The sequence below is a fragment of the Blastocatellia bacterium genome (assembly GCA_025055075.1).
In the GTDB taxonomy this organism is placed as follows: Bacteria; Acidobacteriota; Blastocatellia; order HR10; family HR10; genus HR10.
In genome coordinates, this window is record JANWYV010000034.1 from 1 (window position 1) to 57671 (window position 57671).

51 protein-coding genes and 1 pseudogene (1 of these 52 running past the window's edge) are annotated in these 57671 nt (G+C 62.1%); 29 read left to right on the top strand and 23 right to left on the bottom strand.

Features of this window, described 5'->3' with window-relative positions; all coding sequences use genetic code 11:
• From NZ746_08655 to NZ746_08665, 3 genes are all read left to right on the top strand, one after another.
• Positions 1-184, top strand: a 184-nt coding sequence (locus NZ746_08655; GenBank protein ID MCS6817437.1) for a putative sulfate exporter family transporter, incomplete at its 5' end; no start/stop codon positions are given.
• Between the two features lie 822 nt (positions 185-1006).
• Complete coding sequence (locus tag NZ746_08660) at positions 1007-3532, top strand: CSLREA domain-containing protein (protein MCS6817438.1); 2526 nt, start codon at positions 1007-1009, stop codon at positions 3530-3532.
• Positions 3533-4033: 501 nt separating this feature from the next.
• Positions 4034-4156, top strand: a complete 123-nt coding sequence (locus NZ746_08665; GenBank protein MCS6817439.1) for a hypothetical protein — start codon at positions 4034-4036, stop codon at positions 4154-4156.
• A gap of 43 nt (positions 4157-4199) precedes the next feature.
• Here the strand turns inward: NZ746_08665 and NZ746_08670 are convergent, their stop codons facing one another.
• On the bottom strand, positions 4200-5471 hold the full coding sequence (locus NZ746_08670) for a phenylacetate-CoA oxygenase subunit PaaI (GenBank protein ID MCS6817440.1): 1272 nt from the start codon (positions 5469-5471) through the stop codon (positions 4200-4202).
• Positions 5472-5906: 435 nt separating this feature from the next.
• On the opposite strand from NZ746_08670, the gene NZ746_08675 reads away from it, so the two are divergent.
• The 7 genes from NZ746_08675 to NZ746_08705 all read left to right on the top strand — a co-directional run bounded on the left by NZ746_08675 (position 5907) and on the right by NZ746_08705 (position 15392).
• Positions 5907-9737, top strand: a complete 3831-nt coding sequence (locus NZ746_08675) for a carboxypeptidase-like regulatory domain-containing protein (protein MCS6817441.1) — start codon at positions 5907-5909, stop codon at positions 9735-9737.
• Positions 9738-10012: 275 nt separating this feature from the next.
• The gene (locus NZ746_08680; protein MCS6817442.1) at positions 10013-10282 is read left to right on the top strand and encodes an acyl carrier protein; all 270 of its coding nucleotides are present in this window, start codon (positions 10013-10015) and stop codon (positions 10280-10282) included.
• A gap of 72 nt (positions 10283-10354) precedes the next feature.
• The gene (fabF, locus tag NZ746_08685) at positions 10355-11584 is read left to right on the top strand and encodes a beta-ketoacyl-ACP synthase II (GenBank protein ID MCS6817443.1); all 1230 of its coding nucleotides are present in this window, start codon (positions 10355-10357) and stop codon (positions 11582-11584) included.
• A complete protein-coding gene (locus tag NZ746_08690; GenBank protein ID MCS6817444.1) occupies positions 11581-12300 on the top strand; it encodes a hypothetical protein in 720 nt (239 codons plus the stop codon). The genes fabF and NZ746_08690 overlap by 4 nt, the downstream gene beginning before the upstream one ends.
• Positions 12301-12305: 5 nt before the next feature.
• The gene (locus NZ746_08695) at positions 12306-13352 is read left to right on the top strand and encodes a PIG-L family deacetylase (GenBank protein MCS6817445.1); all 1047 of its coding nucleotides are present in this window, start codon (positions 12306-12308) and stop codon (positions 13350-13352) included.
• A 236-nt stretch (positions 13353-13588) separates the two neighbouring features.
• A complete protein-coding gene (locus NZ746_08700) occupies positions 13589-14578 on the top strand; it encodes an SH3 domain-containing protein (GenBank protein ID MCS6817446.1) in 990 nt (329 codons plus the stop codon).
• Positions 14579-14618: 40 nt separating this feature from the next.
• Entirely contained in the window at positions 14619-15392 is a 774-nt protein-coding gene (locus tag NZ746_08705) for a hypothetical protein (protein MCS6817447.1), read from the top strand.
• Positions 15393-15604: 212 nt separating this feature from the next.
• Here NZ746_08705 and pheA read toward each other — a convergent pair whose 3' ends face one another.
• The 8 genes from pheA to NZ746_08745 are packed head-to-tail and all read right to left on the bottom strand — an operon-like array spanning position 15605 to position 22085.
• Positions 15605-15925 carry a chorismate mutase gene (gene pheA / locus NZ746_08710; GenBank protein ID MCS6817448.1) on the bottom strand — a complete coding sequence of 107 codons (321 nt, stop codon included), beginning with the start codon at positions 15923-15925 and terminating at the stop codon, positions 15605-15607.
• A gap of 12 nt (positions 15926-15937) precedes the next feature.
• Positions 15938-16744, bottom strand: a complete 807-nt coding sequence (trpA, locus tag NZ746_08715) for a tryptophan synthase subunit alpha (GenBank protein MCS6817449.1) — start codon at positions 16742-16744, stop codon at positions 15938-15940.
• Positions 16741-17949: a tryptophan synthase subunit beta gene (gene trpB, locus NZ746_08720; protein ID MCS6817450.1), complete on the bottom strand. Its 1209-nt coding sequence runs from the start codon at positions 17947-17949 to the stop codon at positions 16741-16743. Before trpB ends, trpA begins: the two co-directional genes overlap by 4 nt.
• Complete coding sequence (locus NZ746_08725) at positions 17946-18638, bottom strand: phosphoribosylanthranilate isomerase (GenBank protein ID MCS6817451.1); 693 nt, start codon at positions 18636-18638, stop codon at positions 17946-17948. The genes trpB and NZ746_08725 overlap by 4 nt, the downstream gene beginning before the upstream one ends.
• 3 nt (positions 18639-18641) lie before the next feature.
• Positions 18642-19466: an indole-3-glycerol phosphate synthase TrpC gene (gene trpC, locus NZ746_08730; protein MCS6817452.1), complete on the bottom strand. Its 825-nt coding sequence runs from the start codon at positions 19464-19466 to the stop codon at positions 18642-18644.
• Positions 19463-20512, bottom strand: coding sequence for an anthranilate phosphoribosyltransferase (gene trpD, locus NZ746_08735; protein ID MCS6817453.1), 1050 nt, complete (start codon positions 20510-20512; stop codon positions 19463-19465). Before trpD ends, trpC begins: the two co-directional genes overlap by 4 nt.
• 6 nt (positions 20513-20518) lie before the next feature.
• Positions 20519-21337, bottom strand: coding sequence for a hypothetical protein (locus tag NZ746_08740; protein ID MCS6817454.1), 819 nt, complete (start codon positions 21335-21337; stop codon positions 20519-20521).
• Complete coding sequence (locus NZ746_08745) at positions 21309-22085, bottom strand: type III pantothenate kinase (GenBank protein MCS6817455.1); 777 nt, start codon at positions 22083-22085, stop codon at positions 21309-21311. Before NZ746_08745 ends, NZ746_08740 begins: the two co-directional genes overlap by 29 nt.
• Before the next feature lie 156 nt (positions 22086-22241).
• On the opposite strand from NZ746_08745, the gene cysS reads away from it, so the two are divergent.
• Both cysS and NZ746_08755 read left to right on the top strand, forming a co-directional pair.
• On the top strand, positions 22242-23660 hold the full coding sequence (cysS, locus tag NZ746_08750) for a cysteine--tRNA ligase (GenBank protein MCS6817456.1): 1419 nt from the start codon (positions 22242-22244) through the stop codon (positions 23658-23660).
• Positions 23661-23671: 11 nt separating this feature from the next.
• A complete protein-coding gene (locus NZ746_08755; protein MCS6817457.1) occupies positions 23672-24718 on the top strand; it encodes a glycosyltransferase family 2 protein in 1047 nt (348 codons plus the stop codon).
• 40 nt (positions 24719-24758) lie between these two features.
• Here the strand turns inward: NZ746_08755 and NZ746_08760 are convergent, their stop codons facing one another.
• The 5 genes from NZ746_08760 to ruvX all read right to left on the bottom strand — a co-directional run bounded on the left by NZ746_08760 (position 24759) and on the right by ruvX (position 29643).
• Positions 24759-25331 (bottom strand): CoA pyrophosphatase, encoded by a 573-nt coding sequence (locus tag NZ746_08760; GenBank protein MCS6817458.1) that lies wholly within the window; start codon positions 25329-25331, stop codon positions 24759-24761.
• A gap of 39 nt (positions 25332-25370) precedes the next feature.
• Positions 25371-26429: an aspartate-semialdehyde dehydrogenase gene (gene asd, locus NZ746_08765; GenBank protein MCS6817459.1), complete on the bottom strand. Its 1059-nt coding sequence runs from the start codon at positions 26427-26429 to the stop codon at positions 25371-25373.
• Positions 26426-27817 (bottom strand): aspartate kinase, encoded by a 1392-nt coding sequence (locus NZ746_08770; GenBank protein MCS6817460.1) that lies wholly within the window; start codon positions 27815-27817, stop codon positions 26426-26428. The genes asd and NZ746_08770 overlap by 4 nt, the downstream gene beginning before the upstream one ends.
• Positions 27818-28004: 187 nt before the next feature.
• Complete coding sequence (gene mltG / locus NZ746_08775) at positions 28005-29180, bottom strand: endolytic transglycosylase MltG (GenBank protein MCS6817461.1); 1176 nt, start codon at positions 29178-29180, stop codon at positions 28005-28007.
• Between the two features lie 28 nt (positions 29181-29208).
• A complete protein-coding gene (gene ruvX / locus NZ746_08780; GenBank protein MCS6817462.1) occupies positions 29209-29643 on the bottom strand; it encodes a Holliday junction resolvase RuvX in 435 nt (144 codons plus the stop codon).
• A 246-nt stretch (positions 29644-29889) separates the two neighbouring features.
• Here ruvX and NZ746_08785 point away from each other — a divergent pair, with 246 nt between their 5' ends.
• The 6 genes and pseudogenes from NZ746_08785 to speY all read left to right on the top strand — a co-directional run bounded on the left by NZ746_08785 (position 29890) and on the right by speY (position 34901).
• Positions 29890-30429, top strand: coding sequence for a hypothetical protein (locus tag NZ746_08785; protein ID MCS6817463.1), 540 nt, complete (start codon positions 29890-29892; stop codon positions 30427-30429).
• Between the two features lie 51 nt (positions 30430-30480).
• Positions 30481-31878: a hemolysin family protein gene (locus NZ746_08790; GenBank protein MCS6817464.1), complete on the top strand. Its 1398-nt coding sequence runs from the start codon at positions 30481-30483 to the stop codon at positions 31876-31878.
• Positions 31879-32001: 123 nt separating this feature from the next.
• Positions 32002-32271 carry a hypothetical protein gene (locus NZ746_08795; protein ID MCS6817465.1) on the top strand — a complete coding sequence of 90 codons (270 nt, stop codon included), beginning with the start codon at positions 32002-32004 and terminating at the stop codon, positions 32269-32271.
• A gap of 18 nt (positions 32272-32289) precedes the next feature.
• Positions 32290-32748 (top strand): annotated as a pseudogene (locus NZ746_08800) (DsbA family protein).
• Between the two features lie 77 nt (positions 32749-32825).
• Positions 32826-33746 (top strand): PD-(D/E)XK nuclease family protein, encoded by a 921-nt coding sequence (locus NZ746_08805; protein ID MCS6817466.1) that lies wholly within the window; start codon positions 32826-32828, stop codon positions 33744-33746.
• Between the two features lie 45 nt (positions 33747-33791).
• On the top strand, positions 33792-34901 hold the full coding sequence (gene speY / locus NZ746_08810) for a deoxyhypusine synthase (protein ID MCS6817467.1): 1110 nt from the start codon (positions 33792-33794) through the stop codon (positions 34899-34901).
• Between the two features lie 25 nt (positions 34902-34926).
• Here speY and NZ746_08815 read toward each other — a convergent pair whose 3' ends face one another.
• A complete protein-coding gene (locus NZ746_08815; GenBank protein ID MCS6817468.1) occupies positions 34927-36102 on the bottom strand; it encodes a threonine synthase in 1176 nt (391 codons plus the stop codon).
• 122 nt (positions 36103-36224) lie between these two features.
• Between NZ746_08815 and NZ746_08820 the strand changes: the two genes are divergently transcribed.
• Positions 36225-37052, top strand: a complete 828-nt coding sequence (locus tag NZ746_08820; GenBank protein ID MCS6817469.1) for a Cof-type HAD-IIB family hydrolase — start codon at positions 36225-36227, stop codon at positions 37050-37052.
• A gap of 4 nt (positions 37053-37056) precedes the next feature.
• Here the strand turns inward: NZ746_08820 and holA are convergent, their stop codons facing one another.
• The 7 genes from holA to tyrS form a co-directional block, all read right to left on the bottom strand.
• Complete coding sequence (gene holA, locus NZ746_08825) at positions 37057-38163, bottom strand: DNA polymerase III subunit delta (protein ID MCS6817470.1); 1107 nt, start codon at positions 38161-38163, stop codon at positions 37057-37059.
• Positions 38160-38687 carry an LPS assembly lipoprotein LptE gene (lptE, locus tag NZ746_08830; GenBank protein MCS6817471.1) on the bottom strand — a complete coding sequence of 176 codons (528 nt, stop codon included), beginning with the start codon at positions 38685-38687 and terminating at the stop codon, positions 38160-38162. Before lptE ends, holA begins: the two co-directional genes overlap by 4 nt.
• A complete protein-coding gene (locus NZ746_08835; GenBank protein ID MCS6817472.1) occupies positions 38687-39649 on the bottom strand; it encodes an LLM class F420-dependent oxidoreductase in 963 nt (320 codons plus the stop codon). The genes lptE and NZ746_08835 overlap by 1 nt, the downstream gene beginning before the upstream one ends.
• Before the next feature lie 46 nt (positions 39650-39695).
• A complete protein-coding gene (leuS, locus tag NZ746_08840; protein MCS6817473.1) occupies positions 39696-42239 on the bottom strand; it encodes a leucine--tRNA ligase in 2544 nt (847 codons plus the stop codon).
• A 129-nt stretch (positions 42240-42368) separates the two neighbouring features.
• The gene (locus tag NZ746_08845; protein ID MCS6817474.1) at positions 42369-42641 is read right to left on the bottom strand and encodes a TMEM165/GDT1 family protein; all 273 of its coding nucleotides are present in this window, start codon (positions 42639-42641) and stop codon (positions 42369-42371) included.
• Positions 42642-42746: 105 nt separating this feature from the next.
• Positions 42747-43988, bottom strand: a complete 1242-nt coding sequence (locus tag NZ746_08850; protein MCS6817475.1) for a membrane dipeptidase — start codon at positions 43986-43988, stop codon at positions 42747-42749.
• A gap of 23 nt (positions 43989-44011) precedes the next feature.
• Positions 44012-45262 carry a tyrosine--tRNA ligase gene (gene tyrS / locus NZ746_08855; protein MCS6817476.1) on the bottom strand — a complete coding sequence of 417 codons (1251 nt, stop codon included), beginning with the start codon at positions 45260-45262 and terminating at the stop codon, positions 44012-44014.
• Between the two features lie 135 nt (positions 45263-45397).
• On the opposite strand from tyrS, the gene NZ746_08860 reads away from it, so the two are divergent.
• From NZ746_08860 to NZ746_08870, 3 genes are read left to right on the top strand one after another with little or no spacing between them, the layout of a single operon-like run.
• A complete protein-coding gene (locus NZ746_08860) occupies positions 45398-45889 on the top strand; it encodes a nitrous oxide reductase accessory protein NosL (GenBank protein ID MCS6817477.1) in 492 nt (163 codons plus the stop codon).
• A 3-nt stretch (positions 45890-45892) separates the two neighbouring features.
• Positions 45893-46363 (top strand): phosphohistidine phosphatase SixA, encoded by a 471-nt coding sequence (gene sixA / locus NZ746_08865; GenBank protein MCS6817478.1) that lies wholly within the window; start codon positions 45893-45895, stop codon positions 46361-46363.
• Positions 46364-46373: 10 nt separating this feature from the next.
• On the top strand, positions 46374-47387 hold the full coding sequence (locus NZ746_08870; GenBank protein MCS6817479.1) for a radical SAM protein: 1014 nt from the start codon (positions 46374-46376) through the stop codon (positions 47385-47387).
• Between the two features lie 49 nt (positions 47388-47436).
• Here NZ746_08870 and NZ746_08875 read toward each other — a convergent pair whose 3' ends face one another.
• Entirely contained in the window at positions 47437-48600 is a 1164-nt protein-coding gene (locus NZ746_08875) for a trypsin-like peptidase domain-containing protein (protein MCS6817480.1), read from the bottom strand.
• Positions 48601-48758: 158 nt separating this feature from the next.
• Between NZ746_08875 and hemL the strand changes: the two genes are divergently transcribed.
• The 7 genes from hemL to NZ746_08910 form a co-directional block, all read left to right on the top strand.
• The gene (gene hemL / locus NZ746_08880) at positions 48759-50063 is read left to right on the top strand and encodes a glutamate-1-semialdehyde 2,1-aminomutase (protein ID MCS6817481.1); all 1305 of its coding nucleotides are present in this window, start codon (positions 48759-48761) and stop codon (positions 50061-50063) included.
• A 331-nt stretch (positions 50064-50394) separates the two neighbouring features.
• A complete protein-coding gene (hutU, locus tag NZ746_08885; protein ID MCS6817482.1) occupies positions 50395-52047 on the top strand; it encodes a urocanate hydratase in 1653 nt (550 codons plus the stop codon).
• Positions 52048-52152: 105 nt separating this feature from the next.
• Positions 52153-53586 (top strand): dihydrolipoyl dehydrogenase, encoded by a 1434-nt coding sequence (gene lpdA, locus NZ746_08890; GenBank protein ID MCS6817483.1) that lies wholly within the window; start codon positions 52153-52155, stop codon positions 53584-53586.
• Between the two features lie 83 nt (positions 53587-53669).
• Positions 53670-54980 carry a Zn-dependent hydrolase gene (locus NZ746_08895; protein ID MCS6817484.1) on the top strand — a complete coding sequence of 437 codons (1311 nt, stop codon included), beginning with the start codon at positions 53670-53672 and terminating at the stop codon, positions 54978-54980.
• A 13-nt stretch (positions 54981-54993) separates the two neighbouring features.
• Positions 54994-56766 (top strand): M23 family metallopeptidase, encoded by a 1773-nt coding sequence (locus NZ746_08900; GenBank protein ID MCS6817485.1) that lies wholly within the window; start codon positions 54994-54996, stop codon positions 56764-56766.
• On the top strand, positions 56763-57221 hold the full coding sequence (locus tag NZ746_08905) for a GIY-YIG nuclease family protein (GenBank protein MCS6817486.1): 459 nt from the start codon (positions 56763-56765) through the stop codon (positions 57219-57221). The genes NZ746_08900 and NZ746_08905 overlap by 4 nt, the downstream gene beginning before the upstream one ends.
• A 12-nt stretch (positions 57222-57233) precedes the next feature.
• Positions 57234-57671 carry the beginning of a bifunctional homocysteine S-methyltransferase/methylenetetrahydrofolate reductase gene (locus NZ746_08910; protein MCS6817487.1) on the top strand. 1428 nt of this gene lie beyond the right edge of the window, so only the first 438 of its 1866 coding nucleotides appear in the window; the start codon lies at positions 57234-57236; the stop codon falls past the right edge of the window.

A 57671-nucleotide genomic window follows, 5' to 3' on the forward strand; every position in this document is an offset into this window, starting at 1 on the left:
CGAAGTGTGGGGCTCGCAATATCTGCTCGGCACGGCCATGGCGGCCGTCGGCTTGGGGACCAACTTCTCGGTGTTCAAGAGCGTCGGCTTGAAACCCTTCGCCGTCGGATTTGTGGGCGCCTTGTTGGTCGGGGTCGTTGGGCTTGGGCTGGCCTTGACGTTGGGACCATACGTTCACCTGTGATCTCGTCCTTGCTGCGAGCAACGCTTGGACCGTGATGGGGAAAAGGGTCCCCAAAGAAAAAGGAGAAGAGAGCCATTGCTCCGTCGGAGGCGAGGTGAAGTTGAACCGGCGCGAGTTATTTGTCGGTGGTGTTCTCTGAAAAGGGCTGCGTCGGGGGCGGGAATTGCTCGCTGCGAGATTTCGACGGCTGTAGTCGGTGGAGGCGACGAGGGGAAGGTTCCCGAACGACTCTCTTCCGGAGGTGTCCCTGTCATCGACGGCCTCTGGCCAGCGATCGGACTCGCGGATGCTTGGCGGCTAGGCAGGCAATTCCTCTTCGTCTTTCACGAATTCATTTGGCCAAGATTTCGGGTATTGCGGTTTTTTCCCTTGACAGCGAAAAAAATAGGCTATACTCTGACTCCGCTACGTGGTGGTGATTCTACGAGAAGAAGGGAGAAGGGCGAGGTCATCGAGCGAGAACTTCTCATAGCGTGAATCCAGGGGATTGTCGTGATGCAACCCCGCAGCTTCACAGCGACGAGGCAGAGTACCCCTTCGGTCATTTGTGGACAGCAACGGGGGATACCTCGACCGGCGAGGGGAATCCAACATTGGAGATTTTGACCTTGCGGCTCCTGTCTCTCCTGGCGGGGACGTGCGTCGGTCTAGCGTTCTGCGCGTCCGGCAAGAAGTCGTCCATGTCGGGCTATTTCATGAAGGTGTAACAAGACTCGGAAAGGAGGGCCTATGAGCAAGGGACCAGATTCGACACGTAGAGCGCGAATCCTCATCGAGCGAGGACAGAAGCGCACGCTATCTCGAACCTTGTGGAAGAGCTTGATGCGGCGACGTCGGGCTGCGATGGTGCTGCTGCTCGCGGGGCTGTTGACGGTTGCTCCGCTGCCCTGGCCGGTCACCCCGGTGATGGGGGCGACGTTCACCGTCACCTCGACAGCAGACAATCTTACTAATGGCGACGGGCAGTGCACACTGCGCGAAGCGATTCGAGCGGCAAACAACTCGGCGAGCAATGACTGCGGCGCAGCGAGTCCGGCCAGCGACGTGATCGTGCTGCAATCAGGCGCGACCTACACGCTGAGTCTTGATCCCACAGCGGGAAATGAAGATGCTGCTCTGGAGGATGACCTGGATATTCTTGCTGCTGGGACGCTGACAATTCAGGGCAACGGGGCAACGATCGAGCGAGTTGGTCCATGCATTCTCAACGGCACAATCACTGCGGGAGAATTCCGCATCTTTCATGTCGTCGCATCTGCAGCCAATCTCACGCTGCAAAACGTGACGGTGCGAAATGGCTGCACCGATGGTTCGACTAACGGCGGTGGCGTCCTCAACAGCGGCACGCTGACGGTGATCGGTAGCACGATCCGGAATAGTCGCGCGAACGTGGACGGTGGTGGCCTTTTCAACACTGGCACGTTGACGGTGATCGACAGCACGATCTCGAACAATCTCGTGAACGATGACGGCGGCGGCATCTATAACGGCGGCGTGCTGACGGTGACCAATAGCGCGATCTCGAATAATACCGCAGCGGTCTGGGGCGGTGGTATCTTGAACGCCTCCGTCACGATGACGGTGACCAGCAGCACGTTCTCGAACAATAGAGCGGATCAAATGGGTGGCGGCATCTTCAACACTGCGGGTAGTGTGGCGACGATGACCAATAGCACGGTCTCGGGGAATAGCGCGGGCGACGACGGCGGGGGCATCCAGAATTACGGCACGCTGACGATGACCAACAGCACGATCTCGGGCAATCGTACAGACGGTGGTGGAGGGGATGATGGCGGGGGCATTCACAATGCCGGTGGAACGTTGAACGCGAGCTTCATCACTGTCGCTAACAATACTGCCAACCCTTCTGGTCAAGGCGGAGGGATATTCCAAGCTGGTGGCACGGTCAATATCAAGAACTCGATTGTGGGTGACAACACCGCCGCAACTGGGGCGAATTGCCAAGGCACCGTGGTGACCAGTGGTACGAACTATGCGACTGATGCAAGCTGCACGGGATTCACGCAGGTGCCTTCGACGGGAGCGGGAGGATTGAATCTGGGTCCGTTGCAGGTCAATCCACCTGGCACGACGGCGACGCACGCGCTTCAGGTTGGGAGCGCAGCTATTAACGCAGTCACTGATTGCACCGATCTCTCGAACAACCCAGTCACGGCGGATCAGCGAGGCGTCTCGCGCCCACAGCCGTCTGGCGGTCAATGCGATGCTGGGGCTTATGAGGCTCCTCCGATTTTCAGTCTCACCGTGGATGGGGCGGGGACAGGCAGTGGTACAGTGACGGCCTCGGGGATCAGTTGCAACATCAGTTCGGGCAGCGCTTCGGGTGACTGCACTGAGGATTACGCTCAAGGCACGACGGTGACCTTGTCGGCTTCGGCCGGAGCTAATTCGGTGTTTGCGGGATGGTCAGGGGACCCGGATTGCACTGACGGGCAAGTCACGATGAATGCGAACAAGACCTGTACGGCGACGTTCAACGTGGTGCAGCGGACGTTGACGATCGGCGGGGCGGGTACGGGCAGCGGTACAGTGACGGCCTCGGGGATCAGTTGCAGCATCAGTTCGGGCAGCGCTTCGGGTGACTGCACTGAGCCGTACGCTGACGGGACGATTGTGAACCTGACGGCTATGGCAAACCCGGGGTCGACCTTCGCTGGCTGGACAGGAGATCCCGATTGCTTCGATGGTCAACTCACTATGAACGCAAATAAGGCGTGCGTGGCGACGTTCAATCTGCAGCAGGGCACGATCATTATCACTAAGGCCACAATCGGCGGAGACGGCACGTTCAACTTCACGGGTTCGGGCTCCATTGGCTCGTTCGCCATTACGACCAGCGGCGGCAGCGGCACCCAGTCGTTCACGCTCGCGCCAGGGACTTACACGGTGACGGAGGCGACGCCGCCGACGGGATGGAGCTTCACGAATTTGGCGTGCACCGATCCGACCAGCAATACGACAGTGAATCTCAACAACCGGCAGGCGCAGATCAATCTGGCGGCGAATGAGACGGTGACCTGCACGTTCACGAACACGCGGCAGGGGGTCAGTCTGTTCGTCCTGCAGCAAGGAAACAACTGTCTGGCGCTCGATTTGCTGAACAGGCAGTACACGCTCAGGACGGCTTCGGGCACCTTCAGTGGGGCGATCGAGTTCACGCGGACCAGCACGACGATTCGCTTCCGCAGCGCGCGAGGGGTCAGCCCGACCATCGTGGGGACGATCGATCTGCGGCGACGGACGGGCAATGTGATTGCAGCGTTCAGCCTATCTCAGCGATTGACGATCGTTGATTCGAACATAGATGACAACGGGCCGTGTCCGTAGGCGGCCTGTGCGGGGTCGCGCGGTCGTATGAAGCCGGGCGCGGCGTGAGGTCCTAGAGGCCGAGCGGGCGGTCACCCCAGGCCATCCGCTCGGCCTCTTCCTGAATGCATTTCTGCTGATCCGCACTCGTTCCCATTGCGGCTTCACCTTTACCCCGAACGTTCTCCCACTCCTTCTACGGCCAGTAGGACAAGGGAAAGCTGTTCAAGCGCTATCGCGTGGACGCATCGTACCACGCATCGGTGGCTCGATGAGGGCGCGCTGCTTCGGGGAACGCGAAATCGTGGCCCGTGCGGAGGATCTGCCTGAAGGCCGACGGCAGAAACTCCCCGGCGCGAGCCTTTTCGCTCGCACCGGGGAATCTGAGGGACTCATCGTTTGAGGACGAAACTGCCGTCGCTGGTTCCAAGCAACGTCAACAGTTGCCCAAACGGCGATCCGACAATCGCGATGTCCACCCGCCCGTCATTGTCGAAGTCTCCCGTGGTGAGGGAGGTCGGAGTGTTCAGGATTCGAATCCGCGACACGCGCGCCGACGATGGGGAACCAACCGGGACGATCGAGACGTCGTTGCCCGTGAAGTTCACCGTGGCGACGCTCAACGTTCCAGGCGTGAATTCGTGATCCGAATCCTACCAAGAGAAGCGTGAGCGAACCTTCAGCTCGCTCATGTGATCCAGAGGGGGGACGGCTCCCCAGTCCCTCGCGCCCAGTGTGCCTTCAACTGTTCGACGTATCGGCGAAAGTCCTCGCTCGCGAGATAGGGTTCGGGCAAGACGCGGGCCAGATAAGCGAGATATTGCTCCGGAGGAATCGGGCGTCCACCTTCGGTGAGCAGATGCCCACGCAGGTCATACGGTTGAAAAACGTATTCCTCGAGCCCGCGTCTGCGGAAGAACCGGCGATCGGGGAGAAGGAGCAGGTCTTCGGGGCGGATGCCCTGGCGAGATTCCCCTGAACTCAGCACCTCGCGGATGAGGCGTCGAGCCTCATCTGGAGGCATATTGGGATGACGTACACGCACGATGGCGATATTGACCCCTTCGATGATCCCTTCGACTTCTGCGATGTATTCGGCCTGCGCTTGACCGTTGGTCTTCGGTTTGAAGCCGAAGGCGACGGCCGTCTCACCCGTCCGTTCATTGCCGAACATCTCCAGGCCGCGCGGATACCACTTGTTAATCGCCCGCTGGATATCCTCCAGGCTGTAAGCGCCTTCTCCGCGGGTAGCGGCGACGGCTAAATCCTTCAGAGCGCGGCGGCCGAAGCCCATATGGAATCCTTCTTCACCGAGCATCGGTCCCATGCTTCGCGCCATGGGGGCATAGCTGAAAATCTGCATCATGTCGAGCTGGTACTTCCCGACCAAGTCAATAATGGCCGTGTAGACGGCATTGTCCAGGAAATCGCGGAACTCGATATTGAAAGCATCGAGCACATGCGTTCCCGTTCGCATCGCGAGCAGTTCCTCGATCGTCTCAGCAGCGACGTCTCCGTGTCCCGGTCGCTTCCACGTTGGATCGTGATCGAGGACCCAGAACATCTGGTAGGCATGGCGCAATTCCTCGGCCATGATCCGAAGGATCTCAAAGCGCGCTTCATCATCGGGAGCCGTGTCCAGGCTCATGCGATGTTGCTCGATGGAGCCGAATTCAGTCGAACATTGCGCGCGGATGATGCGGCGGGCTGTGTAGAACATATTGCCGGCCATCTCAGCCGCTCGCTCGATCTTCGGCTGGCCGACGTATTTCCCGACCTCGATCACCTCGGTGCGCAGGTCTCCCACTTTGGCCACAAGTTGAAATCGCGGCAGGCCGGGAAAATATTTGTCCCAGTAGGCCAGTAGGATGTCGAGTTCGGGAAAATTCTTTCGCTGCCAGTCAAGGATCGCCTGATGGTACTTTGGGCTGATGGTCGCCACCGTATATCGGATCGCCATAGGCTTCCTCCCCCTCCGATGCCTCTTGAAGGGAGGATTCTCTCATAAACGCCGGAGAAGCGCAACTCCTCGGGCATGCCTTGTTGAGACGTAAGCGGCGATGATGTCGGTGGTGTTGTTGGGCATCGCGCTGGGCCAAAATGCCACGAACAGCTTGATCCAAGGCCTGCTCGTGGGACTGTGAGAACTCATTAGAAGGCGGGGGAGGAATCGCGGAACGGTTCCTCCCTCTTTCCCTCAGCCGTCCCTCTTGGGCTGAGATTGTACGAAGCGCGACCTTCTTGGCGATTGGCACCGATTGAAGATCCCTGCGAGGCGATCGGAATTCGGCTCTCGTCTTCGCGCTGAGAGCCACAATTCTTCGTTGAAACTCGACAGCCTTTCGTATATAATCCTCACCGCATTGCCCGAATTTCGACGAGGAGGAGAACGCCTATGATTCGACGGCAATTCGCATGGAACGTGGTCGGGGGACTCCTGTTTCTGCTGTTACTGAGCGGTCGGGCGTGGGCGCAAGCGACGACCTCGCTTTCGGGGACGGTGACCGATCCAACGGGCGCGGTCGTCGTCGGTGCGACCGTGACGCTCACCAATGTGGCGACAGGAGCCTCTCGGACGACGACGACGAACGAGCGGGGGTATTATGCCTTCCCGCAACTTCCCCCAGGCACGTACAATCTCCGAGTGGAGATGAGCGGCTTCAAGAGCATCGTCCGCTCGAATCTGCAACTTCTGGTGAACATGCCCGTGGTGCTCGATGTGCAATTCACCGAAGTGGGAGAAGTCGTTGAGACTGTCGAGATCGTGGGCGAAGCGCTCATCAACAAGGCCGATGCCTCGATCGGCAATCCTTTCGGCGAAGTGCAGATCCGGCAACTGCCGCTTCTGGCGCGCAATGTGGTGGAGTTACTCAGTCTCCAACCGGGCGCTGTGTTCTTGCCGACGGGTGACATTCGCAGCGGAAGCATTAGCGGGAGCCGCAGCGATCAGCAGAATGTGACCTTGGACGGCGTGGATGTGAACGATCCGCAGTTCGGCTATGCCTATACCTCGGTCTTGCGCATGACGCTCGATTCCACACAGGAGTTTCGCGTGACGACGACGAACTACAATGCGAGCCAGGGGCGCTCCAGTTCCGCTCAAGTCAGCTTGGTGACGAAGCGCGGGACGAACGAGCTTCATGGCTCTCTCTATTGGTACCACCGGAACACGGCGACCTCGGCCAACGAGTTCTTCAACAAGCTCGCGCAGATCGAGTCGGGGCGACCTAATGAGCCGCCTGTTTTGAACTATCATATCTTTGGAGCATCGGCCGGTGGGCCGATCATCAAGGACCGGTGGTTCATCTTCGGCAACTACGAGGGACTGCGGGAGAAGCGTGAAGAGCCGATCTTGCGTTCGGTACCTTCGTTCTTGGTTCGTCACGGCTACTTCCAATATCGGTGCGCGAACCCGGCCGAGTGTCCGGCGACGCGGATCACTGTGGCTGGGCGCACGTTCGACATCCCGGCTGGGATTCGCGTGTTGACGCCTGCGGAAGCCGCTTCAATCGATCCTTTGGGGATCGGCGTGAATCCCGCGCTGATGCGGTATCTGCAGCAATTCCCCGAGCCCAACGATCCGGGGCGGGATGGCTTGAACATCATGGGCTTTCGCTTCGTGGCCCCGATCAAGAACGACTTCAACACGTACATCCTGCGCACCGATTTCAACATTGATCGGGCCGGTCGGCACACGCTCTTCTGGCGCGGAAATCTGCAGGACGACGTGATCAACTCCGAGCCGCAATATCCGGGACAGCCGCCGAACCAGAAGACGCTGGTGAACTCGAAAGGCTTCGCGCTCGGCTACGACGCGACACTGAAGCCGAACCTGGTGAACACGTTCCGCTATGGCTTGACACGCCTGGGTTCAACGACGGCAGGTTTGCAACAGCGCACGCAGGTGACCTTGCGTTTCCTCAACAACATTCCCGCTCCGACTAGCTCCTTCGGGCGCATCGCGAGCACGCATAACCTTGTGGACGACATTTCCTGGATTCGGGGCGCGCATACGGTTCAGGCGGGGATCAACTTCCGGTTCACGCGCATCCCGCGCTTCACCAACGCGACGTCCTTCCATACGGTCGTCGGCAATGGTTCGTGGTTGCTTGGTGTTGGGCGCTATACGGCTCCGGGCCATCCGCGCTGCACGCAACCGGGATGCCGGACGTTACCTGCGGTCGCCAGTGGGTTCTATGCGGCGTGGGCTGATGGCTTCCCCATCTTGGTGTTGGGCACGATCACGCAGTTCACGGCGCGGTACAACTACGACAAACAGGGGAACGTGCTGCCTGAAGGCACGCTCATTCGTCGCCGTTATGCCACGAATGAGTACGAAGGATACGTGCAGGATCAATGGCGCGTGAGACCGAATCTCACGATCACGGCGGGCGTGCGGTATTACCTGTATTCGCCGCCGTGGGAGACCAATGGCGTGCAGGTCAGACCGACGCCGAGCTTCGGCGAATGGTTCGAGCTGCGACGGGCGGCGATGCTCAAGGGGATCCCCTCCTACGATCTCCCGCGCATCAGCTTCGACCTGGCGGGTCCGGCCAATAATAAGCCGGGCTTCTTTGCGAAGGATTTCAACAACTGGTCGCCGCGCTTCTCCATTGCGTGGTCCCCGCGGAACTTCTTGCGGCCACTCTTTGGCGATGGGCGCACGGTCTTCCGCTTCGGTTATGGGCTTGTGTATGACCGCATCGGGCACGCGCTGGCGACGACCTTCGATGAGCAAGGGGCATTTGGCCTGACGACGAGCTTGACGAACGTCTGGGGCACGATCACTGAGGCGAATGCGCCGCGCTTCACGGGCGTCTTCGACGTCCCGCGCGTCGCGCGCGATGGATCGGAGTTCCAGCGACCGGCGCCTCCGGGTGGCTTCCCGCAGACTCCTCCGCATGGGCTCTTCGCCATCACCACGAGCATTGATGACACCGTGCGAACGCCGTACGCGCACATGTTCAACTTCTTCATCGGGCGCGAGCTGCCGAAGGATTTCAGCGTCGAAGTGGGCTATGTCGGACGTCGCGGGCGAAAGCTGCTGACCCGATACGACTTGGCGATGCCCATGAACTTGGTGGACCCGAAGTCCGGCATGGACTATTTCACGGCCGCCCAGATGCTCGTCCGGCTGATCGAAGCCAATACGCCTGTGAGCGCCGTGCCGAGGATCCCGTATTGGGAGAATCTCTTCCCGACGGCTGGAGCGCGCGCGGGTGGCGGTTTGACGAGCACGCAGGCCATCTACCGGATCTTCCGAGAGAATGCGCCTGATTACCTAACAGCGCTTTACGAGCTCGATCTATTCTGCAATCCAGCGTGCTTTGGCGCGACGCGCGACAATCCGGCGGGCAAGCCCTTCGCCTTCTGGAACGACCAGTACTCCTCCTTGTCGGCGCAGGGGTCGATCGGCTTCTCCGAGTATCATGCCCTTCAGCTCCTCGTGCGCAAGCGCTTCAGTGGTGGCACGCAGTTCGACCTCAACTACACGCTCTCCAAGTCGCTCGATCTGACCTCGGGGACAGAGCGCGGCGCTTCATTTGGAACCTTCTTCAGCGGTGGCTACACCGACTTCATCATCAACTCCTGGAGCCCGCGCCTGCAGTATTCCTTCTCCGATTTCGACGTGCGGCATCAGTTGAATGCCAACTGGATCGTCGAGCTGCCGTTTGGTCGGGGGAAGCCCTTGGGCGGGAATATCCCCGGCTGGGCGAACCAGATCATCGGTGGCTGGCAGACGACGGGCTTGTTCCGGTGGACCAGCGGCTTCCCGCTCAACATCATCAACTGCCGCTCTTGCTGGGCGACGAACTGGAATCTCCAGGGGAACGCCGAGCTGAAGGAAGGGCAGAAGAGCTATCCCAAAGGGGAGACCAACAGGAGCTACAGGTTCCCCGATGGAAAAGTCCGACCCGCGGCCTTCCGCAATCCGGCCGAAGTGCTGGGGATGCTCCGGTTCCAACGCCCGGGCGAGGTTGGCTTCCGCAATCGGATTCGGGGCGACGGTTATTTCGCGATCGACATGGGCTTGATGAAGGCCTTCCAGATCACCGAGACGCACCGATTGCAGTTCCGGTGGGAAGTCTTCAACGTGACCAACTCCGTGCGGTTCGATACGGGATCGCTCCTGGCGTACCCGGACATCACGGCCACCTTCGGGCGGTATGAGGGGACGCTCACGCGTCCGCGCATCATGCAGTTCGCGCTCCGGTACGAATTCTGAGGATGCGACATCGGCTGGCGGCATGAGGCGAACCGCTTCTGCCGCCAGCCGTTTTTCATGCCTCTCTTCGCCAAGAGCCTGCGAACCCAGTGGTCCGATCGAGAAAACTGAGGAGTGGGTGTCCTTTTGCTCGCCGAGGAATGGGGTATGGGGCGTGGCGTACTTTGTTGTGCTTCTGCCGAAGAGCTTCCCGTGCGAATGAGGGGCGGAGCGTTGACTTCGCCGGGGATTTGCGATATTAAAGAGCCTCACACAACGATTGAGCGAGAGTGGCTATGAACCTGCAAGAGCGAGTGATTCAAGCCATTGCGCGAGCGTGTCATCTCGATCCCGAGCGCGTTCATCCGGAAGCGACGTTCGAAGAGTTGGGTGTGGATTCGCTCATGGGGTTGGAGATCGTCTTCGAGCTGGAGGAAGAATTCAAGGTCTCCATCCCGGAGAACGTCGCCGTCGGCATGCGTTCGGTGCGGGATGTCATCGAGCGGCTGCAGGCTTTCTTCGGGCAGATGGAGAATTTGGGATATTCGGCGGAGCCTTCATCATAGGAACGCGCCCCGAGCCTTCGTTCACGGCGTCGCGGACACCTCGTCCATGGGATTCGCGCTGAGGGGGAGCATATGCGACGAGTTGTAGTCACCGGAATCGGCGTGGTCTCGGCCGTTGGCCTGACGGCAGCTGAGTTCTTCGAGAACCTCATTCACGCGCGTTCGGGCGTTGGCGAGATCACGCAGATTCCGACCGATGGGATGGCGGTCAAGGTCGCCGCTGAGGTAAAGGGTTTCGATCCATCGGCGCATTTCACGACGAAGCAAGTGGGGCTTCTGGATCGCTTCGCGCAATTCGCGTTGGTGGCGGCGCGGGAAGCCCTCGCGGATTCTGGCTTCTCGCCGACGGAGGCCGAAGGCGATCGCTTCGGCGTCGCTATTGGGACAGCATTCGGAGGGATGGGGACGCTCGATGCCGGATACGAACGGCTCTACGGGGAGCGGAACCCGCGGCTGCATCCACTGACGATCCCGCGCATCATGTACAATGCCGCGGCCTCGCAAATCTCCATGTTTTTCTCAGCGCGCGGGCCCATATTGGCCATCAGCACGGCTTGTGCTTCGGGAGCGCAGGCGATCGGATGGGCATTTCACCAGATCAAGTATGGGTATGCCGATGCCATGCTCGCTGGTGGGGCGGATGCGCCGATCACCTTCGGCGTCATGAAGGCGTGGGAAGCGCTGCGGGTGCTGGCCAGCGGTCGTGGAGATCCGGCGCGTGCGTGTCGTCCCTTCAGTCGGGATCGCGACGGGTTGGTCGTGGGCGAAGGCGCGGCTGTCCTCCTGTTGGAGGACTATGAGCGCGCGCGGGCTCGTGGGGCTCGCATCTACGCCGAAATTGTGGGGTATGGAGTCTCGGCCGACGCTGGCCACATCACGGATCCTTCGGTCGAGGGGCCAGCGCGCGCTATGCAGGCGGCCTTGGCGGAAGCTGGGATCGCGCCTGAAGCCGTCGCCTACATCAACGCGCACGGCACGGCCACCAAAGCGAACGATCGCATCGAGACCGAAGCGATCAAACTCGTCTTTGGATCACACGCGCGGCATCTGGCCATCAGTTCGACCAAGGCTGTGCACGGTCACACGATGGGCGCAGCGGGCGCGATCGAGTTCGCGGCAGCCCTTCTGGCCCTGCAACACGGGATCATTCCGCCGACGGCGCACTATACGGAGCCGGATCCCGAATGCGATCTCGATTACGTCCCCAATCACGCGCGGGAGCAGAAGCTCGACGTCGTTCTCTCCAACTCGTTCGCGTTCGGCGGGATCAATGCCGTCCTCGCTGCACGGAGAGTGCCGTGAGCGTCGCCTTCGCTGAAGTTCACGTACGACGGGCGCAGCCGGAAGATCGAGAGCAAATTCGTCAGATCTGTCAGCGCTCGGTCTTGCCGGGGCGTCCGACAGAGCAGATCTTCGAAGACGTGGAGATCATCAGCCGACTCTTCGCCGATTACTATCTCGACTACGAGCCGGAATCCTGCTTCGTGGCCGAAGTGAACGGGCGCATCGTGGGGTATGCGCTCGCATGCAAGGACACGCGGCGGTATCTCCGCATTCTGTTCGGGCGCATCCTGCCTGGCGTCCTGTGGCGCATCGCGAAGGGAATTGCCCTGCGGCGGTATCGGCGACCAGAGACATATCGCACTCTTTGGTGGGTGCTCACGCGAGCGTGGCGCGAGATTCCGTCAGTATCGTGGCGGGCGTATCCCGGGCATGTGCACGTCAACGTAGACCCGGCCTTCACCGAGGAGAAGCTCGCACTCCTTCGGATCGGGCGGCGATTGGGCGATGTCGTGATGGTGCATTTGCGAGAGACGGGAGTGCGCGGCATTCAAGGGGCGGTGGCTGAAGAAGAAGGGGACGACCGACTGACGGAGTTTTATCGGCGGTTCTATGGTGCGCGCATCGCGGCCGTCCGACGCTTCTCCCTATGGGAGCGCCTCACGGGCACGCGATGGTATGCCAAGCTCGTGGTGATTGACCTGCACCCGATCGCCGAACGTTCCAAGGCGGCGTAGCTCCGATGCGATATCCCTCGATCGCGGCTTTGGATCGTTCGTTCGATGACGTTTACATCTCCCCCCATCTGGACGACGTCGCGTTCTCTTGCGGGGGACGCATTCTGCGCGAGCGCGCGCTGGGGCGATCTGTGCTCGTCGTCACTGTCTTCACGGCAGAGGTCGGACCGTGTCGGGAGATCTCCCCTCGCGTTCGAGCGCGCGTCGGTGACATGGTCGAACGGCGCTGCGAGGACGAGCGAGCGATGGCGCGTTTGGGTGCGGATTTCCTCTGGCTCGATCATCCGGAAGCGATCTTTCGCGATCGTGCGTACCATACGCTCTACGGGGCGTTTTCGCGGTTCGTCCCGGCGGATCGCGCATTGGCAGCTCATTTGGCGCTGCAAATCGTCGAGCTCGTGGAACGAACGCGCCCGCGGCGCCTCTATTCTCCTCTGGGCGTCGGCCAACACGCCGATCATCGAGTGGTATTTGAGAGTGTCGTTCGGAGCATCGAGCGACTCAGGCAATCGTCTTCGACGGCTCGCGCTCCCGAGGTGTGCTTTTACGAGGACGCTCCGTATGCGTTGATTCCTCATTTGGTGGAGCATCGGCTGAGAGAGGTGCAGGCGCGCTGGATCGGCGAAGAGGTCACGCGGGGTTCCGCGTGGACGCGCGCGCGTCACGCCTACGCGACGATGATGACGCTCGATTCGGTTCGCGCGGCGGTCGGGCATTGGGCGTTGCGCGCGGCAGCATACGGATTTCTGGTCTTCCGCTTCGTCAGGGAGAGACGTGGGACGGCGCGCGCGCGGCTGTGGCTGGTGCCGGAACTGTGTGAGATTGGCGACGTGTTGCCAGCTAAACTCGAAGTCATCGCTGAATATCGTTCGCAGATCGCTCCCGTGCTCGGCGATGTGGCAAGTTATGCCCGATTGCGGCGAGCGTACTCGCATCGGCTCATCGCTGATGTCTCCACGCGGATCTCGTCATACGGGTCTGCGGGGGCTTCTAGTGGCTCGCCGTCCGATGGCGTTTTCGAACGCATCTGGCGAGTCGTTCCCTCTTGGTGAAGAGACATCGCTGAAGGGGATTGGTGCCGCATCGCTCGGCATGTGACCGCGAGCGAATGGGCCACCGTCGAGAGCTTGGAAGGATCGGCCGAAACTTTCGCCAAGACCTTTCGCCAATGCGGTGCGATCGCGAGCTGCGGCAAGCTCCGAGATTGACCTCGCGTATATCGAGAGCCCGCTTGACCGCGGAGAGGCGAAGGCTTACACTAAGCGCCTTCGCGATCGGGAGGAAGAAGGTGCGCGCTGTCGCCGGAGTAATCGGCGTTCTCCTTCTGGCGTTTACGGGAGGCTGCGAGGAGAGAGTGCGTCAGCCGAAAGTGGACGATGGCGTCGTGCTCTCTTCCGACGGTTCGGTGCGTAGCTCGACTGCGGTTTTGGCCATCGAGCTGGCGAAACTTCGGCAAGGCGAAGAGGTGGAGATCCTGGAGCGGAAAGAAGAATGGGTGCGCGTCCGGACGCGAGGGGGGATCGAAGGATGGGTGGAAGCTCGCCACGTGCTCAGTAAACGCATCTTCGAGGACGCGCGCGCGCTGGAACGCGCGATGGCTTCGATCCCCAGGCAAGCGCTCGGGCAGCTGGTGGGCAGCGCGGCGATTCGATTGACGCCTGGTCGCGCTTCGGAGGAGAACGTGCTCTTTTATGCGCCGGCGGGGACGGTGGTGGACATCCTGCGTCGGGAGCGGACGCGACGCTTCAGTTCGGACGTGTGGCCTCGGCGGTATCAGCCGCGCGCGCGCCGCGTCCGATCGTCCGAACCGACGCCGCCTTTGGACCTCTGGTATTGCGTGCGGTTGCCCGAATCGTTCCTCATCCGAGTGGGATGGGTGTATGCCCCGCTCGTAGAGCTGAAGATCCCGGATCGGTTGCGCCACCTGCAGGGCGAGTATGCGTTCGTCGCGTGGTACGAACTGGCTTCGATCGAGGATCCGGAGATCGGGACGTCCGCTCACTACTTGACCTTCGATACGCATCGGACGGCTCCAGTAGAGGGGACGGATTTCGAGCGCTTGCGGCTTTGGATCTGGGACGTCGAACAGCATCGGTACAAGATCGGGCGATGGGAAATCGCCCACGGCGTTCTCCCGATCGAACATCGGCGCGAGGCGACGCGACACCGATTCCGAATGCGACTTTACGATCCGAAGACAGGAGAGCTGACCGACGCCGAATATCTCGTGGACGTGAGCGATTCGTTCGCTCCTCGACTGCTGCGCTCTCGGCCTTAACTTGCCGAGAGACGGTCGCTCGGCGTATGCTGTCAGGCGTATGAGATGGGGATGCCGATTCGTCGCAGGGGTCCTCTCGCTCCTCTTCATGGGAGGGCCGATCCCATCAGCGACTCAGGACAAAAAGGCCTTCGAGCTTCTGCAACGCACCCTCGCGGCCTACGGGGGCGAAGCTTCCGTGTATTTGCTTCGTCAGAAGGGGCAGTTGCGGGGGTTCGTCAAGGTGTATTTGGAAGATGGGAGCACGCGCGAGGGAGAGATCACGATTCGTTTCCTCCATCGTTTGGAGAAGCAGGACGAATTGCGACAGGTCGAGCTGCGATTCCCCAATGCGCCGACGCTCGTCATCACCTATGATGGGGAGCGCGTATGGGGGACGGAGAACGGGGCTCCCATCGTCCTGCGCTTGCGCACGGAGGCCGCGTTTCGCGCGGAGTTGAAGCACAACTACGAGACGCTCTTGCGGTATCGCGAGTATAAGGCCGAGGTGAAATATGTCGGGCGGGAGAAACGGAGCGGGATTGATGTGGAAGTTCTCGATCTCACTTTGCCGGATGGTTCGAGCGCGCGCTATTTCATCAGCGCGCGGACGTTCCGCATTCTCCACATCGAGTACGATGTCTCCGTCCCGTTGGTGAACAAACCGATTCGCTTTCGGGATTCCTTCTACGACTTCCGCGTCGTGCAAACGACGCTCGTGCCATATCGGATCGAGCGATACGAGGATGGGCGACTCGTGCAAGAGATCCGATTCACCGAGGTCGCCTACGGGGTCCAGATCGAGGAGGCGCAATTCCGTCCGCCGGGCTCCTGAAAGCTGACGGCGTAGGCCATCATCTTTGCTTGACTTTACGGTCCCTTCGCCAGCCGCTGGCCCGAGAGAGACGCTCATATCGTTCGTCTCGCCATCGCCGCGATTCGGGGGAGGCGTTCGACCAGTGCGTGGAGCTGCTCACCATGAGTCCGCGGGCCTCTCAATGCCGCGGGCGATCTGTTGCTGGATGGCGTTCTCCTCGGGAACGAGGATCATCGCCCTTCCCTCTCGGTCATCTTCCGCAGGTGTTCGTCCAGACCATCGGGAGATTCCGTGGCGAGCCGTTCGAGTCGGCGCGATTCGTCAATGATGTGCTCAAAAAGGCGCTGCAGGGCCTCGTCATCGAGCGGGCCGCGATTGAGGTATCGCACGCGTTCCAACACCTCTCGTTCGCGCTCCGGGGAATAGAGGGGCAGATTATGCGCTCGTTTCAGTCTCCCGATCTCGATGACGCAGCGAGAGCGCCGATTCAACAGCTCGACCAATTGTGCGTCAATCTCGTCTATCATCCGCCGCCAATCTTCGATCTCCACGATGCGACCTCCTCAGTCGGGGATTTCTGCAGCTCCTGTCTTCAACCATTGGGCGAAACGGGCAATGCGCTCGACCAGATCGGGCGCTCCCGCGTGGCGCTCGATCTCCTGGACGAGCGCGCTGCCGACCACCGCGGCATCCGCATAGCGCCAACTCTCCCGCACGTGTTCCGGGTGAGAGATGCCGAAGCCGACGGCGATGGGGAGATCCGTATGGCGACGCACGCGTTCGACCGTCGGACGCATCGCTTCCGAGAGCTGCTCGCGCGTTCCCGTCACACCGGTGCGCGAGACAACGTAGATGAAGCCCGAGGACGAACGCGCGATCTCCGCGATGCGCTCGTCCGTGCTCGTCGGCGCGGCGAGGAAAATCGTCTCGATCCCATGCGCGCGCATCAGGCGTCGGAAGTCCTCGGCCTCTTCCGGGACGAGATCGGTGACGAGCACGCCGTCAAGACCCACGGCCGCCATCGTCTTCGCCAAGCGTTCGAGCCCGAATTGTAGGAGGGGATTGAGGTAGCTGAAAAGGACGATCGGGATATCCGACTGCCGACGGACGTCGGCGACGATGTCCAAACAGTCGCGAAGGCGTGTGCCCCGACGCAGCGCGCGCTCCGAGGCCCGTTGAATGACCGGCCCATCGGCGATGGGATCGGAGAAAGGAACGCCGAGTTCGATGACATCGGCGCCCGCGATCTCCAAGGCACGGATCAAGCGTGCCGTCGTCTCCAAATTCGGATCGCCGGCCGTCAGATACGGGATGAATCCCTTGCGTCCTGCTCGTCGCAAGGCTTCCAGTCGCTCTCGAATTCGACTCATGGTGATCCCGTTCCCCTGCGGTCGAGCGCATCGGCGACGGTTTGAACATCCTTATCGCCGCGACCGGAGAGGTTGACGACGAGGATCTGGTCGCGCCGCATTGTCGGCGCCAATCGGCAGACGTAAGCGAGCGCGTGCGCGCTCTCCAGAGCCGGGAGGATGCCTTCCAAGCGCGCGAGCAGTTGAAAAGCCTCGAGCGCTTCCTGATCGCTGACCCGGACGTACTCGATGCGCCCGCGGTCTCGCCAGTAGGCATGCTCTGGTCCGACAGCGGCGTAGTCCAATCCGGCGGCGATCGAATGCGTCAGAGCGATCTGCCCGTCATCATCCTGCAAGACGTAGGTGTACGTGCCGTGCAAAACGCCCGGCCGACCCCCGGCGAATCGCGCTGCGTGTTCACCGAGCGCGTGACCGCGGCCGCCTGCTTCCACACCGATCATCCGCACCTGCGGCTCGGCGAGGAAGTCGAAGAAGAGGCCCATGGCGTTGCTCCCTCCGCCGACGCAAGCGACGAGGACATCGGGGAGGCGTCCTTCGCGGGCGAGGATCTGCTGGCGCGTCTCGCGTCCGATGAGCGATTGGAAATCGCGCACGATCATGGGGTAGGGGTGTGGTCCGAGCACTGAGCCGAGCAGGTAATACGTCGTCTCGACGTACGTCACCCAATCGCGCAAGGCCTCGCTGATGGCGTCCTTGAGCGTGCGACTTCCGGCCTCCACGCCGCGCACTTCCGCTCCGAGTAGTTGCATGCGAAAGACGTTGAGCGCTTGGCGCCGCATGTCTTCCGTGCCCATGTAGATGACGCACTGCAGGCCGAGCAACGCGCACGCGGTCGCCGTCGCCACGCCGTGTTGCCCGGCTCCGGTTTCGGCGATGACCCGCGTCTTCCCCATGCGTTTGGCCAGAAGCGCTTGGCCGAGGGCATTGTTGATCTTATGGGCGCCCGTGTGGCAGAGATCTTCCCGCTTGAGATAGATCTTCGCGCCACCGAGATATTCCGTCAGCCGCCGGGCGAAGAAGAGCGGCGTCGGTCTCCCCACGTAGGCGTGAAGCAGCTCTTGCAGCTCGCGATGAAAATTCGGATCCTCGCGCGCTGCCATGTAGGCTTCGGTCAACTCCTGCAGCGGATGCATGAGCGTCTCCGGGACGAACCGTCCGCCATATGGACCGAAATGCCCTCGGCTGTCTGGAAGCGAGAGGCTCACGACAGTCCTCCTTCGAAAAGAATTGGGCCGTCCGCGTCCTCTCCGCGATTCGAGGATTCATGGACACCAACGGCTCTCGCCGCGGCGATGAACGCGCGCACCTTCTCCGGATCTTTCTTCCCGGGATGCGCCTCTACACCTGTGCACACGTCTACGGCATAGGGACGGGCACATCGAATCGCCTCGGCGACATTCTCCGGCGAGAGACCGCCGGCCAAGATCACTCGCGAGACGAACGACCTCGCGCGCCGCGCCAGCGTCCATTCGAAGCGTTGGCCCGTCCCCCCATATTCGCCGGCGCAGGCGGCATCGAGCAAGATGGCTTGAGCGGGATACGCGGCGACTTCGTGCGGGTGAAAATCGGGGCCGACGCGCACGGCCTTGATGACGCGCCAACGTTGGGCGACTTGCTGACAAAAGGCGGGCGGCTCATCTCCGTGCAGTTGCACGACGGCCAGGCGCACTTCCGAGACAACGTGCGCCATCTTCTCGAGGTCATATTCGTTCACGAAAACGCCGACCGGCGTGACGAATGGCGGCAACCACTCGATGATCGCTTGCGCTCGATCGGGAGTGATGAAGCGCGGACTCTTCGGATAGAAGATGAACCCGAGGGCATCGGCGCCCGCTTCGACGGCGACCAGCGCATCGTCCACATTTGTGATGCCGCAGATCTTCACTCGCACCATGCCTTATCCTGCCGCTCGATCCGATCCTCCGAGCAAAGCGCGAAGAGCTTTGCCCGGATGCGCCGCACGCATCAGATGCTCGCCGATCAAAAAGGCGCGATACCCCACGCGGCGTAATGCCTCCAATTCCTGATGTGTGCTCAAGCCGCTCTCGCTGACCAGCACAACGTCCCGCGGGGCATGTTTGGCCAGCTCGAAAGAGACGGTGCAGTCCACGGCGAAGGTTCGCAGATTGCGATTATTCACGCCGATCAAGCGCGCGCCGGCCGCAAGCGCTTCCTCGAATTCGGCGAGATTGTGGACTTCGACGAGCGCATCCAGCCCCAGGTCCTCAGCGAGTTGGAGCAAATCCCGAAGCTGCGTCGCGTCAAGCAATGCCGCGATCAGGAGCACGGCGTCGGCGCCCGCCGCGGCCGCTTCGTAGACCTGGTAAGGATCGAAGAGGAAATCCTTGCGCAGAAGGGGCACGCTGACAGCGTGTCGGATCATGCGGAGATGTTCGAGCGCGCCCTGGAAGTGATCCTCCTCGGTCAGGACCGAGATCGCCGCTGCCCCGTTTCGCTCGTATTCGCGAGCGAGAGCGATCGGATCGAAGTCCTCTCGCAACACGCCGCGGGAGGGAGAGGCGCGCTTCACCTCCGCGATGATGTTGAGGCGATCTGGCCGAGCGCATGCTTGGAGGAGCGACGGTCGCGCGTTCGGGCACGCCGCCGCTTCCGCTTGCAGTTCGACGAGAGGCTTCTTTCGCTTCGCCGCCTTGAGGCGCTCGACCTTGCGAGCGACGATTTCCTCGAGAAGGTCGCGCATCGCCGTCTCTCGTTCTCTCATGAACGCGCGTCCTCCCTCTCTTCGGCCGACGAGGGCTCGTTCGTCAGAGCGATCAAAGCACGCAGCTTCTCCCATGCGGCGCCTGTGGCGATGGCTTCCGCTGCCATCGCCATCCCCTCGCGCAACGTGCGCGCATGGCCGCTCACGTGAAGACCGGCGGCGGCATTCAGGAGCACGAGATCGCGCGCCGTATCGCGTCGGTCTCCGGTGAGGACATCGCGGATCGTGGCCGCGCTCTCTTCCGGCGACAGCGCGCTCAGGTCGTTGAGATCGCGCAGCGCGAGCCCCACCTCGTGCGGATCGAGGAGGAAGCGTCGGATCTGCCCATCGCGCACTTCCACGACATGCGTCGGTCCAGAGAGAGTGATTTCGTCCATTCCGTCGCTCCCATGAACAATCCACACGTGTTCGGCTCCGAGCTGTTGCGCGGCGCGCGCGAGTTTCTCCATGCCCTGCGGATCGGATACGCCGATGAGCTGACGGCGCACCCCGGCGGGATTGGTGAGCGGTCCGAGCAGGTTGAAGATCGTTCGGATTCCGAGCTGACGTCGCACCTGCGCCACGCGCGCGGTGGCCCGATGGAATCGCGGTGCCAACATGAAACAGAGGCTGATCTCATCTAAGCACCGTTGGACGATCGCCAGTGGCGGATCAATGCGCACGCCGAGGGCCGCGAGAACGTCCGCGCTTCCCGTTCGACTGCTAGCGGCCCGATTCCCATGTTTGGCGACGGGTGCACCCGCAGCGGCGATCACAATGGCTGCCGCCGTCGAGACATTGAAGAGCTTACGACGACTTCCCCCTGTGCCCGCCGTGTCCACGAGATCCGGACGTTCGGATCGAAGGCGCAATGCGTGCGCGCGCATGGTTTCGGCGAATCCGACCAACTCTTCCACCGCCTCGCCTTTCATCGCGAGCGCGGTGAGCACAGCGGCGATAAAAGCCTCGCCGGTCGTCTCAGCGAGCAGTTCTTCGAGCAGCGCGGCCGCTTCCTCGCGTGTCAGATCCTCGCGCCGAAGGAGTTTCTCAAGCAGCGGATGTCCCATAGTCGTTCAAAGATAGAAGAGGCTGAGGCGCGGCAAGCCGTACTGCTCGCGCAGGCGCTTGGCGACGTAGTTGCGAAGCGTTTGCTCATACAGGTCCGGTGGCATGCGCTTCTTGTATTCCCGGAGTTGGCGTTCGCCCTCGGTCTGGACCTCCGACACGCGCTCTTCCGACAAGCTCGACAAGAGCGCTTCATAGAGGATCTGCTCCAGCCGCACCAACTCTCGCTCCAAAGCCTCGAAGTCCACCTCTTGTGCCGCACGCACGTCGTCGAGGAGGGCCTCAAGCCGCCCGATCACTCGCCCAATGGCCTCGCGCAAGGGCGCCATTTCGGGGTCGCAATGCCCTTGAGCTAAGCGTTCGAGATCCGCTCGACCGCGCTCCAGATAGTCGAGGACCATCTCGCGGGAGAACGGCGGTGGCGACGCGGGGGTGCCATCGGATTCTTCGCGCGCGCCAATGCGCGAGTGCCGATACTCCTCAAAGCAGGCCATTACCTCTTGTTGGCAATAAAGGATCGAGTTGATGCGCCGAGCTCGAGGCCGCGCCTCATACGCGTCGAAAACGCGATCCACGGCGCGTAAGACCACATGCAGCGGGATCCCCATGTCCTTCCATGTCTCGATCATCGCCCAATCGAGGGTGGAGAGCAGGAGATGTTTCCCCCGCCGTCGCGCGAAGTGCTCTTCGACCTCGGTGAAATAGTTGAAATAGTTCACGACGAAGTCATCAGCGGGGCGCGAGCGCTCCCCCTGCCCTGAAGATCGCTCGAGGAACGCTCGCTCTTCGCTCACTGCATCAGGCTTGAAGCTGTTGAACTCGCTCATAGATGATCCGCAAGCCATCGAGCGTGAGATTATCATCGAGCGTTTGGATGTAGGCCGACGCACGCCCGATCAAGTGCGACAATCCGCCGGTCGCGACGACGCGCGTCTCCGGCCCCAGCTCTTCGAGCATGCGGGCGAGGATGCCATCTACAAGGCCAATGTAGCCGAAGTAGAGCCCCGATTGGATACTGGCGACTGTCGAACGACCGATGACCGCGCTCGGCCGTCGAATGTCCACGCGGGGCAATTTCGCCGTTCGCTCAAAGAGCGCTTCGGCCGAAATGGTGATGCCCGGTGCGATAGCGCCGCCCAGGTATTCGCCCCGTTGGGAGATGGCGTCGAAGGTCGTCGCCGTTCCGAAGTCCACGACGATGCACGGTCCGCCGTATTTGGCATACGCCGCCACAGCATCGGCGATGCGATCCGCCCCCACCTCGTGCGGGTTCTCATAGAGAATGGGCATGCCCGTCGGCGTGCGCCAGTCCACGAAGAGGGGATCCAGATGAAAGTACGTTTGCGCCATCTTCCGCAGCGCGAAATCGAGCGGAGGGACGACCGACGCGATCACAATGGCGTGCACAGCGGAGAATTCCAGTTTCTCCAGCGTGAAGAGCGTGCGGCAGAGGATCCCCAGCTCGTCCACCGTCCGCTCGCGCTGCGTCGTCAGGCGCCAGACGACGACGAGCCGTTCGCCCTCGTACACGCCGAGGGCCATGTTCGTATTGCCCACGTCTATGACCAGCAGCATATGTCCTCGCGCGCCTCCCCGTGAGGATCAAGCTACACAATTAAGCCATTCGCGTGGCGAGAAGTCAATCGTCGCCGGGCGCCTCTTCGCCTATCGCCGCGTTGACAGTGTAGGGGAAGCAGGGGTATTTTTCTGATTTCGGAGCGCGCGCTCGAGATGCTGCGCTTGCGGAACACGCTGTCAGGAGAGTTGGAGGTCTTCACCCCCCTCGATGGGGAGACGGCCCGCATGTATAGCTGTGGCCTCACGGTCTACGACTACGGCCACATCGGAAATTTTCGGACCTTCGTCTCGGTGGACATCCTGCGGCGCTACTTGAAGTACAAGGGGTATCGCGTCCTCCACGTCATGAACTTCACCGACGTGGATGACAAAACCATTCGGCGCGCACAAGCAGAGGGGGTGAGTTTGCGCGAGCTGACCGATCGCTACATCGCCGCCTTCCTCGACGATATGCGGACGCTCAATCTGGAGACGCCCGAAGTCATGCCTCGCGCGACCGAGCACATTCCGGAGATGGTGGCCCTGGTGAAGCGCCTGCAAGAGCGAGGGTATACGTACCGAAGCGATGGTTCGATCTATTTTCGGATCGCGGCGTTCCCGGAATACGGGAAGCTTGCCAAGATTCGACCCGATCAAGTCAAGCCCGGCGCGCGCGTGGATGTGGACGAATACGAGAAAGCCGATGTGCGCGATTTCGTGTTGTGGAAAGCGCCGAAGGAGCCGGACGAACCGCGATGGGAGACGGAATTAGGCCCGGGCCGACCCGGCTGGCATCTGGAGTGCTCGGCCATGTCCATGAAGTATTTGGGCGAGACCTTCGACATCCACTGCGGGGGCGTGGACCTCATCTTCCCGCATCATGAGAACGAGATCGCGCAGAGCGAGGCGGCGACGGGGAAGCCCTTCGTCCGATATTGGGTGCATACGGAGTTCCTCTTGGTCGAGGGAGAGAAGATGGCGAAGTCGCGGGGGAACTTCTACACCTTGCGCGATCTGCTGGCGCGCGGCTTCGATCCGATGGCCATTCGTTACGCGCTGCTGTCGGTCCCCTATCGCACGCCGCTCAATTTCACCTTCGAGGGGGTGCGAGCTGCTGAAGCGACGCTGGCGAATCTGCGCGATTTCCTCTGGCGCGTGCGCGAAGCGCGCTGCGAGCCGGGATCGAATCCCACGATGGCTGACGCTCTGCGACGCGCGGCCCACGAGTTCGAGGCGGCGATGGACCAGGATCTGAACACGGCGCAAGCGCTCGGTGCGCTCCATACGCTCGTCGGCGAGGTGACCCTCGCGTTGGCCCAAGGGATTCTCCGCGAGGACGATCGGCAGCAACTTCTCGAGTGGATACGCCGCGTGGATCAAGTCCTCGGCGTTCTCGGCGAGATCGAACCCGAGCCGCTTGATCCCGAGCTGCGCGCGCTCATCGAGGAACGAGCGCGCGCCCGCGAGCGCCGCGATTACGCCCGCGCCGACGAGATTCGGCGGATCCTCTACGAGCGGGGCATCATCCTGGAGGACACGCGCTCGGGCACGCTCTGGCGGCGCCGACGCGATCTGCCGAAGGACTCTTCGTGAGGAGCGAGAAGATGACGCCCGTCCGTCGCGAATATCCTTCGGCCACGCGAGAGCCTCTGACGCCCACCTACTCCATCGTCATCCCGCTCTACAACGAAGCGGAGAACGTCGAGCCACTTCATCGAGAGTTGCGGCCAGTGCTGGAGCAGCTCGGCGAACCGTACGAGGTGATCTTCGTGGACGATGGGAGCCGTGATGAGACGTACGCCGTCCTCTTGGCGCTCTATCACGAAGATCCGAACGTGCACCTCCTGCGCCTGAGTCGAAACTTCGGGCAGACGGCGGCTTTGGCGGCCGGCTTCGATTTCGCTCGCGGGGAGATCATCATCGCGATGGATGGTGATCTGCACCATGATCCGCAGGACATCCCGCGACTCCTGGAGAAGCTGCGGGAGGGATACGATATTGTGAGCGGATGGCGGAAGGATCGCCCCGAGGATTTCCTCACGCGGCGTCTTCCCTCGCGCGTCGCTAATTGGATCATGGCGCGCCTTTCGGGCGTGCCCCTTCGAGATTTCGGCTCGACGTTCAAGGCGTATCGGCGAGAGGTCATCAAGAACATTCGCCTCTACGGCGAACTCCATCGCTTCATCCCCGCACTGGCGAGTCTCGTGGGCGCGCGGATCACGGAGATCCCCGTGCGCGCTCGTCCCCGCTATCGCGGCCAGTCCAAATATGGCCTCTCGCGGACGATCCGCGTGCTGTTGGATTTCATCACGATCAAATTCCTGCTCAGCTACATGACGCGTCCGCTGCACTTTTTCGGACCGGTGGGGCTTCTCGCGCTGACGAGCGGCGTGCTCATCGGGAGCTACCTGACGTTGAAGAAGCTCCTCTACGGCATCAGCCTCTTACAACAACATGGTCCGCTGCTCCTGCTCACGCTGCTGCTCGTCATCACGGGCGTGCAATTGATCTCGATCGGGTTGATCGGCGAGATCATCATGCGCACGTATTATGAATCGCAACGGAAGCCGATCTACACGATCCGCGAGATTCGCTCTCGGCGAACGACGGAGGCGCGTGCTTCAGCTTCCCAGGGAGACGAGTGCCGTTGATCTTCACCAGCATTCCATCGTCCGAGGGCGACAGAAGCCGTCACTCCCACAACGCAAGCAGTTGGGTGAGGATGCGTTCCGTCATCCCCCAAATCGGGCCGTGAGGCGATGGATATGCCGGCCAGGTGCGCCATTTTCCTTCGACGAACTTCTCCACGCGCGCGGAACGTCCCTGGTGTTTGAGCACGCGGAGCGAGATCCAAAATGCGCGCTCGACTTCTGGGCCGATCGTCACCTTCACATCCGGTCGCACAAGGATCACAAGCGGCGTCACGCGAATGGGGGGCAGTTGAGGGTTGCTCGGTGAGAGGGGCGTCAACTGGCCCAAGAGTTCACCCTCCCGCTCCAGATCAATGCCGACCTCCTCATGCGTCTCGCGTACGGCCGTTTCCCAGAGCGTGCGATCTTCGGGATCGCGGCGGCCTCCTGGCAGCGCGATGTGTCCGGACCATGGATCGCGTGCATCCTCAACGCGCTTGATGAGCAACACTTCCCAATCCTCGCCGGTCTCTCGCAGAAGGAGGGCGACAGCTGCCTGAAGGGGCCAGTCTTCGGCCTCTTCACCAGAAGAGGCCAAAGCCGCGAGCTTCTCGCGAAGCTTCTCGATCCGCATGACTCCATTATACCGTAGGTGGGCCCATGCCCACCTCGGTCATGAGAGCCATCCCTGAGCGACGAGCAATTCCGCGTTGAGCACAGCAGCTCCAGCAGCTCCACGGATCGTGTTGTGTCCGAGGATGACCATCTTGTATTCGAGGATCGGGCAGGGACGAATGCGCCCGACGACCGAGGCCATACCGCGTTCGACGTCGCGATCGAGACGTGGCTGCGGCCGATCCACTTCTTCGCGCACGACGATCGGACGGGCCGGAGCCGTCGGGAGGTTGAGGTGTTGTGGGACGGATGTGAAGGAAGCGAGGGCTTCGATGATCTCCTCCCGCGTCGGCGTACGCTCGAAAGCGAGCGAGACGCATTCCAGATGCCCATCGAGCGTCGGCACGCGATTGCACTGCGCGCTGATGCGAAGGGGAGCGAACTCGAACGCCTCATCACCCCATCGGCCGAGCAGCTTTCGCGTCTCCGTCTCCAGCTTCTCCTCCTCGTCCTTGATGAACGGGATGACGTTGTCCACGATGTCGAGCGATGTGACGCCCGGATACCCAGCGCCCGAGAGCGCTTGCAACGTCGTGACCATGACCTGCCGCAGGCCGAAGCGGTCCATGAGGGGTTTGAGGACGAGCGTCAGATGAGTCGTCGAACAATTGGGGTTGGTCACGATGAAACCGCGCTCCCACCCGCGCCGTCGGCGCTGATAGACCAGCGCTTGCGTGTGTTCGGGATTGACTTCGGGGATGAGAAGCGGGACATCTGGTTCGAGCCGATGAGCACTCGCATTGCTGCAAACGATGTATCCGGCTCGCGCGAATTCCGGCTCCACGCGCGCCGCGACATCGGCGGGCAACGCCGAGAAGACGAGCCGACACGCGAGCGGAGGCGTGCATTCCTTCACGACGAGCCGTCGCACCCGCTCGGGAATCGGCGACGGCAAGAGCCAGTGCACGACATCCTCATATCGCGCTCCGATCGAACGATCCGATGCCGCCACCTCCGTCACTTCAAACCAAGGGTGATGCTCCAGAAGCGCGATCAAGCGTTGTCCGACGACGCCGGTCGCCCCGAGGATGCCGACGGGAATCTTTTCCGCGCTCATTGGATGAACTCCCTGTGGATGGCGCGAACGGCCGATGCACGATCGCGCTCGCTGACGACGAAGGAGATATTGCGTTCGGATGACCCTTGCGCAATGGCGATGATGTTGATGCCTTCGCGCCCGAGGGCGGAGAACAAGCGCCCGGCCACACCGGGCGTGCCCCGCATCCCTTCGCCGACCGCGGCCACGATGGCGACGCCGTTCTGCTTCTCGATCTGGTTGATGTCGCCCTGCCGGCGTTCGCGAGCGAACTCCTCTTCTAAGGCGCGCCGCACGCGCTCGGCATCCTTCTGCTGAACGACGAAGCAGATGCTCTGTTGCGACGACGCTTGGCTGATGAGCAGAACGTTGATGCCTTCGCGCGCGAGCGTGTCGAAGACGCGCGCCGTGATCTCGGGCACGCCGAGCATGCCCGCTCCCTCGACCGTCACCAGAGTGAGCGGACCGATCGAGGTGATGGCTTTGACGATGGGATTGCTCGGGATCGTGCGCGGCACGACGCGCGTTCCCGGAAACGCGGGATTGAACGTGTTCTTGATGAGGAGGGGGATGCCGCGTTCGATGGCCGGGAAGACCGTCTTGGGATGCACGACCTTGGCGCCGAAATAGGCCAGCTCCGCCACCTCGCGATAGGACAGTTCGGTCAATGATCGTCCTTCGGGAACGATCTTAGGATCGGCCGTCATGATTCCGTCCACGTCGGTGTAGATCCAAATCTCTCGTGCGCCGACGGCCGCGCCGATGAGCGCTGCGGAATAGTCCGATCCCCCCCGGCCGAGCGTCGTCGGGATCCCCTCCCGCGTGCTGCTCAAAAATCCGGTGATGACAGGGATGACCCCGCGCTTCACAAGGGGGAGGATCGCGCGCCGGCACTTCCGATAGGTGAGGTCTTTGAGCGGAGTCGCCGCACCGAACCGATCATCGGTGATGATGAAGCGCTGGGCATTGAGCGCCTTGGCCCTCACGCCGCGCTCGCTCAAGACGCCAGCGAGGATCTCCACGAGCAACCGCTCGCCGAAGGAGACGACGGCATCCAGTGCGCGCGGCGTCGCCTCTCCGAGAAAGCTCATGCCCGTGAGGATGCGCGTGAGTTCTTCAGTGAACCGGTCCGTCAGCGCGAGCAATCGCGCGCGCGTTTTCGCCTCGGTGATCGCCGCCGAGATCGCCTGCGCGTGCCGATCATGAAACGCGCGCAACTTCTTCGGCATCTCGTGATCGCGTCGCGCGGCAGCGCTGTATGCCGCCGCCAGCAGCAAATCCGTGATCCCCGCCATCGCCGAGACGACGACAATAGGGCGCCGCTTCCGATGCGCGGCGACGATCTCCGCGACCCGTCGCAAATTCTCCGCTCCTTCGACGGAGGTCCCGCCGAACTTCATCACGATCATCGTCCGCTTCCCTCCACGCGCGACCACTCGAAGGTGAAGAAAGCGACATTGTATCAGCCGGGAGAGGGCATGTAAACCTTCACGCGAGGCGGGCCGAATGCGCGGTCCCTCGAACGGACGAGAGCGACCTCTCGCGACGGTCATCTCGCACGCCAGTCCAAGAAGTGAGCTTCTGCATCAAGCCCCGTCAAGGGGAAAGACGGGCGGAGCGAGCTTGCGCTCGGCGATAGAGGACGACGTTAGCCTGGTGTTCGGCAAAGGTGCGGGCGAATCGGTGCGCGCCATCCTGACGCGTGCCGTCTACGACGAAGTAGAGATAATCGGTCTGCGCCGGATAGAGAGCGGCTCGAAGTGATTCACGTCCGGGCGAGGCGATAGGGCCGGGCGGCAGGCCCGGATAGAGATACGTGTTGTAGGGCGAGCGTCGCGCCAGATCCGAACGATGGATCGTCCCGTCATCTTCGCCTTGGAGGAGTGCGGCATAGAGAACCGTCGGATCGCATTCGAGTCGCATCCCGCGCCGCAACCGGTTGTGAAAGACGGAGGAGATGATGGGGCGTTCTTCGGGAAGCTTCGCCTCTTCCTCAATGAGGGAAGCTAAGGTGACGATCTCTCGAACAGTGAAGCCCAGTTGCCGGGCGCGCGCTCGATCTTCTTCGGTGAAGACCTCGCGGAATCGGCGAACCATGCGCGCGATCAGATCGCGCGCCGAGGTAGAGGGTGCGTAGGCATAGGTGTCGGGGAAGAGATAGCCCTCGAGCGAATCGGCCTGAGGATCGAGATCGCGAATGAGGCTCACGTCCTCGGTGAATTCTAGAGCGCGCTCGGCATCGGGAATCGGGAGCCGGCGCACGAGTTCGGCGATCTCGAAGCGATTGAGCCCTTCGGGGATGGTGATCTTCTCCGTGACGACTTCGCCCCGCACGAGTCGGCGGATCACTTCGAGCGGCGAGATCGGGGAGGGGAAGCGATAATCGCCAGCTTTCAAGCGCGCCCCATGACCGGTGAGCGTCAAATACGCGAGAACGGGAAGGGGGTGAGCGAGCAGACCGTGTTCCTGAAGCATTCGCACGATACGACGGGCGTCAGTTCCGGGCGCGATGGTGATCACACGCGAGGCCGCGACGTGCTCTCGAGGGATCACGAGCGTGAGGAGGGAGGCGCCGAACGCCCCGAGCGTGAGCGCGAGGGCGAGCCCGAGCGCGCGGCGTCGCCATCGGCGAGAGGGATCGCGCCGTCGCCGAACGCGAGGCACGTGTTGGTGGCCCATCACGGGAAACAGCGCGCGCTGTGGTCGGCGTCGAAAGATTCGGCGTATCCTCTCAGTGAGAGCACGCAGCGTGTGGCGAAACGCGATCATCATCGGAGACCCTCCGTCGGGGCGATGCCGCTCACGGCCAATCCCACGGACGATCGGGATGCGCGCGCAAGGCCGCGAGGAAATCCTGCAGGATCACGCACGCGGCCACTTGATCCACTCGTTCGGGCGTAGGACGCTCGCCTCGCTCGCGCAACAGCGCCTCCGCTTCGATCGAGGTGAGGCGTTCATCCCATAAGGAGATGGGCACACCCGCGAGCGCGCGCAGACGACGCGCCAGCTTCTCAGCCCGTCGAGCAGCGGGACCAACCGTGCCGTCCATATTGAGTGGCCATCCGACGACAATCCCTTGCACCTGATGCGCACGGGCGACTTCGGCAATGGCGCGCGCATCGCGCTCCACGCCGCGCGCGACCAACGTCACAAGGGGGCGCACGCTGATCCCCAGCTCATCGCACAGCGCCAGCCCAATGCGTCGTGTCCCCGGATCAACGGCCAAGATACGCATGGCGCATCTTCAGTATAGGGATGCTCGAGTGGGGGCGTCAAACCCCTCTGCCTGAGGACCTCGGCAAAGTCGGCGCCTCGGCTTGACGCGATGGCTTTGTCGGTGCTACATTTAACCCCGCCAGCGATGAGATCAGGTGCACCATGAGCGTATGAGTGGGATACGCGAGCAAGATCAAGTTTTTCGTACCGCGGGAGATCCTTCTTGTATCCCATCACCAATCTTTCTGCCAGCAAGGAGGTAGTCGTGGATTTCAAAGTCGGGCAAAAGGTCGTCTATCCAAACCATGGGTTGGGCGTCATCGAAGCGATTTGTGTGCAAGAACTCTGCACGGGGCAGACGTGCGAAGTCTATCAGCTCCGACTGATCGCGACGAACTCCATCGTCATGGTGCCGACGGCCAATGCGCGCGAAGTGGGCTTGCGTCCGCCCATCACGCCTGATGGCTGTCATCGCCTGCTGCAGATTCTGGCCGAGGATTTCGAGGATCCCCCGATGGATTGGAAGGGGCGGTATAAAGACTTCACCGAGCGCATGCGGACGGGCGATCCCTTCGAGATCGCCTACGTGCTGAAGACGCTCGTTTATTTGAACACGATCAAGCCGCTTTCGTTTCGGGAGAAGCGCCTTCTGGAAAAGGCGCGGTATTTGATCGTCTCGGAAGTGGCGGAATCGCTGCGGCGCTCGGTGGGGCAGGTGGATCCGCTGATTGATCAGGCCTTGGAGCGGGCGTGTCTGAAGCATCAGAATGGGCGGGCATCGCGCGCCTTCGCTGCGAGGACGTGACCGCGCACGAAGGGCGTCGTCGAATGGGGGGATGGGTGATGACGTGAGATGATGGATGACTCAAGTGTCATAGCGGGATTCTTTCGCCTCGGACTCATTGTCTTTTTGGTTCTAGCCAATGGGTTTTTCGTCGCGTCGGAATTCGCCCTGGTGGCCGTGCGACGTTCGTGGGTGGAGACGCAAGCGGCCAAGGGCGATCGGCGGGCGCGCGTGTTGTTGCCCCTGCTGGATCATCTGGACGATTATATCGCGGCCACGCAATTGGGCATCACGATCGCAAGCTTGGCGCTCGGGTGGTTGGGCGAGCCCATTTTAGCGCGCATGATCGCCGCGTTGCTGGAGCGCCTGACGATGGGATTGCCCGCGGATGTCTTGGGGCGCGTGGGAGCGCCTTCGGCGTGGCTCGGCCCGGTAGCCGTACATTCGATAGCGATCGCGCTGGCCTTCGCCATCATCACGTTCTTACACGTCGTCGCGGGAGAGTTGGCGCCGAAGACCTTGGCCTTGGAACGCGCCCCGCAAGTCGCGCTGCGCATCGCTCGACCAATGGCGGTGTTCTATCGTCTTTTCTTCCCCTTCGTGCGGTTGCTCAACCGTTCGGGATTGGGGCTCGTTCGACTGCTTCGTATTCCCCCTTCGCGCGGGCATGGGGGGATGTACGCCGAGGAGATCCAGCATCTGATCAATCTCAGTCGCGAGCAGGGATTGCTGGAGGCCGAGGAGCATCAACTCATCAGCAACGTCTTCAACTTCACGACGACGACGGCGCGCGAGGCGATGCGGCCGCGTGCGGATATGGTGGCCATTGAGGCCTCTCTGTCGTTCGAGGAGATCCTGCGCGTCTTTGAGAAGACGGGGTATTCGCGCCTGCCGGTTTATCGCGGAGAGTTGGATAACATCATCGGGATCTTGCATGGGAAAGATCTCTTGCGTTACCTTCGCCAGCCCGAACGCTTTCGCTTGGAGGCGGTGTTGCATCGGCCGCTCTTTGTGCCGGACACCGCCCCTCTGGATGAGGTCTTGCGCCAGATGCGGCAGCGGAAGAGCCATCTCGCTCTCGTCGTGGACGAATATGGAGCGATCGAGGGCCTCATCACCCTGGAGGACGTGCTTGAGGAATTGGTCGGAGAGATCGCCGATGAACATGATCTGGAGGAGGAGCGGATTCGCATCAGGCCAGATGGGACCATCCTTGTGGAGGGAAGCGTCACGGTGCGGGAAGTGAATCGGCGGTTGCATCTGAGCGTCCCCGAGTCGGACGAGTACACGACGCTCGCCGGATTTGTGATGACGCGACTGGGGAAACTGCCCTTGCCGGGAGATCGGGTGGTACACAATGGCGTGGCGTTCATCGTGGAGAAGGTCGAGGGACGGCGGCTCACGCAGCTTCGCTTGGAGTCGGTCGCCTCGGACGCCGCGCGGGGGAACGCGTCCTCCGATCGGTCTTGACGAGCGCCGAGAAGCTTTCCTATACTGAGCGCGCCTCGCCTTCACAAACATTCCCACCGCCGGGGGCCTTCGGGAGATTTCGGGCATCCTGGGGGCTCCCCTTTCGAGCACGAGGAGACGGAGATGAGCAAAAAGGAGATACCGCCATTGGGGAATCCATATGCGCTCCCGCTTTCAATTCTGCTCGCGGGCGCCATGATCGCCGGGGCGATCCTCTACACGCAATGGCCGAGACGCTCGCCCACAGGTAACGCGCCGCCGACGGCCACGGCACCGGCGCCCACGGCATCGCCAACCGAACCGCGCGAAGTGATGGTGAACATCGCTGAGGCCCCGCGTCAGGGACGTCCGACGGCGCGTCTGACGCTCGTTGAGTTCTCGGATTATCAGTGACCATTTTGCGCGCGGCACGTCCGGGAGACGTGGCCACAGATCGAGCGGGAATACGTGCGTACGGGAAAGGTGCAGTACGTCTTCAAGGATTTTCCGCTGGAGTCGATTCATCCACAGGCGTTCCGCGCTGCCGAAGCCGCGCATTGCGCGGGTGAGCAAGGGAAATTCTGGGAGATGCACGGTCGGCTCTTCGCGGACCAAGCGGCGCTCAGCGCCGGCGATTTTCGGCGTCTCGCCGAAGGATTGCGCTTGGACCTGTCGCGGTTTCAAGCGTGTCTGGAGAGTGGCCGATATGCCGCGCGCATTCGTCGCGACCTGGCCGAGGGGAGTCGCATCGGCGTTACCGGAACGCCCACGTTCCTCCTGGGTTTCACGCCCCCGAGCGGCTCCACGATGCGCGTCGTGAAGATCATACGCGGGGCGAAGAGCTTCTCGGAGTTTCAGCAGGCCATTGAGGAACTCCTCGCCGCACAGTGATGGGATTTCGGGTAGGCGAGGGCGACGCCCAGAGGGCTGGCATCGCGTCGCAACGCGCCGTTACACTTTGAAGGCGTATGGCGGAGATCACGAATGAATTCGCCTGGTCCGTATCTCGGCATCGGGCCTTTCATGACTGCCTCCGCATGTACTATCTCGCGCACTATGCCTTCTGGGGAGGATGGGAGTGGGGAGCGAGCGAGTTGGCGAGGAAATGCTACCGATTCACGAAGATGAAGAACCTCGACATGTGGGCCGGTGAGGTCGTGCATGCGGTGATCGAATGGACGCTGCGACGGTTATGGGAGCGAAAGCCGGTGACGGAGCAGGACCTGCGCGCACGCGCCATATCGCGCTTGCGCGAGGGATGGAAGGAATCGAAGGGCCGGCAGTGGGAACAGGATCCGAAACGGCGTCTGAATCTCTTCGAGCATTATTATGGGATCGAAGTGCCGCCGGAGCGAACCGAGGAGATCAAGGGGCGCGTGCTCCGCTGTCTGGAGAACTTTTGGGCTTCGGAGGTCTTCGCGTTCATTCGTTCGGTAGATCGCGGGGCGTGGAAGGCGATCGAGAGGATCGGGACGTTTCATCTGAACGGCGTGAAAGTGTGGGTCAAGATCGACTTCGCCTTGGCGCATCAGGAGAAGCTCTACGTCTACGACTGGAAATCGGGGCAAGAGGATGCGGAGGATCTTCAGCAGCTCACGTGCTATGCGCTCTACGCCATGGAGCGGTGGGCGATCCCGCACGATCGAATTCGGATCGTCCCGGTCTATCTGCAGGATGGGACCTTCCGGGAGCACACCTTGCGGCCGGAGGAGGTCATCGAAGCGAAGGAAGAGATTCTGCAGAGTATCGCGCGCATGCGGGCGCGGCTTGTGGACCCGGAGCGGAATCTGGCTCGCCCGGAGGATTTTCCGATGACGACCGAGACGTGGCGATGTCAGCGATGCTTTTTCCAAGAGATCTGCTACGGAGGGAGGTACACCGGGACGTGATCCGAGACCGACAGCAAGGAGATGGCGATCCGTGGGAGGGAAGCGATGAAGAAGACGCACTACTTGCGCGGACGCGCGATTGATCCTCGGCCGATCACGGCGACGACGACGATCGTGGAGTTGGTGGAGGAACATTTCCTCGCGTACAACGCCGGACGATTGCATGAGGCTTGTCGGCTCTTCGTTGAGAAGATGTTGGAGGAGAATGTGACCGTCGGCATGAGCCTGACGGGCGCGCTCACACCAGCCGGGCTCGGCATGTCCGCGATCGTCCCGCTCATCGAGCACGGATTCGTGGATTGGATCGTCTCTACGGGCGCCAATCTCTATCATGACACTCACTTCGCCATCGGCCTCACGATGCATCGCGGGACGCCTCACGCCAATGACGTCGAGTTACGGCGGCATGGGATCGTGCGCATCTACGACATCTTCTTCGACTACGACGTCCTGCTCTCGACCGATCGGTTCTACTACGAGATCATCTCGCAGCCGGAGTTTCAGCGGGAGATGGGGACGGCCGAGTTCCATTATCGCGTCGGCCGATATGTGTATGAGCGCGAGCGGATTCTGGGACGTGGGACGAAATCCATCCTCTCGGCGGCGTATCAGTACGGCGTGCCCATTTACACGCCGGCGCCCGGGGACAGCTCGATCGGCATGAATGTGGCGGCGAAGGCGCTTTTGGGGAACCACTTGAAATTCGACGTCGCGCGCGACGTGAACGAGACGGCGGCCATCGTGCTCGGGGCTAAGCGCGATTATCCGGATGGCAAGAGCGCCGTCCTCATCCTCGGTGGCGGATCGCCGAAGAATTTCCTGCTGCAAACGGAGCCGCAGCTTCAGGAGGTGTTGGGGATTCAGGAGCGAGGGCACGACTATTTCTTGCAGATCACCGACGCGCGACCCGATACAGGAGGGCTTTCCGGAGCCACGCCCTCGGAGGCGGTGAGTTGGGGCAAGGTGGATCCTGACCGATTGCCCGATGCCGTCACCGTCTATTTGGATACGACGGTCGCCCTCCCGATCCTCACGGCTTATGCGCTGGCGAAGCATCCGCCGCGGCGGCCTAAGCGCCTCTACGATCGTCGCGAGGAATTGCTCGCGCGGCTGCGGCGAGAGTACGAGAGGGCGCGAGAACGGGGAGATTTCTGAACCTTGGAGCGCTCATCGGGCGATCTCACGAGGAAGTCGGCGCCTCCCACAGGTCGAGATACTTCAGGCCGGAACCCGTATTGAAGAGCACAATGCGTTCGTCCGGGCGGATCGCGCCCTGTGCGAGCAATTTCTTCAAAGCCGGGAGGCATGCCGCTCCTTCCGGACAGGCGAAGAGGCCTTCCACGCGAGCCAATTCATGCATCGCCTCTCGAATCTCTCCATCTTCGACCGCGATGGCGCCACCCCCGCTGCGGCGGAGGATGTCGAGGATGAGGAAATCGCCGAGCGCGCGAGGGACGCGCAGTCCGGAAGCGATCGTGTGCGCGTCATGGACTTCTTCAGCTTCGCTCTTCCCCTCGAGGAACGCGCGCACGATGGGCGCGCAGCCGCTCGCCTGGACAGCGAAAAAGCGCGGTCGCTTGGCGCCGATCCATCCGAGCGCCTCCATCTCCTGGAAGGCCTTCCACATCCCGATCAGGCCCGTTCCCCCGCCAGTCGGATAGAGGAGGACATCCGGCACCTCTCCCTCCATCTGCTCCACCAGCTCGTAAGCCATCGTCTTCTTCCCTTCGACGCGATAAGGTTCCTTGAGCGTCGAGACGTCGAAGTATCCGTGCTTGGCCTTCTCTTCGGCGAGGCGTCGCGCGCAATCCGTAATGAGGCCATCTACGAGGACGACGCACGCACCATAGGCTTCGGCCTCTCGACGATTCGCCACGGGCGCGTCGCGGGGCATGAAGACATAAGCGTCCAAACCTGCGCGGGCCGCATAAGCGGCGAGTGCACCGGCCGCATTCCCAGCGCTAGGGACGGCGAGGCGCTTCAGGCCGAGCTGTCGCGCCATGGAGACGGCCACAGCCATACCGCGCGCTTTGAACGTACCCGTCGGATTCGCCGATTCATCTTTGATGAAGAGCGCGCGAACGCCCACCCGAGCGGCCAAGCGCGGGCATGCCAGAAGTGGCGTGAATCCTTCGCCGAGGGAGACGATCGCCGTTTCATCGTCTACGGGGAGAACTTCGCGATATCGCCAGAGCGTCGGCGCGCGATGCGCCAATGCCGAACGCGTGAGCGTGCGCGCCGCTCGCTCCAGATCGTATTGCACTAGTAGCGGTTTGCCACACTCGCAAAGTTGATAGACGCGCCCCGGCAGATACGAGCGCCGGCATTTCGAACACACAAGAGCCGTCACGTTCATACGAACGTGACCGTAGCACAACTCGCGCGCTGAGGAAAGGGGCGAGATCGAGTCATCGCGAGGACGATCCTTGACGGGAGAGAAGAGACGCGAGTACGTTTTCTCTGGCGATGTTGCGGCTTGTGGCCATTGACATAGATGGGACGCTGCTCACTTCCGCGCACGTGATCTCGCCCGTGACGCGAGCGACGATTCGCGCCGTTCTCGATCGGGGCGTACGCGTGGTGCTGGTCACAGGACGGAGTTTCCCTCAAGCGCGTCCGTTCGCCGAGGAACTGGGCGTGACGACACCGCTCATCCTGCACAACGGAGCGCTTGTGAAGGAGGTGACGGGGCGAGTCTTCGATGCGCGCCTCTTGGATCGGGAGACGGCGCGCGAGGTCATCCTTCGGGCTCGCGCTCATGATATGGACCTCATCGTCTTCGACGATCCTGTAGGAGAGGGACGCGCCGTCGTCGAACCGATCGCGCCGGAGAACGAGCGAATGCGACGATATCTGAGCCGATGGCGGCGGCCAGCCGAAGTGGTGCCGGATCTGTGGCGATATGCCGATCACGCCGTGCTCGCGCTGACGACCGTGGACCGATGGGAGAAAGCCTCTCGGTTCGCCGACGCGATCGAGCGCGAATTCGGCGGGCGCGTGCGCGTCTGGCGGACTGAGTATCCACGGCGCGACGTGGCACTGGTGGATGTCGTCTCGCCCGAATGTTCAAAAGCAGCGGCGCTCGATCGCCTCGCGCGCCATTGGGGGATCGTCCCCTCGGAGATCATGGTCCTCGGAGATAATCGAAACGATCTGGAGATGCTCGCCTACGCCGGGCTCGCCGTCGTGATGGGAAATGCCGAGGAAGAATTGAAGCAGCTCGGCTACTATGTGACGGGGACGAATGATGAGGATGGTGTGGCGCAGGCCCTCCGGCGATTCATTCTCGGCGAAGAGACCACGTGAGCCTTCAAACGGGCTCTTCCTCCTCAGAAGGGACGCACAGCCGATAGAGGAGCAATTCCAATTGCACCTCCGGAGGGCCGACGGAGGTCTTCAAGGCTTCGTCCGTGCGCGCGATGTGTCGAAGGCCTGCGAGGATCTCCTCTCGGGGAATGCGCCGCACCTGTTCGTTGAATTTTCCGGCGGCCGAAGGGGGTAATCCCGCAGCGCGCGCGACCTCTGCGCTCGGCGCTCCACGCGCCATCAGCTCCTTAGCGAGCAGCATGCGTCGGTAGAGGCTGGCGATCGCCCCCAGCAATTTCACCGGTTCCTCTCCCGCGGCGAGTTGGCGACGGAGGATGCGCCAGGCCGCTGCCGGTCGGCGCGCGAGGATCCAATCCGTCAACTCGAAATTCGAATGTTCGCGATGCCGGACGACGAGCAACTCGACGTCCGAACGGGTGATCATCCGACGCTCGCTGACGAACGTGAGGAGTTTGTCCAACTCAGCAGCCAACAGCGTCAGGTCCGAGCCGACGAGTCCGACGAGCGCAGCCGCGGCGGCTTCCTCGATGACGGCTTGCTGCCGACGCACGTATCCCTTCACCCATTCGAGGGCTTCGCGCTCAGAGAGCCGTCGGAATTCGACGATCGTGCAGGCTTTCAACAGGGCCGTGACGATCGTCAGTCGGCGATCCACGTGTTCCAGGACGAAGACGAGCGTCGTCGTGGGAGCGGGATGTTTGAGATACTCGATGAGCGCGGTTTGTTCAGCCGGGAGATCGCGCGCTTCCTCAGCGTCCTCGCGCGCGCGCCATTTCTTCTCGAGATCGCGCACGATCACCACGCGGCGGGATGAGAATGCGGGCAGTTCGCGCGCCGTCGCGAGGATCTTCGCCATCGGCGTCTCCAGAGCGGAGAACTGCGAGAGGTTGAACGCGCGCGATGTCGGATCGAGCGCGCGAGCGATGAGCATCTGCACGGCCTCGCGGAGAAGGTAGGCCTCGGGCGCATACAGTTCCTCCTCGCCCGTTCGACGCATCCCTTCCGGGAGCCATCCGGTGAAGAGATAGAGCGGTTCGATCTCGCCGCGCTCGATGGCCTTTCGGAAGGTTTCAGGAGTGAGCCGCTTCATCGTCCTGCTCCGGAGAGGATGAGGGAGACCAGGCTACGCGCGAATTCCCGCGCGAGGCGATCCAAGGCCGGCCCTTCTTCGGCGAAGAGGCTCTCCGGCCCTTCGGGAATCTCATATTCGCCGCGAAAGACGAAACGCGGGTGATCGAAGAGAATGGCGTGGCGCGTGAGATCGCGGAGAGTGACACCTACGGTGACGGCGATCTCGTAGACGCGAACGCGCCCCAGCTCATCCAAGACCACGCCGCGGTAGGTGAGCGCGCGGATGTCTCCAAGGAGCACGGCGTCGGCCTGCTCCGGATCGGAGGTGATACGCACGCGTCGAGTGCGGCGTAGGAATTCCTCGATCACGGCCTGCGTGAACCGATGCTCGACGCGATATTGCACGCTCGTATTGTGAAAGGCCGGGATCGCGAGCGTGCGGATGTGATCGGGCAGAGACATTTGCGCTCGGCGATACCCGCACGGCCCCGTGAGGAGCGAGAGGAAGAGAATCCCGCTCAGAATGAAGCGTCGTTCGCTCATCATGGGGCGTCCCTTTCGGACTCGGCGCGCACTATCGGAATGATCGCTTCGGCGAAGCGACGGAGCGAGGCGTGATGAAACGGCGCCCTCAGAACGCCGATGAAGTGGGTGACGCCGACTTCGATGTAATGACGGAGACGCTCGCCGATCTCCTCCACCGATCCCACGAGGACCGTCGGCTCGATGGCTTCCGCAGGTTGGCCATAAGCCTTTGCGAGCGCATGCAAGACGGCCGCTTTCTCGCTCGCCGAATCGGTCACGTGCAAGACGCCGGCCCAGGAGACTTCGATCTCCCTCGTGTCGCGTCCGACCGCACGACCGTGTTCGCGCAAGATGGCGATCTTCCTTCGGAAATCCTCCGGCGAGCCGAACGTGTTCCACTGATCGGCGTGTTCGGCGACGACGCGCAAGGTGAGCTTCTCGCCTCCGCCGCCGATCATAATCGGTGGATGTGGACGCTGAATCGGCTTCGGCTCGCAATAGGCCTCTCGCAATCGGTAGAATTGCCCCTCGAACGTCACCGATGGCTCCGTCCAAAGGCGCTTGATGAGATAGGCGGCTTCGCCCAGACGACGGATGCGTTCGCTCGTCGTGTAGAAAGGAATGCCATAGGCGACATGCTCTCGTTCATACCAAGCCGCGCCTAAGCCGAGGATCAAGCGCCCTCCGCTGATGTGGTCGAGCGTCGCGGCCATCTTCGCGAGCACGGCGGGATGCCGGTAGGTGTTTCCACTGACGAGCACGCCCGCGCGAAGACGCGAGGTCTCCATCATGAGCGCCGTCAGCGTGACCCATCCCTCCAAACACGGTCCCGAAGGGTCGTCGAAGATGGGGAAGAAATGGTCGAACGTCCATGCCGTGTCGTATCCCAGATCGTCGAGCAGGCGCCAGGTCTGGCGAAGTTCCTCCCAACTCGCGTACTGGGTCTGCGTCAGTATCCCAAACCGCAAGGGTCGCTTCATCCGAACATCCCCTGCGAGCGCGCGTTCACAAGGTAGCGCAATTCCATCACTGCACGACGACGTTCACGAGCCGATCCGGGATGACGATGATCTTGATGACTTTTCGCCCATTGATGAACGCTTGGACGCGCGGATCGGCCAAAGCGGCGCGCTCGTATTCCTCGCGCGGCGTTCCCGGGGGCAAGAAGATCCGGCTGCGAAGCTTGCCGTTGACTTGCACGGGGATCTCCAGCGTCTCGGCCTGCGCCCATCGGGGATCGGAGCTTGGCCATCGGGCCTTCGCGAGGCTCTCAGTGTGGCCGAGCGCTTCCCACATCTCTTCGGCGAAATGTGGCGCGAAAGGAGCCAGCATCACCACGAGTGCTCGAATCGCCTCGCCGAGGACGAAGAGGTCGGCCTCGGTGGCGTCTTCCACTTTCGATAGGCGCGCCTCGAATTCGCCGATGGCATTCAGTAGCTCCATCAACTTCGCGATCGCCGTATTGAACTGGAAATATGCTTCGATGTCCTCAGTCACTCCCCTGATCGTCTGATGCGTCTTCCGGAACAACGCGCGCTGCTCGGGCGTGAGCTGCTCCGGATCAGGTCGGGAGAGCGATGGAAAGCGGCGCGCCAGGACTTCATGCCATTTCCATACGAGGGCGTGAATACGGCGGAGGAAGCGGAAGGCGCCCTCCACGCCTTCCTCTTTCCATTGCAACTCGTTCTCCGGCGGAGCGGCGAAGAGGATGAAGATACGGAGCGTATCGGCCCCATACTTCTGGATCATGTCGTCGGGATCCACGCCGTTGCCGAGCGATTTCGACATCGCCATCCATCGGCCGGCATATGGCCCCTCGGTGACGATGTTGAGCACCATGCCTTGCGTGAGCAATCGAGTGACGGGTTCGGAGAATTCGACCAATCCGAGATCGCGCATGAATTTGCACCAGAAGCGTGTGTAGAGCAGATGCATGATGGCGTGCTCGATCCCGCCGATATATTGATCCACCGGCATCCAATAACGCACGACCTCGGGATCGAAGGGGGCCTTGTCGTTCTTCGGGTCGCAGTAGCGGAAGTAGTACCAGGAGGAATCCACGAATGTGTCCATCGTGTCCGTGTCGCGGCGCGCGGGGCCTTGACATTTCGGGCAGGTCGTGTGGACGAATTCCGGGACATGATCAAGCGGAGATCCGCGCTCGCCAGTGAAGGGGGCATCCGGCGGCAAGATGACGGGCAATTGATCCTCCGGCACGGGGACGATGCCGCATCGCTCACAATGGATCATCGGCACGGGCGTGCCCCAATAGCGTTGGCGCGAGATGCCCCAATCGCGCAATCGGTAGTGGATGGTCGCCCGCCCGAACCCGTGGTGCTTCGCGTATTCGGTCATGCGACGTCGTGCTTCTTCCGAGGTGAGGCCGTCGAAGGGGCCTGAGTGAATGAGTACGCCCTCGCCCTCATAGGCCTGCATCATATCCTCGAAGAGGATCGGGCGTCCCTCTTCATCGAGCGGAGCGATCACTTGTCGAATCGGCAGATCGTATTTCCGCGAGAACTCGAAATCCCGCTGATCGTGGGCCGGCACGGACATGATCGCTCCGGTCCCATATTCCATCAGGATGAAGTTCGCGATCCAAATGGGGAGGCGTTCGCCATTGAAGGGATTGCGAGCGAAAAAGCCGGTCGCCAGGCCTTCCTTCTCCGCCTCTTCGGAGGAACGGACGCGCCGATCCGTCTTCTCCAAGCGAGCGATGAATTCGAGTAGGCGATCGCGATCGGCGGAGGCTTCGGCCAGGCGTCGAGCCATTGGGTGCTCGGGCGCTAGCAGCACGGCATTGGCGCCATAGATCGTGTCGATGCGCGTCGTGAAGATCGAGATCGCCTCATCGCGTCCCTCGATAGGGAAGTCCACCGTTGCGCCGATGCTCTTGCCAATCCAATTGCGCTGCATGACGCGCACGCGTTCGGGCCATCCCTCGCCGAGTTCCTCCAGGCCCTGCAGCAGCTCCTCGGCATAATCGGTGATCTTCACGAACCATTGTTCGAGCGGCCGCTGTTCGACCGCCGAGCCGCATCGCCAACATCCTCCTTGCGCTTGTTCGTTAGAGAGGACCGTTTGGCATTGCGGACACCAGTTCACGGGCGAGAGCTTGCGGTAGACGAGCCCGCGCTCGTACATCTTGAGGAAGAACCACTGATTCCACCGATAGTATTCGGGCGTGTGGCTGGCGATCTCGCGGCGCCAGTCGTAGCTGATCCCCAGCCGACGCAATTGTTGCCGCATGTAGGCGATGTTCTCCTCAGTCCAAACCGCCGGATGAATCCCCCGCTTGATCGCCGCTTGTTCGGCCGGTTGCCCGAACGAATCCCATCCCATCGGGTGCAGGACGTTATATCCCTGCAGGCGTTTGTACCAAGAGAGGGCGTCGCCGATGGTGTAATTTCGGACATGGCCCATGTGGAGACGGCCCGAGGGGTATGGCAACATCTCCAAACAATAGAACTTTGGACGCGCGGGATCGGCTTCGACCTCGAACACCCGCTCTTGTTCCCATCGGGCTTGCCATTTGGCCTCGACCTCGTGCGGATAATACTTGGATTTCATCGTCGGTCGCCTCACGCGTGGTCTTCGCGCTTTTCGGAAGCTTTCATTATAAAATCTCCGCGGCGAGAGGGCAATGAAGGTGTCTCGCCGCGCCGCGCGCAAAATGTAGCGCCCTCGCGCTGAGCCGTCTCACCACTTCCCCAGCAGCATCGCCAGGCCGATGAGGATGAACGCCGCTGCGGCGATCTTCTGCAGATACTCTTCCGGGACATACCGCGTGAGGAGCGTTCCCCCCAAAACCCCGAGGAGCGTCACGACGGCCATGGCCAACGAAGCGCCGAGGAAGACGGCCAGAGGAGATTTCGTACGTGAGACCATGCTGATGGCCGTCAACTGCGTCTTATCGCCCATCTCAGCAAGCAAGATGAGAGCGAATGTCGTCACGAATGCATGCCAGTTCATGCGGTTTCTCCCCTCGCTTGAAGGATCTCGATCTCCGGACGAAAGGCTCCCCCCTTATTCGCACGGGGATTTCGCCCGCCTTCGCGCTTCGGAGGCGAATTGGCCTCATTGCGACTCCCGCTGCATTTGGCGGGCCACCTCTTCGGCGCGGGCGAAGACGCGCAGGAAGTTCTCGCCGAGGATCTTCTTGATGTCTCGCTCGCTGTAGCCACGCTTGAGAAGCTCATAGGTGATGAGCGGCAACTTCGAGCAATCGTCCAGTCCTTCGGGCAGACTGTCCACGCCATCGAAGTCCGAACCGAGGCCGACATGATCAATCCCCGCCACCTTAGCGATGTGGTCAATATGGTCGATCAAGCGGCTGAGCGGAGGACGCGGAATGGGATGCTCGCGAAAGAGTCGTTCGGTCTCCTGACGCAGCCGGACCGGATCGTTCGCGTAGCGAGCGCGCAACGCCTCTAATTGCGGGCGAAGCCGCTCGCGACGTTGTGCGAGGGCCTCGGCGTAGCTTTGATCCACGAAGAAGGAGCCGAAGGCGACCATGACCACGCCACCATTTCGGGCGAGGGCGCGCAGCATATCGTCGCTCATGTTGCGCGGGATGTTGGTCAAGGCGCGGGCCGAGGAGTGCGAGGCGATCACCGGGGCGCGCGTCGTCTCCAGGACGTCGTAGAAGGTCTTGTCCGAGACATGCGAGATGTCCACCAGCATGCCGAGCCGATTCATCTCACGCACGACCTGTCGGCCAAACTCCGTGAGTCCATTATGACGCGGCTCATCGCCAGAGGAATCGGCCCAGTTGTTCGTGTTCGTGTGTGTGAGCGTCATATAGCGGACGCCCAACCGGTAGAACATGCGGAGCGCGCCCAGACTGTCCTCGATGGCGTGTCCGCCTTCGATCCCCATGAGGACGGCGATCTTCCCCGCGCGAGCGATGCGGCGAATGTCCTCGCTCGAGAGCGCCAGCTCCAGCTCGTTCGGATATCGCTCCAAGGCTCGATAGACGACGTCAATCATATCGAGCGCGCGGCGAGCCGCTCCTCCCTCGCGGGCGTATCGCGCGGCGACGTAAATGGCGAAGAATTGAGCATCAATTCCCCCTTCCTTCATGCGCGGGATGTCCATGTGGCCGTCCGAGGCTCGCCGGCCGATATCGAAGCCTTCGTCGAGCATGCGCGAGGTCACGTCCGAATGCGTGTCCACGACGATGGCCTCGCGATGGATGCGTAACGCTTCTGCCCAGAGCTTGTCGTCCGAGGGCGATCGCTGTGACGAGTGGGTTGGGGGAAGCATCGTCCCAAGGACGAAGAGGGTGAGGAAGAGAATTCCGGCGATCTTGTTCCCCATCGTCGTCGCCTCCTTGCGTGGAATTATGCGAGCATCGGATCCGTCGCCTCTTGGCTGAGGACGCGCAAGAATCGGCGCCGGCCCACCTGGAGCACGAACTCCGATCGCACCACGATATGGGCGCGGGGATCGGCGATGCGCTCGCCGTCCACATGCACACCTCCCTGTTCGATGAGGCGTTGCGCTTCGCGTCGGGAGGGCGCCAAGCCCGCCTGCACGAGCAATCGGGCGAGTTCCACCCGATCGCCCACGGAGGCCGAGAGGCGAAAGATCGGCATTTCGCTCGGAAGACCTCGCTCTCGGAAGACGCGGTTGAACTCCTCCTCGGCGCGACGGGCGGCCTCTTCGGAATGGAACTCGGCGACCAAACGGCGCGCCAGTTGCGCTTTCACATCGCGCGGATTCAGGCTGCCGGTCTCGGCCTCCGCCCGCCAACGGGCCAGCTCCTCCGCGGGCACGTCGGTCAACAGCTCGTAGTACGTCCACATCAGCTCGTCCGAGATGGACATGAGCTTGCCGTACATCTCCTCCGGTGGCTCGGTGAGGCCGATGTAGTTGCCATACGACTTCGACATCTTCTGCACGCCATCGGTGCCCACCAATAGCGGCACCGTCATGATGACCTGTGGTTCTTGGCCGAATTCGCGTTGGAGATCGCGCCCGACTAAGAGGTTGAACTTCTGGTCCGTCCCGCCCAGCTCGACGTCCGCTTGTAGCACGACCGAGTCGTAAGCCTGCGCGACGGGATACAGCAGCTCGTGAAGGCTGATGGGGGAGCCATCGCGCAAGCGCTTTTGAAAGTCGTCCCGTTCGAGGATTTGAGCCACGGTCACTTTCGCCGTCAGGCGAATCCAATCTTCGCTGCGCAGCGCGCCGAGCCATCGGGAGTTGAATTCGATCACCGTCCGTTCGGGATCGAGGATTTTGAAGACCTGTTGCTTGTACGTCTCGGCATTGGCTTCGATCTCCTCGCGCGAGAGCGGCGGACGCGTGATGGAACGTCCCGTGGGATCGCCGATCATGCCCGTGAAGTCTCCGATCAGGAAGATGACCGTGTGTCCCAGTTGCTGAAACTGTCGGAGCTTGCGAAGGACGACCGTATGGCCGAGATGCAGGTCCGGAGCCGTTGGATCAGCGCCGAGCTTCACGCGGAGCGGACGTCCGGTCGCTCTCGAGCGCTCCAGCTTCTGTCGCAGATCCTCCTCGCGAATCAGATCCACGACGCCGCGCTTCAGATAGGCGAGTTGCTCCTCGATGGTCATGTCCGCTCGCATCGCCGATCCGCTCCCCTTTCGCGAAGAGGGGTAGTTTAGCACCGATCGTGCGATTTCTCCATCGAAGCGGCGCGCTTGGGCGCCGATGCGCTTCGGGAGTATAATTCCCGTCGGAATCCGCGTGGAGGGCAGACCATGCGGCGCGCGACGATGAGCGGCTTGCTGGTGATCCTCGTGCTGGGGATCGGGGGATATGCCGTCATCTCGCGCGTGCGACGGGAAGGAGCAGCCATGTGTCAGGTCTGCTCTCGTCCGATCCATCGCGGACAGATGTTCGTGCTGCAGCTAGACAATGGAAAGCGCGAGCGCACATGTTGTCCGCGCTGTGGCCTCCATTTCGAGCAGCGTGCGCCCGAGCGCGTGCGCGCGGCCTGGGCGACGGATTTCGCCTCCGGGCGATTGATCGAGGCCGAACGAGCCGTTTACGTAGAGGGGAGCGACATCATGACCTGCTGCCGTCCGACGCCGCTGCGCGAACCGGGCATCGTGTACGAACGGCATTGGGATCGGTGTTTGCCGAGCCTCATCGCGTTCGAGCGAGAAGCCGACGCGCGCGCTTTTCAGGTGGAACACGGAGGCCGCGTGCTCACCTATCTTGAGAGCATGACGAGCGTGCGAGAGCGATAGGGGATGGGCATGTATCTCTATCTCGTCCAACATGCCGAGGCGAAGCGAGAGGAAGAGGACCCCGCGCGCCCATTGACGGAGCGGGGATGGGCGGACATCCGTAAGATCGCGGCCTTTCTGGAAGCGCGCTCGTTGCCGCCGCTGCGGGTGATCTATCACAGCGGCAAGACGCGCGCGGCGCAGACGGCGGAAGTCCTAGCTGGTGCGCTTAAGCCCAGTGACGGGTGCCAAGCGACCGATGGTTTAGATCCACTCGCCGATCCGACCATCTGGCTCGAGCGGGTGAACGCCGCGAGCGAAGATCTCATGCTCGTCGGGCATCTGCCACATTTGGATCGCTTGAGTGCGCGGCTGCTCTCTGGCGGAACGATCGGCGAAGGCCTCGTCGCCTTCCGCATGGGCGGGATCGTCTGCCTGCAGCGAGAGGGGACGACCTGGCGCGTGCGCTGGATGATCGTCCCGGAGCTGTTGTGAAGGAGGGATTATGCGAAGGGAATGGATGACGGTTCCGCGCGAGCTCCATGGGGACGGGCGCTTCCTCCTGCCCCGGAAAGAGTTCACGCCTGCCTACTTGCGCACATATGAGGAGGGGCGCTTGAAAGAGAAAGTCGAAGAAGCGCGCGAGCTGCTGCGCTCCTGCACCGTGTGCCCGCGCGACTGTCGGGTGAACCGTTTGGAGAATAAATTCGCCGTTTGTCGGAGCGGCCGTTGGGCGCGCGTCTCCAGTGCTTTCCCTCACTTCGGCGAGGAGGACTGCCTGAGAGGATGGAACGGCTCGGGGACGATCTTCTTCGCCTTTTGCAACCTTCGCTGCGTCTTCTGCCAGAACTGGGAGACGAGTCAGTTGGGGGAGGGGGAGGAAGTCACTCCCGAAGAGCTGGCGATGCTCATGCTCCGCTTGCAAGCGGAGGGGTGCCACAACATCAACTTCGTGACGCCGGAGCACGTCGTGCCTCAGATTTTGGAAGCATTGCCCCTGGCCATCGAGCGCGGATTGCGCGTGCCATTGGTGTATAACACGAGCGGCTACGATAGCCTCGATAGCATTCGCCTGATGGACGGCATCGTGGACATCTACATGCCTGATTTCAAGCTCTGGAATTCTGAGCCTGCGCGGAAGTACTTGCTCGCCCGGGATTATCCGGAGGTCGCGCGTCGCGTGATTCGCGCCATGCATGAACAGGTCGGGGAGCTGCGCGTGGATGAGGATGGCATTGCGCGGCGCGGCGTCCTGGTGCGCCATCTCGTCATGCCGGGCTTGCTCGACGATACGCGGGAGATCCTCCGGTATCTCGCCGAGGAGATTTCCCGCGACACCTACGTGAACATCATGGATCAATACCGTCCGGCGTGGAAGGCGCGCACGGACGATCGCTTTCTGGAGATCAATCGTCGAATCACCCAAAAGGAGCTAGAGCAAGCGTTCGCGTATGCGCGCGCGGTCGGCCTCTGGCGCTTCGACGTCCGCTGGCGATGGGTCGCCGTCCGCGTCGTGTGAAGGGCCGGGCGTCTTTGGAAGCCGTGAGTTGCCCGGCCGCTGGGCGCGCTCAGAGATTGGCCGGCTTCTCCGTGAGCCTCACCGGGAGCGTCATGCGCTGTCGTCCCCGATAGATGGTGACGTTGACCGTATCCCCGGGACGAAAGCGCATGAGTATGCGCGAGATGTCGTCCACGGAGTTGACCTTCTCCCCGTTTATCTCGACGATGATGTCTCCACCCAGGTAGAAGAGGCGGCCGCGAATGCGCACCGGTTGGTTCCCGCCGCGAATCCCCGCGCGATCTGCCGATTCCCCGGAGATGACTTGCGAGACCAACACGCCCGAGCGCACGGGCAGTCCCAATTCGTCGGCCAGGGCGGAGACGGGGATGGGGAAGACATCAATCCCGAGCCATGGCCGGCGCACCCGCCCGTAGGCGATGAGATCGGGGACGATGCGCCGCGCCAGATTGATCGGAATGGCGAAGCCAATCCCCACACTCCCTCGCGAGGGAGAGAGAATAGCCGTATTCACGCCGATCATCTCGCCCCGCGAGTTCAAGAGCGGCCCGCCGGAATTCCCTGGATTGATCGAAGCATCGGTTTGAATCGCCCCCTCGATCAAGCGTCCGTTCTCAGCGCGCAAGGGACGCCCCAGGGCGCTGATGATTCCTCGAGTGAGCGTCTGGCCGATGCCGAAGGGATTTCCGATGGCCAGTACCTTCTGGCCGACGGCCAGTTTATCCGAATCGCCCATGCGCACGACGGTCAGCTTCTCGCGCGGCGCATTGATCTTGATGACGGCCAGATCCGTATCGGGATCACCGCCTACGAACGTCGCTCGATATTCGCTCCCATCAGCTAAGGTGACGAACAGTTGCCGTGCGCCTTCGACGACATGATAGTTCGTCAGGATGTGGCCCTGCGCATCAATGATCGAACCAGAGCCACTGCCTTCTTCAGGATAGATGGCGAAGAAGTCTTGCACGAGTGTGACCGTGCGGATATTCACGACGCCGGGCGAAACGGCCTTGTAGATCTCGATATTGTTCCGCTCGTCCTCGGTGAGCGCCGTCGGGCCAGAGGACGCTTGCGGAAGATCGAACGTCGGGGGCGATCCGAACAAACTCGCCGGCCGGTCCACCCATCGTTGATAGCCGATGAACAGACCGACGGCGATCACTCCCGAGAGAATGCCAATGAGCAAGAGATGTCGAATCGAGAGCTGATTCATCGTCGCGCCTCCTCTGTGAGCCTCATCAGAATTCTCAATTATCCGCTTCGGCGAGCCGATGAGCAAATCGCGCATCGTGCGAATTTGCGTGCGGTGACAGCGGGGGCTAGACTACTACTTGATCCGCGCGAGGAGAATCGAGGAGGGGAGGTCGAGGGATGTTGCGAACGCAATCGTCCGAATGGTTTCGTCGAGCGGTGCAGGTGATCCCCGGCGGAGTCAATAGTCCCGTGCGCGCGTTTCGCGCCGTCGGCGGAGAGCCGCTTTTCATTCGTTCGGCATACGGAGCGTACCTCGAAGATGCCGATGGGAACCGCTTCATTGACTATGTGGGCTCTTGGGGGCCGATGATCCTTGGCCATGCGCATCCGGAAGTGGTGCGAGCGCTCGAGGAGGCCGTGCGGCGAGGGACGTCCTATGGCGCGCCGACCGCTTGGGAGGTGGAGATGGCCGAAGAGATTCGCGAAGCGCTGCCCTCTATCGAGAAGGTGCGGATGACCAACTCGGGCACCGAAGCGACCATGAGCGCCATTCGGTTGGCCCGCGCCGTCACTGGGCGTCGCAAGATCGTGAAATTCGAGGGCTGTTATCATGGCCATGCCGATGCGCTTCTGGTGCGCGCTGGGTCTGGCGTCGCGACCTTGGGCCTCCCCGATAGCCCAGGGGTGCTTCCCGAACTGGCCGCGCAAACCCTCGTCATCCCATTCAATGATGAGAACGCATTGCAGGAGACGTTCGACGCGCACGGGCCGGACATCGCTGGCGTGATCCTAGAACCGGTCGTGGGAAACATGGGCTGCGTTCTTCCGAGGCCCGGCTTTTTGTCGAAAGTGCGCGCGTTGACCGAGCGACATGGCGCACTCCTCATTTTCGATGAAGTGATGACGGGGTTTCGCGTGGGATATCACGGCGCGCAGGGGCTCTATGGCATTCGCCCCGATCTGACGTGTTTGGGGAAGATCATTGGCGGCGGGCTGCCCGTTGGCGCTTTCGGTGGACGGGAGGAGATCATGCGTTGGGTCGCTCCCGAAGGACCGGTCTATCAAGCGGGCACGCTCTCGGGGAATCCGTTGGCTATGGTGGCCGGACTCACGACGCTGCGCATTCTCAAGCGCGAGCGGGAGACGCTCTATCCGCGGCTCGAACGCCTGACGGCCCGCTTGGCCGAGGGAATCCAAGCGGAGGCCGAACGTTGCGGCGTGCCCGTTCGGGTCAATCACATCGCGTCAATGCTGTCAGTCTTCTTCACTGATCGCGAGGTCACGGATTGGGCCTCGGCGGCTTCGAGCGATCGGGAGCGCTTTCGGAGGTTTTTCCATGGGTTGTTGAAGCGAGGGATCTATTGGCCGCCTTCACCATTTGAGGCAGCCTTTGTGAGCGCGGCACATGGTGAGGCGGAGATCGAGGCGACGCTCAACGCCGCGCGCGATGCGCTTCGCGAGATCGCGCAATCGGAGGCGTAAAGCGAGCACGCGTGGCCCAGGGCCGAATTGGGAGGTCCGTCTCGGAAAGATCCTCGAGCCGGAGATTGGTGCGCGCTCCGCACACCTTGATTCGCCAGGTTCGAGGAAGCCGCATTGGCAGAAGGGGACGAATCCTGACGGGTGGTCTTTCGGACGCTCACCTCCTCGCTTCGGAATACGCCATCGGAAGAATCGCGAGGAACACGCGACCCCCTGACGACTGACTTTTTCCTGGCAAGCGGGGGAGCAACGCGGAGAAATCGCCCCTTGGGCTCGCGCGGTGGTATACTTTGGTCGCGTCGTGAGACTTCGGAGTTGGAGGAGGGGGGATATGACATCGCGCGTCATTCGAGCCCCACGCGGTCGCGAGTTGACGTGCAAGGGCTGGCATCAAGAGGCCGCCCTGCGCATGTTGATGAACAATCTCGATCCCGAGGTGGCGGAGAAGCCCGATGAGCTTATCGTCTATGGAGGAGCTGGGAAGGCCGCACGCAATTGGGAATGTTTCGAAGCGCTCGTCCGCTCCCTGCGAGAGTTGGAGAATGACGAAACGCTCCTGGTGCAGTCGGGCAAACCCGTCGGCATCTTCCGCACGCACGAGTGGGCGCCGCGCGTGCTCATCGCGAATGCGAATCTCGTGCCCCATTGGGCGACGCTCGACGAATTCCTGCGCTTGGAGGCCATGGGCCTCATCATGTACGGGCAGATGACGGCGGGGAGTTGGATTTACATCGGGACGCAAGGCATCGTGCAGGGAACGTTCGAAACCTTCGCCGCTGTAGCCGAGCGGCATTTCGGTGGGGATTTGCGCGGGCGGCTCGTCGTCTCCGGAGGAATGGGGGGGATGGGCGGCGCGCAACCCCTAGCGGCCACGATGAACGGGGCGGCTTATTTGGGCATCGAGGTGGATCCCGCGCGCATTGAACGGCGCATCCGCACGGGCTATTGCGATCGCATGAGCTTCGATCTGGAGGAAGCGCTGCGCTGGGTATTGGAGGCCAAGGCGCGAGGCGAAGCGCTCTCGGTCGGATTGGTCGGAAATTGCGCCGAGGTCTTGCCTGAACTCGTGCGGCGGGGCATCGTCCCCGATGTCCTCACCGATCAAACGAGCGCTCATGATCCGTTGAACGGCTATATCCCGGCTGGCCTGAGCGTCGAACAGGCGGCGGAGTTGCGCCGTACGAATCCGTCGGACTACATCAAGCGCGCGTATGATTCGATCGCCCGACATGTCGAAGCCATGCTCGCGCTCAAACGCCAGGGGGCCGTCACGTTCGAGTACGGCAACAACATTCGCAAGCAAGCGGAGTTGGCGGGCGTGAAGGACGCTTTCGAGTTCCCCGGGTTCGTCGTCGCCTACATTCGGCCGCTCTTCTGTCAGGGACGAGGGCCATTCCGTTGGGTGGCGCTCTCGGGCGATCCCGAAGACATTCGCAAGACGGATGAATTGGTGCTGGAGCTATTCCCCGAAGATCGTATCTTGCGCCGTTGGATCACGCTCGCGCGCGAGAAGGTGAGATTTCAAGGATTGCCGGCGCGCATCTGTTGGCTCGGCTACGGCGAACGCGCCGAGTTTGGATTGGCCATTAATGACCTGGTGCGCGAAGGAAAGCTCTCGGCCCCCATCGTCATCGGTCGCGATCATCTCGATTGCGGATCGGTCGCGTCTCCATATCGCGAGACCGAGGGGATGAAAGACGGCAGCGATGCGATTGCCGATTGGCCGATCCTCAACGCGTTGCTCAATACGGCGTCCGGCGCTTCGTGGGTCGCCTTCCATCACGGCGGGGGTGTGGGCATCGGATACAGTCTGCACGCCGGACAGGTGATCGTCGCCGACGGGACGCGGGAGGGCGCCTTGAGGCTCGAGCGCGTGCTCACGAACGATCCGGGGATCGGCATCGCGCGTCATGCTGATGCTGGGTACGAAGAGGCCATTGCGACGGCGCGCGCTAAGGGCGTGAAGATCCCCATGCTCACGTGAGCGCGCGATCGTCAGTGGGGCGCTTGCGGGTTCGAGGGGCGATAGCGTAATTTTCGCTCCCTTCGTGCCAAGCGGTCGAGACGCGAGCGTGCGGAGGAGTTCGATATGGAGCGAACGAGTTCAACGCCGTTGGTGGTCATCGGAAGTGGGCCGGGAGGATATGCGGCTGCCTTTCGCGCAGCAGACCTCGGACTCTCAGTGACTTTGATCGGTCAAGAGCCGACGCCTGGTGGCGTCTGTTTGCACGTCGGGTGCATTCCGTCGAAGGCCCTTTTGCACGTCGCGCGCGTGCTCGCGGAAGTGCGAGAGGCTGAGCGATGGGGGATCGCGTTCTCGACCCCACGAATTGATCTGGACCGTCTGCGAGCATGGAAGCGGAGCGTGGTGGACCGACTGACGGGCGGCCTGCGGCTGTTGGCCGAGCAACGCGGCGTGCGTTACGTGTGCGGGCGCGCGCGATTGCTGGATGCGCGGACGCTTCTGGTGGAGACCGATTCCGGTGATGTCGAGCGCGTGAGCTTTCAACAAGCGATCTTGGCGACCGGATCGCGGCCCGCAGAATTGCCGGGGATTCCCATGTCGAGTCCGCGCATCATGGATTCGACGCGCGCTCTGGAGCTGGAGGACGTGCCGCGCACGCTGCTTGTGGTGGGCGGGGGATACATTGGGCTCGAACTCGGCACGGTCTATGCCATGCTCGGCGCGCGGGTGACGCTCGTGGAGATGATGCCGGGGATTTTGCCCGGCGTGGATCGCGATCTCGCATCCGTTTTGGCTCGTCGGATCGAGTCGCTCTTTGAGGCTGTCCTCGTCAATACCGTTGTCGCGGACCTTCGAGAGGAAGCCGAGGGCGTGCGCGTGCGTTTGGAAGGCGTCGGGGGACATGCCGTTCCGCCGCCGACGGAACGCGTGTTCGAGAAGGTCCTCGTTTGCGTTGGGCGGAAGCCGAACGCGCAGGATCTCGGGCTGGAGCGCACGCGCGTGGAACGCGATGCTCGCGGTTTCGTGCAGGTGGACGCTCAGCGGCGCACGGCGGAGCCGACGATCTTCGCCATCGGCGATGTCGTGGGCGAACCGATGCTCGCGCATAAGGCCATGCATGAGGCTCGCGTGGCCGTGGAAGCGATCGTCGGACGCCAGGCGGCGTTCGCGCCGCGCGCGATCCCAGCCGTCGTCTTCACCGATCCGGAGATCGCGTGGTGCGGATTGACGGAGACGCAAGCGCGACAAGAGAATCGTCCGATCAAGGTCGCGCGCTTCCCATGGGCGGCGTCTGGGCGAGCGGTGACCTTGGATCGCCCCGAGGGGGTCACAAAACTCATCCTCGATCCGGAGAACGAGCGAATCCTCGGCGTGGGCATCGTCGGGGTGGGAGCTGGAGAGCTGATCGCCGAAGGCGTCCTGGCCATCGAGATGGGCGCGCGCGCTTCGGAATTGGAGAGAGTGATCCATCCGCATCCGACGCTCTCGGAGACGCTCATGGAGGCTGCCGAGGCCTTCCTCGGCCTGAGTCCGCATCTCTATCGGCGTAAGACGTGAACAGCGCGCTCGGCCTCGCGTTCGTCGCGCTTGAGTATAGGGGATCGCGAGCGCATGATCATTCTTTCCTAGGGAGGAGGAAAATGAGCGTGCGCCGATTGGGATTGGGGAGCATCCTGTTGCTCACTGCGTTGTGTGGCGCCGTATCCGCGCAGGAAGTCACACTACGTGCGAATGCGGCGCGGATGGAGGAGCGCATCCTTCGTTTGGCCGAATTCGGAAAGGACCCGCGCGGGGGCGTTAGCCGCCTGGCCTTCAGCGAGGCGGATCTTCAAGGGCGGGCGTATATCATCTCGCTCATGCGCCAAGCGGGTCTGACTGTGCGCGTGGATCCGGCGGGCAATATCATCGGACGTCGCGAGGGTCGCGAGCCGCATCTGCCCCCGATCGTCTTCGGTTCGCACATTGATTCTGTGCCCAATGGCGGGCGCTACGATGGCGTCGTTGGCGTCATCGGCGCCATCGAATGCATCGAAGTGCTGAATGCGCACGGCGTGATGACGCGACATCCATTGGAAGTGATCGTCTTCGCTGCCGAAGAGGGAGGCCTTTTCGGCAGTCGGGCGCTCATCGGGGCATTGACGCCGGAGGCGCTGGCCGTCGTCACCAATAGTGGGAAAACCGTGCGCGACGGTATCCGCGCGATAGGCGGTGATCCGGATCGGCTCGCTGAGGCCGTGCGCCGTCCGGGAGAAGTCAAAGCCTTCCTCGAACTGCACGTCGAACAGGGAGGGGTGCTCGAAGCCGAGGGCGCGCAGATTGGCGTCGTCGAGGGGATCGTCGGCATCCGACGGTGGGACGTGGAGGTCGAAGGGTTCGCCAATCACGCAGGGACGACGCCGATGAATCAGCGCCGCGATGCGCTCGTGGCAGCGGCCGAACTGATCCTCGCTGTGAATCGCGTGGTGACGAGCGTACCCGGACGTCAGGTGGGAACCGTCGGTCGTATCGTCGCTGAGCCCGGTGCTGTCAACGTCATCCCGGGGCGCGTCCGCATGAGTCTGGAGCTGCGCGATCTCTCGGCCGAGAAGATCGAACAGCTCTTCGAACGCATTCGCGACGAGGCTCGCGCCATCGAGAACCGACGCAGTGTGACGATCACTTTCACACCCATTGATGCGACGGCCATCCCCGCTCCAACCGATGCGCGCGTGCGTCAGCTCATCGCGGAGACAGCTCGCGAGCTGGGCCTGCGCGCGATCTTCATGCCGAGTGGCGCCGGACACGATGCGCAGAACATGGCGCGTATTGCTCCAACCGGCATGATCTTCGTGCCGAGCGTTGGTGGCATCAGTCACTCTCCTCAGGAATACACGCGCCCCGAGGATTTGGCCAACGGCGCGACCGTGTTATTGCATACGATCTTGAAAATTGATCGTGGCGCCTTACCCTGATTCGATGTGCGTCGTGCGGAAGAAGGCGATCGGTCTGTTGCTCATCGTGACGGTGGGGTTCGCCTTCGCGCCGACCGAGCGCGCCGAGGATCGGTGGGAGCAGTATGTGAACGAAAAGCATGGATGCTCGCTCTACTACCGACCCGCGCAATGGAACCTGCGGGTGCAATCCGGTTCGGGCAGCGAAACCGCGATCTTCATGGCGCAGGATGATCCAGAGGTCATGGCCGTGTTGAACATGTTCGATCCGGTGCCGAACCTCACACTCCATCCCCGACAACTCTTCGACATGGACCGGGGAGCGTTGGCGACGATCTTCGGTGGCTTGACGATCCAAGAGGAGCGCGTCCTGACGCTCTCGGGAGCGACGGCGCATCAGGTGACTTTCGAAGGACGGGAGAAACGAGTGACTCGGTACACGATTGTCCATCGCGGTTCCGTCTACTTGCTCGTGTACATCGCGCCGAAGTCGAAATACGCGTCGTATCTGCCGGGTTTCCGCGCCATGGTCGAGACATTTCGCATCTTCGGCACGGGCGTTCCCGAAGCCGATCCTCGCACGCTCTCGCCTGAAGTGGTGGCCGAACCCGCTGGGGAGCGCGCCTTGCGCATTCGCACGCAGCCGGATCCCGTGTTCGTGGAGATTCGAGAGGGGGATCAGAATTGGCATTATCATCTCATCCTGGCGAACCCGCATGACAGCGAGGTCGAGCTTCGAGAGATCCGCGTGCGCTATGTGAGCGAGGGGCGCGTGGTGGACGAGACGCGGCTCGATCCGCCCGCGATCCAGCGCGTGATGGAAGGAGGATCGAATCGCCTTCCGCCGAAGGGGGAAGTGCGATGGCGCGATCACGCGGGACATCGCGAGCGCGCGCCCGAGAGCATCGAGTATGCGATCTTCTTCCGCGCGGAAGATCGGTTATGGCAGCAGACGCATCGCGTCTCCTTGCTTCGCTATCAACAGAAGACGCGATTCACGCTCCCCTTCAACGGAGTGTGGCGCGTGTGGCGCGGGCATGAGGTCTTCGAGGGACATCGGCAGCGAGCCGATGCACAAGCCTTCGCGTACGACTTCATCTACGAGCGAGGGGGAAGCGATCGCCGTCCCCCAGAAGCGCGCGCCAGAGCCAGGGCAGCGCGCCGTGCGCGACCGACTCGCGACGGCGTAGCGTGGTCGCTCGCGGATTTTTACGCCTTCGGTCGGAAGGTCCTGGCACCGGCCGATGGACGCGTCGTGCGCGCTGTGGATGGCGAGCCCGACCGTCCTCCGGTCGCGACGCGCTTGCGAAGAGCGCAGCCCTCGGGAGAGGATCCACGCCAGATCTTCGGCAATTACATCGTCATTGATCACGGCCATGGGGAATTCAGCGTGCTCGCGCATCTGAAGCGAGGATCGGTGCGCGTGAAGCGAGGGGATCACGTGAAGCGCGGTCAAGTCCTGGCCGAATGTGGGAATTCTGGAGCAAGTCCACAACCGCATCTCCATTTTCACGTCATGGATGGGCCAGACCCGATGCGAAGTCGGGGCTTGCCCGTGCGATTTGAGAATTATCGCCTCTGGCGCGGCGGGCGCGTCACGCTCGTTCGTTCAGGGGTTCTGCGCGCGGGCGAACGCGTGGAGCGCGTGATCGAACCGACGCGTCGTGCGCCCACTCGTAGGCCTGCTCGCCCGGCGAGATCGCGACGGCGTGCTGGTCTCTTCCCATGGAATGATTCGGTGGGGAATCCGGCGGTCGTCAACGTGCCCTCTGCTGTCCGCCCGGTTACTTCTGGAGGCGCGGGATGACAGGGGAAAGCGGTGTCTATTGCGTGATCGTGCGCTTGGAGCGCGAGGCGCGTATTCGCGTCGGGCGGTTCGGTCTCAAGACGTTTGCTCCCGGAACGTATGTGTACACGGGACGAGCAGCGCGCGGCCTCAGAGCGCGCTTGGCCCGGCATCTTCAGCGTCGGAAATCGAAGCGATGGCACATTGACCATCTGACGACTCACCGATGGGCGCGCATCATCGGCGTCGTCGTCCTGTTGGGCGACGCCGCGCGCGAATGTCAAGTGCACCAACGCGTGAGGGCCGCCGCACAGGGTGATGTGCCTGGCTTCGGAGCGAGCGATTGCCGAAGTGGATGCCGATCGCATCTAGCGTACTTCGCGTTGCCGAGAGGTCCTGCGACGAAGATGATGGGACGACGTTCGCCAGAGCGAACGCGGAAAGGCACGATGGTCAAGGCCGAAGGCCTTCGGTAGAATTACGGGACAATGGGCACAACGTTTCTGGATCGGCTCAATCGGGAAGTGCTCCTGGCCGACGGAGCGATGGGAACGCTCCTTCTGGCTCGTGGGATCGAGCCCAAGGCGCTCATGGAACAGAACCTCACCAATCCGGACCTCATTCGCCAGATTCACCTCGACTACATTCGAGCGGGCGCGCAGTTGATTGAGACGAACACGTTCCTAGCGAACCGGCTGCGTCTGGCCGAATATGGATTGGAATCGGAGTTGGAGGCCATCAATCGGGCGGCTGTTCGAATCGCGCGCGAGGCCGTGCGGATGAGCGGCGAGGAGGTCTTCATCGCGGGTTCCGTGGGACCGTTGGGCGCGTTGGTCAAGCCCTATGGGAATCTCACCTTGGACGATCTCTCGGCGGCATATGTCGAGCAGATCGCTATCCTCGTGGATGAGGGGGTGGACGTCATC

What these genes read in the sequence shown, in the direction of transcription:
- NZ746_08660 (MCS6817438.1), top strand. Translation starts at nt 1,007, where the DNA reads ATGCGGCGACGTCGGGCTGCGATGGTGCTGCTGCTCGCGGGGCTGTTG.
- NZ746_08670 (MCS6817440.1), bottom strand. Translation starts at nt 5,471, where the DNA reads ATGGCGATCCGATATACGGTGGCGACCATCAGCCCAAAGTACCATCAG.
- NZ746_08675 (MCS6817441.1), top strand. Translation starts at nt 5,907, where the DNA reads ATGATTCGACGGCAATTCGCATGGAACGTGGTCGGGGGACTCCTGTTT.
- NZ746_08680 (MCS6817442.1), top strand. Translation starts at nt 10,013, where the DNA reads ATGAACCTGCAAGAGCGAGTGATTCAAGCCATTGCGCGAGCGTGTCAT.
- fabF (MCS6817443.1), top strand. Translation starts at nt 10,355, where the DNA reads ATGCGACGAGTTGTAGTCACCGGAATCGGCGTGGTCTCGGCCGTTGGC.
- NZ746_08695 (MCS6817445.1), top strand. Translation starts at nt 12,306, where the DNA reads ATGCGATATCCCTCGATCGCGGCTTTGGATCGTTCGTTCGATGACGTT.
- NZ746_08705 (MCS6817447.1), top strand. Translation starts at nt 14,619, where the DNA reads ATGAGATGGGGATGCCGATTCGTCGCAGGGGTCCTCTCGCTCCTCTTC.
- trpA (MCS6817449.1), bottom strand. Translation starts at nt 16,744, where the DNA reads ATGAGTCGAATTCGAGAGCGACTGGAAGCCTTGCGACGAGCAGGACGC.
- NZ746_08725 (MCS6817451.1), bottom strand. Translation starts at nt 18,638, where the DNA reads ATGGTGCGAGTGAAGATCTGCGGCATCACAAATGTGGACGATGCGCTG.
- trpC (MCS6817452.1), bottom strand. Translation starts at nt 19,466, where the DNA reads ATGAGAGAACGAGAGACGGCGATGCGCGACCTTCTCGAGGAAATCGTC.
- trpD (MCS6817453.1), bottom strand. Translation starts at nt 20,512, where the DNA reads ATGGGACATCCGCTGCTTGAGAAACTCCTTCGGCGCGAGGATCTGACA.
- NZ746_08740 (MCS6817454.1), bottom strand. Translation starts at nt 21,337, where the DNA reads ATGAGCGAGTTCAACAGCTTCAAGCCTGATGCAGTGAGCGAAGAGCGA.
- NZ746_08745 (MCS6817455.1), bottom strand. Translation starts at nt 22,085, where the DNA reads ATGCTGCTGGTCATAGACGTGGGCAATACGAACATGGCCCTCGGCGTG.
- cysS (MCS6817456.1), top strand. Translation starts at nt 22,242, where the DNA reads ATGCTGCGCTTGCGGAACACGCTGTCAGGAGAGTTGGAGGTCTTCACC.
- NZ746_08755 (MCS6817457.1), top strand. Translation starts at nt 23,672, where the DNA reads ATGACGCCCGTCCGTCGCGAATATCCTTCGGCCACGCGAGAGCCTCTG.
- NZ746_08760 (MCS6817458.1), bottom strand. Translation starts at nt 25,331, where the DNA reads ATGCGGATCGAGAAGCTTCGCGAGAAGCTCGCGGCTTTGGCCTCTTCT.
- asd (MCS6817459.1), bottom strand. Translation starts at nt 26,429, where the DNA reads ATGAGCGCGGAAAAGATTCCCGTCGGCATCCTCGGGGCGACCGGCGTC.
- NZ746_08770 (MCS6817460.1), bottom strand. Translation starts at nt 27,817, where the DNA reads ATGATCGTGATGAAGTTCGGCGGGACCTCCGTCGAAGGAGCGGAGAAT.
- mltG (MCS6817461.1), bottom strand. Translation starts at nt 29,180, where the DNA reads ATGATGATCGCGTTTCGCCACACGCTGCGTGCTCTCACTGAGAGGATA.
- ruvX (MCS6817462.1), bottom strand. Translation starts at nt 29,643, where the DNA reads ATGCGTATCTTGGCCGTTGATCCGGGGACACGACGCATTGGGCTGGCG.
- NZ746_08790 (MCS6817464.1), top strand. Translation starts at nt 30,481, where the DNA reads ATGGATGACTCAAGTGTCATAGCGGGATTCTTTCGCCTCGGACTCATT.
- NZ746_08795 (MCS6817465.1), top strand. Translation starts at nt 32,002, where the DNA reads ATGAGCAAAAAGGAGATACCGCCATTGGGGAATCCATATGCGCTCCCG.
- NZ746_08805 (MCS6817466.1), top strand. Translation starts at nt 32,826, where the DNA reads ATGGCGGAGATCACGAATGAATTCGCCTGGTCCGTATCTCGGCATCGG.
- speY (MCS6817467.1), top strand. Translation starts at nt 33,792, where the DNA reads ATGAAGAAGACGCACTACTTGCGCGGACGCGCGATTGATCCTCGGCCG.
- NZ746_08815 (MCS6817468.1), bottom strand. Translation starts at nt 36,102, where the DNA reads ATGAACGTGACGGCTCTTGTGTGTTCGAAATGCCGGCGCTCGTATCTG.
- holA (MCS6817470.1), bottom strand. Translation starts at nt 38,163, where the DNA reads ATGAAGCGGCTCACTCCTGAAACCTTCCGAAAGGCCATCGAGCGCGGC.
- lptE (MCS6817471.1), bottom strand. Translation starts at nt 38,687, where the DNA reads ATGAGCGAACGACGCTTCATTCTGAGCGGGATTCTCTTCCTCTCGCTC.
- NZ746_08835 (MCS6817472.1), bottom strand. Translation starts at nt 39,649, where the DNA reads ATGAAGCGACCCTTGCGGTTTGGGATACTGACGCAGACCCAGTACGCG.
- leuS (MCS6817473.1), bottom strand. Translation starts at nt 42,239, where the DNA reads ATGAAATCCAAGTATTATCCGCACGAGGTCGAGGCCAAATGGCAAGCC.
- NZ746_08845 (MCS6817474.1), bottom strand. Translation starts at nt 42,641, where the DNA reads ATGAACTGGCATGCATTCGTGACGACATTCGCTCTCATCTTGCTTGCT.
- NZ746_08850 (MCS6817475.1), bottom strand. Translation starts at nt 43,988, where the DNA reads ATGGGGAACAAGATCGCCGGAATTCTCTTCCTCACCCTCTTCGTCCTT.
- tyrS (MCS6817476.1), bottom strand. Translation starts at nt 45,262, where the DNA reads ATGCGAGCGGACATGACCATCGAGGAGCAACTCGCCTATCTGAAGCGC.
- NZ746_08860 (MCS6817477.1), top strand. Translation starts at nt 45,398, where the DNA reads ATGCGGCGCGCGACGATGAGCGGCTTGCTGGTGATCCTCGTGCTGGGG.
- sixA (MCS6817478.1), top strand. Translation starts at nt 45,893, where the DNA reads ATGGGCATGTATCTCTATCTCGTCCAACATGCCGAGGCGAAGCGAGAG.
- NZ746_08870 (MCS6817479.1), top strand. Translation starts at nt 46,374, where the DNA reads ATGCGAAGGGAATGGATGACGGTTCCGCGCGAGCTCCATGGGGACGGG.
- NZ746_08875 (MCS6817480.1), bottom strand. Translation starts at nt 48,600, where the DNA reads ATGAATCAGCTCTCGATTCGACATCTCTTGCTCATTGGCATTCTCTCG.
- hemL (MCS6817481.1), top strand. Translation starts at nt 48,759, where the DNA reads ATGTTGCGAACGCAATCGTCCGAATGGTTTCGTCGAGCGGTGCAGGTG.
- hutU (MCS6817482.1), top strand. Translation starts at nt 50,395, where the DNA reads ATGACATCGCGCGTCATTCGAGCCCCACGCGGTCGCGAGTTGACGTGC.
- lpdA (MCS6817483.1), top strand. Translation starts at nt 52,153, where the DNA reads ATGGAGCGAACGAGTTCAACGCCGTTGGTGGTCATCGGAAGTGGGCCG.
- NZ746_08895 (MCS6817484.1), top strand. Translation starts at nt 53,670, where the DNA reads ATGAGCGTGCGCCGATTGGGATTGGGGAGCATCCTGTTGCTCACTGCG.
- NZ746_08905 (MCS6817486.1), top strand. Translation starts at nt 56,763, where the DNA reads ATGACAGGGGAAAGCGGTGTCTATTGCGTGATCGTGCGCTTGGAGCGC.